General features: G+C 59.3%; 41 protein-coding genes and 1 tRNA gene (1 of these 42 running past the window's edge). 24 read left to right on the plus strand and 18 right to left on the minus strand.

Annotated features, from left to right (window positions below; all coding sequences use genetic code 11):
* Window positions 1–380: TCP-1/cpn60 chaperonin family protein (locus tag Q0K07_RS03010; RefSeq protein WP_294556218.1), on the minus strand; the 380-nt coding region annotated here is incomplete at its 3' end.
* A gap of 39 nt (window positions 381–419) precedes the next feature.
* Window positions 420–701, minus strand: a complete 282-nt coding sequence (gene groES, locus Q0K07_RS03015; protein WP_294556221.1) for a co-chaperone GroES — start codon at window positions 699–701, stop codon at window positions 420–422.
* Window positions 702–1,381: 680 nt separating this feature from the next.
* On the opposite strand from groES, the gene Q0K07_RS03020 reads away from it, so the two are divergent.
* The 9 genes from Q0K07_RS03020 (at window position 1,382) to Q0K07_RS03060 (ending at window position 15,315) form a co-directional block, all read left to right on the plus strand.
* Complete coding sequence (locus Q0K07_RS03020) at window positions 1,382–2,236, plus strand: carboxymuconolactone decarboxylase family protein (protein WP_294556224.1); 855 nt, start codon at window positions 1,382–1,384, stop codon at window positions 2,234–2,236.
* A 174-nt stretch (window positions 2,237–2,410) separates the two neighbouring features.
* On the plus strand, window positions 2,411–2,863 hold the full coding sequence (locus tag Q0K07_RS03025; protein WP_294556227.1) for a CBS domain-containing protein: 453 nt from the start codon (window positions 2,411–2,413) through the stop codon (window positions 2,861–2,863).
* Complete coding sequence (locus tag Q0K07_RS03030; protein ID WP_294556230.1) at window positions 2,860–3,654, plus strand: hypothetical protein; 795 nt, start codon at window positions 2,860–2,862, stop codon at window positions 3,652–3,654. The genes Q0K07_RS03025 and Q0K07_RS03030 overlap by 4 nt, the downstream gene beginning before the upstream one ends.
* Complete coding sequence (locus Q0K07_RS03035) at window positions 3,648–4,427, plus strand: M48 family metallopeptidase (RefSeq protein ID WP_294556233.1); 780 nt, start codon at window positions 3,648–3,650, stop codon at window positions 4,425–4,427. Before Q0K07_RS03030 ends, Q0K07_RS03035 begins: the two co-directional genes overlap by 7 nt.
* Before the next feature lie 185 nt (window positions 4,428–4,612).
* Window positions 4,613–6,265: a phosphoglucomutase (alpha-D-glucose-1,6-bisphosphate-dependent) gene (gene pgm / locus Q0K07_RS03040; protein ID WP_294556235.1), complete on the plus strand. Its 1,653-nt coding sequence runs from the start codon at window positions 4,613–4,615 to the stop codon at window positions 6,263–6,265.
* An 810-nt stretch (window positions 6,266–7,075) separates the two neighbouring features.
* Window positions 7,076–7,564 (plus strand): hypothetical protein, encoded by a 489-nt coding sequence (locus Q0K07_RS03045; RefSeq protein ID WP_294556237.1) that lies wholly within the window; start codon window positions 7,076–7,078, stop codon window positions 7,562–7,564.
* A 21-nt stretch (window positions 7,565–7,585) separates the two neighbouring features.
* A complete protein-coding gene (locus Q0K07_RS03050) occupies window positions 7,586–9,271 on the plus strand; it encodes a carbon starvation protein A (protein WP_294556240.1) in 1,686 nt (561 codons plus the stop codon).
* 177 nt (window positions 9,272–9,448) lie between these two features.
* Window positions 9,449–11,938 (plus strand): ATP-dependent helicase HrpB, encoded by a 2,490-nt coding sequence (hrpB, locus tag Q0K07_RS03055; RefSeq protein WP_294556242.1) that lies wholly within the window; start codon window positions 9,449–9,451, stop codon window positions 11,936–11,938.
* 2 nt (window positions 11,939–11,940) lie between these two features.
* Window positions 11,941–15,315, plus strand: coding sequence for a DUF3553 domain-containing protein (locus Q0K07_RS03060; RefSeq protein ID WP_294556245.1), 3,375 nt, complete (start codon window positions 11,941–11,943; stop codon window positions 15,313–15,315).
* On the opposite strand, the gene Q0K07_RS03065 is transcribed toward Q0K07_RS03060, so the two are convergent.
* Window positions 15,299–15,685: a DUF2493 domain-containing protein gene (locus Q0K07_RS03065; protein WP_294556248.1), complete on the minus strand. Its 387-nt coding sequence runs from the start codon at window positions 15,683–15,685 to the stop codon at window positions 15,299–15,301. The genes Q0K07_RS03060 and Q0K07_RS03065 overlap by 17 nt on opposite strands.
* Window positions 15,686–15,889: 204 nt before the next feature.
* Here Q0K07_RS03065 and Q0K07_RS03070 point away from each other — a divergent pair, with 204 nt between their 5' ends.
* From Q0K07_RS03070 to Q0K07_RS03085, 4 genes are all read left to right on the plus strand, one after another.
* Complete coding sequence (locus tag Q0K07_RS03070) at window positions 15,890–16,861, plus strand: hypothetical protein (RefSeq protein ID WP_294556251.1); 972 nt, start codon at window positions 15,890–15,892, stop codon at window positions 16,859–16,861.
* 125 nt (window positions 16,862–16,986) lie between these two features.
* On the plus strand, window positions 16,987–17,430 hold the full coding sequence (locus Q0K07_RS03075) for a Fur family transcriptional regulator (RefSeq protein ID WP_294556254.1): 444 nt from the start codon (window positions 16,987–16,989) through the stop codon (window positions 17,428–17,430).
* A gap of 2 nt (window positions 17,431–17,432) precedes the next feature.
* Complete coding sequence (locus tag Q0K07_RS03080) at window positions 17,433–17,828, plus strand: secondary thiamine-phosphate synthase enzyme YjbQ (protein ID WP_294556257.1); 396 nt, start codon at window positions 17,433–17,435, stop codon at window positions 17,826–17,828.
* Window positions 17,829–18,303: 475 nt separating this feature from the next.
* Window positions 18,304–20,724 (plus strand): GDYXXLXY domain-containing protein, encoded by a 2,421-nt coding sequence (locus Q0K07_RS03085; RefSeq protein ID WP_294556260.1) that lies wholly within the window; start codon window positions 18,304–18,306, stop codon window positions 20,722–20,724.
* Window positions 20,725–20,880: 156 nt separating this feature from the next.
* Here Q0K07_RS03085 and Q0K07_RS03090 read toward each other — a convergent pair whose 3' ends face one another.
* The 13 genes from Q0K07_RS03090 to mfd form a co-directional block, all read right to left on the minus strand.
* Window positions 20,881–21,546, minus strand: a complete 666-nt coding sequence (locus Q0K07_RS03090) for a CatA-like O-acetyltransferase (RefSeq protein ID WP_294556263.1) — start codon at window positions 21,544–21,546, stop codon at window positions 20,881–20,883.
* A gap of 61 nt (window positions 21,547–21,607) precedes the next feature.
* On the minus strand, window positions 21,608–21,913 hold the full coding sequence (locus tag Q0K07_RS03095; RefSeq protein ID WP_294556266.1) for an AzlD domain-containing protein: 306 nt from the start codon (window positions 21,911–21,913) through the stop codon (window positions 21,608–21,610).
* Entirely contained in the window at window positions 21,906–22,655 is a 750-nt protein-coding gene (locus Q0K07_RS03100; RefSeq protein ID WP_294556269.1) for an AzlC family ABC transporter permease, read from the minus strand. Before Q0K07_RS03100 ends, Q0K07_RS03095 begins: the two co-directional genes overlap by 8 nt.
* Before the next feature lie 229 nt (window positions 22,656–22,884).
* Window positions 22,885–24,951 (minus strand): excinuclease ABC subunit UvrB, encoded by a 2,067-nt coding sequence (uvrB, locus tag Q0K07_RS03105; RefSeq protein ID WP_294556272.1) that lies wholly within the window; start codon window positions 24,949–24,951, stop codon window positions 22,885–22,887.
* Window positions 24,952–25,172: 221 nt separating this feature from the next.
* Entirely contained in the window at window positions 25,173–25,697 is a 525-nt protein-coding gene (locus Q0K07_RS03110) for a flavodoxin family protein (RefSeq protein WP_294556273.1), read from the minus strand.
* Window positions 25,694–26,386: a Crp/Fnr family transcriptional regulator gene (locus Q0K07_RS03115; RefSeq protein ID WP_294556276.1), complete on the minus strand. Its 693-nt coding sequence runs from the start codon at window positions 26,384–26,386 to the stop codon at window positions 25,694–25,696. The genes Q0K07_RS03110 and Q0K07_RS03115 overlap by 4 nt, the downstream gene beginning before the upstream one ends.
* A 400-nt stretch (window positions 26,387–26,786) precedes the next feature.
* Complete coding sequence (rpsT, locus tag Q0K07_RS03120) at window positions 26,787–27,053, minus strand: 30S ribosomal protein S20 (RefSeq protein WP_077071318.1); 267 nt, start codon at window positions 27,051–27,053, stop codon at window positions 26,787–26,789.
* Between the two features lie 238 nt (window positions 27,054–27,291).
* Entirely contained in the window at window positions 27,292–29,388 is a 2,097-nt protein-coding gene (glyS, locus tag Q0K07_RS03125) for a glycine--tRNA ligase subunit beta (protein WP_294556280.1), read from the minus strand.
* Between the two features lie 3 nt (window positions 29,389–29,391).
* On the minus strand, window positions 29,392–30,264 hold the full coding sequence (glyQ, locus tag Q0K07_RS03130; RefSeq protein ID WP_294556283.1) for a glycine--tRNA ligase subunit alpha: 873 nt from the start codon (window positions 30,262–30,264) through the stop codon (window positions 29,392–29,394).
* A gap of 86 nt (window positions 30,265–30,350) precedes the next feature.
* Window positions 30,351–31,097: a DNA repair protein RecO gene (gene recO, locus Q0K07_RS03135; protein ID WP_294556286.1), complete on the minus strand. Its 747-nt coding sequence runs from the start codon at window positions 31,095–31,097 to the stop codon at window positions 30,351–30,353.
* 244 nt (window positions 31,098–31,341) lie between these two features.
* On the minus strand, window positions 31,342–32,289 hold the full coding sequence (locus tag Q0K07_RS03140) for a helix-turn-helix domain-containing protein (RefSeq protein WP_294556289.1): 948 nt from the start codon (window positions 32,287–32,289) through the stop codon (window positions 31,342–31,344).
* Window positions 32,290–32,297: 8 nt separating this feature from the next.
* A complete protein-coding gene (locus tag Q0K07_RS03145) occupies window positions 32,298–33,239 on the minus strand; it encodes a SurA N-terminal domain-containing protein (RefSeq protein WP_294556292.1) in 942 nt (313 codons plus the stop codon).
* A gap of 22 nt (window positions 33,240–33,261) precedes the next feature.
* Window positions 33,262–36,846, minus strand: coding sequence for a transcription-repair coupling factor (gene mfd / locus Q0K07_RS03150; protein WP_294556375.1), 3,585 nt, complete (start codon window positions 36,844–36,846; stop codon window positions 33,262–33,264).
* A gap of 581 nt (window positions 36,847–37,427) precedes the next feature.
* Between mfd and Q0K07_RS03155 the strand changes: the two genes are divergently transcribed.
* From Q0K07_RS03155 to Q0K07_RS03165, 3 genes are all read left to right on the plus strand, one after another.
* Window positions 37,428–38,039 (plus strand): YitT family protein, encoded by a 612-nt coding sequence (locus Q0K07_RS03155; protein ID WP_294556295.1) that lies wholly within the window; start codon window positions 37,428–37,430, stop codon window positions 38,037–38,039.
* Between the two features lie 659 nt (window positions 38,040–38,698).
* Complete coding sequence (locus Q0K07_RS03160) at window positions 38,699–39,457, plus strand: hypothetical protein (RefSeq protein WP_294556298.1); 759 nt, start codon at window positions 38,699–38,701, stop codon at window positions 39,455–39,457.
* Between the two features lie 96 nt (window positions 39,458–39,553).
* Window positions 39,554–39,648, plus strand: a tRNA-Ser gene (locus Q0K07_RS03165).
* A 473-nt stretch (window positions 39,649–40,121) separates the two neighbouring features.
* Here the strand turns inward: Q0K07_RS03165 and Q0K07_RS03170 are convergent.
* Together Q0K07_RS03170 and Q0K07_RS03175 are read right to left on the minus strand one after the other, a co-directional pair.
* Complete coding sequence (locus Q0K07_RS03170; protein ID WP_294556301.1) at window positions 40,122–40,511, minus strand: hypothetical protein; 390 nt, start codon at window positions 40,509–40,511, stop codon at window positions 40,122–40,124.
* Window positions 40,512–42,272: 1,761 nt separating this feature from the next.
* Window positions 42,273–44,459: an ATP-binding protein gene (locus Q0K07_RS03175; protein WP_294556303.1), complete on the minus strand. Its 2,187-nt coding sequence runs from the start codon at window positions 44,457–44,459 to the stop codon at window positions 42,273–42,275.
* 985 nt (window positions 44,460–45,444) lie between these two features.
* Here Q0K07_RS03175 and Q0K07_RS03180 point away from each other — a divergent pair.
* The 8 genes from Q0K07_RS03180 to Q0K07_RS03215 all read left to right on the plus strand — a co-directional run.
* Window positions 45,445–48,684: a helicase-related protein gene (locus Q0K07_RS03180; protein WP_294556306.1), complete on the plus strand. Its 3,240-nt coding sequence runs from the start codon at window positions 45,445–45,447 to the stop codon at window positions 48,682–48,684.
* Window positions 48,681–49,334, plus strand: a complete 654-nt coding sequence (locus tag Q0K07_RS03185) for a DUF4391 domain-containing protein (RefSeq protein ID WP_294556309.1) — start codon at window positions 48,681–48,683, stop codon at window positions 49,332–49,334. Before Q0K07_RS03180 ends, Q0K07_RS03185 begins: the two co-directional genes overlap by 4 nt.
* 108 nt (window positions 49,335–49,442) lie before the next feature.
* On the plus strand, window positions 49,443–51,362 hold the full coding sequence (locus tag Q0K07_RS03190; RefSeq protein WP_294556312.1) for a site-specific DNA-methyltransferase: 1,920 nt from the start codon (window positions 49,443–49,445) through the stop codon (window positions 51,360–51,362).
* 11 nt (window positions 51,363–51,373) lie between these two features.
* Entirely contained in the window at window positions 51,374–52,567 is a 1,194-nt protein-coding gene (locus tag Q0K07_RS03195; RefSeq protein ID WP_294556315.1) for an AAA family ATPase, read from the plus strand.
* Window positions 52,564–53,142, plus strand: coding sequence for a DUF4276 family protein (locus Q0K07_RS03200; protein ID WP_294556318.1), 579 nt, complete (start codon window positions 52,564–52,566; stop codon window positions 53,140–53,142). Before Q0K07_RS03195 ends, Q0K07_RS03200 begins: the two co-directional genes overlap by 4 nt.
* A gap of 158 nt (window positions 53,143–53,300) precedes the next feature.
* Complete coding sequence (locus Q0K07_RS03205) at window positions 53,301–56,372, plus strand: DEAD/DEAH box helicase family protein (RefSeq protein WP_294556321.1); 3,072 nt, start codon at window positions 53,301–53,303, stop codon at window positions 56,370–56,372.
* 3 nt (window positions 56,373–56,375) lie between these two features.
* A complete protein-coding gene (locus Q0K07_RS03210; RefSeq protein WP_294556324.1) occupies window positions 56,376–56,921 on the plus strand; it encodes a GDSL-type esterase/lipase family protein in 546 nt (181 codons plus the stop codon).
* Between the two features lie 316 nt (window positions 56,922–57,237).
* On the plus strand, window positions 57,238–57,671 hold the start of the coding sequence (locus tag Q0K07_RS03215; protein WP_294556327.1) for a P1 family peptidase. Its footprint extends 565 nt past the window's final position; only the first 434 of its 999 coding nucleotides appear in the window; the start codon lies at window positions 57,238–57,240; its stop codon lies beyond the right edge, outside the window.

The following is a 57,671-nucleotide window of genomic DNA, read 5'->3' on the forward strand; positions in this document are numbered from 1 at the left end:
ATGGCGGCCACGGCCTTGTCGATGCCGCGCTTGATGGGCATGGGGTTGCGGCCGGCGGCCACGAGCTTCACGCCTTCGCGGTAAATGGCCTGAGCGAGCACGGTGGCGGTGGTGGTACCGTCGCCGGCGGCGTCGTTGGTCTTGGAGGCCACTTCACGCACGAGCTGGGCGCCCATGTTCTCGAACTTGTCTTCCAGTTCGATTTCCTTGGCAACGGTCACGCCGTCCTTGGTGATGACGGGGGCGCCGTAGGCCTTTTCAATGAGCACGTTGCGGCCCTTGGGGCCGAGGGTGACCTTCACGGCATTGGCAAGCTTGTCCACGCCAAGGGCCAGACGTTCGCGGGCCTTGGCGTCGAAAAGAATCTCTTTAGCAGACATGATATGTTCTCCTGAGAAAAATAGAGGAAATGGTTCGGATTAGTCGAGGATGGCGAGGATATCTTCTTCGCGCATGATGATGTGATCGGCGCCGTTCACCTTGATTTCGGTGCCGGCATACTTGGCAAAGAGCACCACATCGCCGGGCTTCACTTCCATGGCAACGCGTTCACCCTTCTCATTGAGCTTGCCGGGGCCGCAGGCCACGATTTCACCCTTGGAGGGCTTTTCCTTGGCGGCATCGGGAATGAAAAGACCGCCGGCGGTCTTCTCTTCAGATTCAAGGCGTTTCACGAGCACACGGTCATTCAGGGGTTTCATTACCCATATCCTCCCAAAAAATTTTGTTATGATAAATTTCTCCAGCACTGTTCCGGAAGAACCGGAAGGCTGTGCGAAAAAGCGGCGCTGGAAAAACACCGGAGCATGTCTGCATCACGGTGACGAACCATAAATAAGCCCGCTAATGAAGTAGAAAAGGGGCAAAAAGACATTTTTTTGTGTTTTATTCTGAAAAAAAAATAAATCGTCATTAATTTCCATAGATTGCAAAAACAAAAGAAATGCTTTTTTTTTCGTTTACGTCCCCCTTTTTCCCTCTCCGCGCCCCTTTTTCCGGCTCCCTTTTCTTAAAAGAAGAGCTTTCCTCCCTTCCCGGCGGAAGGATGTTTTCCCGGCCGGAAGAAGAAAAAAACAGGCTGAAACATCCGCCTTCCTCCGCATGCTGCCCGTGCCTATAAAAAAGAAACGTTCTCCTCCCGTCTCTGCTTCCGCCCGGTGCCATGTCCCTTTTTAAGGATGGAAAGGTTCCGGCCCCGGCACGGAATGACGGATTCCGCACCTCACGGCAGATTCAGGCAAGAATCAGAGCGGAACGTGTCTACCTTCCCGGGCATGGCCGCCCTATGCTGCCTTTAAAGACCGGCGCTTCTTCCCCGCAAGAGGCAGAACGCGCCCGATGCAGAAAAAAAGCGCCACGGCGGCGCACACAAGGAGACCGCATGAAAAGAACCTCCCTCTTCCGCTCATCCTTCCTTCTTGCGCTCATGCTCGCGCTGACCTCAGCCCTGCCCGCACAGACCCTGGCGCAGGAACAAAAACATGGAGCAGACATGATGAATCAGGCATCCTCACAGCACAGCCCTGCGGCGGATCTTTCCGCCCTGGAACAGACCGATCCCGATCTTGCCGCCATGCGCGCACGTCTTACCGGCGAAGAAGCCTTTGCCGGGAGCACGCTGGATGCAGAAAAGCGTCACCTCATCACGCTGGCCGTGTCCGCCGCCATTCAGAACACGGATGAAATAGAGAGCCTCACCGAAAACGCGCTTCTTGCGGGCGCAAGCGCCGTGGCAATCAAGGAAACCCTGTATCAGTGCGCGCCCTATATAGGATTTCCCAGAACGGAAGCCGCCCTGCGCTTGGTCAACGCCGTCTTCCTCTCCCGGGGCATTGCCCTGCCCGTGGAAAGCCAGGCCACGGTGACGGACGAAAACCGCTTTGAAAAAGGGCTTGCGGTGCAGAAGTCCATTTTCGGCAACGCCATCGACCAGATGCACGCCGCCACGCCGGAAGGCCAGAAGCGCATCATGGTGGAACACCTTTCCGCCTTCTGCTTCGGCGACATCTACACACGCAGAGGCCTTGACCTGAAGACGCGGGAACTTGTGACCTTCTCCATCATCAGCGCCCTGGGCGGCTGCGAGTCGCAGGTGAAAAGCCACGTTCAGGGCAATGCCAACGTGGGCAACAGCAAGCAGGAAATGGTGGATGCGCTCACGCTCATTCTTCCCCTCATCGGTTTCCCGCGCACGCTGAACGCCCTTGGCTGCGTCAATGTGGTTCTGCCGGAATAACGATCATACGCCGCCCCGTTCTGCGGGGCGGCTCCTGTATCAGGAGAGCCCGGGGGCCTTTTTCTACAGTATCGTGAAGAAAAGCCCCCGGCTCTTGACAGCTCCGGCGCTTCCTCTTTTAATGGATGCGGGGTCGTTTCAGACCATTATGAACCTTCCACGCTGGAGGAAACCATGAAGACTGCCGCCGATATCATGACCACCAATCCCGTTACCGTCACGCGCGAAACCACGCTGCGCGACGCGGCAAGGCTGCTGCTTGACGGGCATTTCAACGGCCTGCCCGTTGTGGAAGAAGGCCGCCTCATCGGCATGCTCACGCAGTCCGACCTGATTTCCCTGGATAAAAAGCTGGAAACTCCGGGCTACTTCCTTCTCCTCGGCGGGGCCATTCCCATGCAGATGCCGGGCAAATTCTCCCGCGAACTGCGCCGCATGGCCGCAAGCACCGTGGGCGAGATCATGAGTTCCGAACCGCACGCCATCACTCCCGACACGCCGGTGGAGGAGATTGCAACGCTCATGGTGGAACAGCGCTACTACACCCTGCCCGTGCAGGAAAACGGGCGCATCGTGGGTGTCGTGGGCATGGAGGACCTGCTCAGGAGGCTTGCCGCTGAAGAATGATCCTCCTTCCGCGCTTCTTCTCCCTTTTCGCCCTCACTCTGGCAGCCATCCCCGTTGTGGGATGGCTTATTCTCGTCTGCGCCGACTTTCTCTCCCTTGCCGACTGCCTCGCCCCGCAACCGGGCTGGCAGCTCTTCGCCCTCATCCTTTCCCTTTCTCTGGTACTGCCCCCCGCCCTGCACGCCTGGCCCGACCGCTCGCGCCCCATGGCGGAGCTTGCGCGGGAAACGGGCAGGGCCGTTCTCTTCGCCTTTTCCCTTTTTGCGCTGTTCTTTCTTGCCGCGGCGCGTCCCATCTTTCAGTGGCTGGACATTCCGGCCGTACTCCTGCCTCTGGCGGCCGCCAACCTCACCCCGTTCTTTTCCTGCCCCCTGCTCTATATTTCCTATAAGATGGGCGCGCTGCTTCTGCCCCGGCCGGAGCCGGAAGCTCCGCGCCCTTCCGCCATGCGGGTATTCAGCGCCCTTTCTCTGCTGCTGGTTCTTGTGCTCATTCTGCACCCCTTCCTCACGCCCGGGGGAAGCGGAGCCCCCCTCGTGCATGCCGGCAGGCTGGACATGCTCGGAGCGGCGTGGCGTTACCTTGCGCTCAGGCATGTTCTGGCCATCTGCGGCAATGCGGGCTTCGTGCCCGCCTGGGGCGGGTGCTGCCTCATCTCCCTGCTGGACATGATACGCGCCCTTCCCGGCGCGGGAGCGGTGGAACTTGCCGTCATGGCCTCTCTTTTCGCCCTCATGCTGGCAAGCACCGCCTGTCTGCTTCTGCCCTCCTGCCGCAGGTGGCTATGCTGAACCGTCAGCGCCGCTCCCGGAAGACCAGTTCCCGGCAGATACGGGAGGAAAAAGAACTTGTTCTGCCCGGCACCGACCTCACCTTCCTTTTCCAGCGCGACGGCTGCCGCACCCTGCGCATGGCGATAAGGCCCGACGGTTCGGTGAGGGTGAAGGCTCCCGCCCGCCTTGCCATGGAACAGGTCTTTTCCTTCATGCACGCACGCCTTGACTGGATACGCGCCAAACAGGACTTTTTCGCCGCCCATCGCGGTGCTCCCGCCGACATCCGTGAAGGCGGAAGCATTCTTTATCTGGGAAGGCCGTTCACCATCCGCCTCGCCCCTTCGGACGGACGTTCCCGCCCCCGGCTGAAGGGTTCGGCGCTGGAACTGCCCCTTCCCCGCCGCCAGGAGGGCGCCGACGCCGCCGTGAAACGCGCCTTCGCCCGCTGGAGACTTGAGACGGCAAAGCTGGTGCTCGGCCGCCGCCTCTCCCGCCTGGAACGGCATGCCCGCGCCGTGTTCGGCGACCGCGCCGCCCCCTTCTCCCTTGCCGTGCGCTCCCTGAAACGCCGCTGGGGGAGCTGCTCCGCCCGGGGGGACATCATGCTTGCCGCACAGCTCATCGCCCTGCCCCTGCCCCTCATCGACTATGTGCTCTTTCATGAGCTGTGCCACCTGCGGTACATGAATCACAGCCCCGCCTTCCATGCCCTGCTGCACCGTCTTATGCCCGACGCGAAAACGCGCGAGGCACGCATCCATGTATGGGCGCTGGAGCACCCCCGCTGAGGCCATCCTTCCCGGCAGAAGCTTCTCCCGCCCTCTGCCGCAATGCTCCTCTGCGCCGCGTGCGCGGAAGAAATGTGGAAAAGCCCCCCGCAAAGGGTCGCCCGCCATCTTAACAAGCCCCGCATTTTGGCGTAACCTGCAAGACAACGCATTCTGTCACCTCATGCCTTTTCTGGAGACTTGCCATGGCTCTTGACCCTCAGGCGGGCAAACTGCCGCGCCCCGATCAGCTTACCGACATTCCCGTTCTCATTTCCTCCTACTACACCTGCGAGCCTTCCCCTGATGTGGCGGAACAGGCCGTGAGCTTCGGCACGTCCGGCCATCGCGGCTCTTCCCTGCGCACCAGCTTCAATGAGGCCCACATTCTTGCCGTGACCCAGGCCGTGTGCGACGTGCGCAAGGCCGAGGGCATCACCGGCCCCCTCTTCCTCGGCAAGGACCCCCATGCGCTTTCCGAACCCGCATGGCGCACCGCGCTGGAAGTGCTCGCCGCCAACGGCGTGGTGACCATGGTGCAGACCGGCCACGGCTATACGCCCACGCCCGCCATTTCCCACGCCATCCTCAGCTGGAACCGTCAGTCCACGGCCACGGCGGACGGCATCGTCATCACGCCTTCCCACAACCCCCCGCAGGACGGCGGCTTCAAGTACAATCCTCCCCACGGCGGCCCGGCGGATACCGGCCTCACCGCCCGTATTCAGGACCGCGCCAATCAGCTTCTGGAAGACGGCAACAAGGGCGTGAAGCGCATCAGCCTGTACAAGGCCCTGCGTTCCGGGCTGGTGCAGGATCATGACTATGTCGCCGCCTATGTGGACGACCTCTGCAACGTCATTGATTTTGCGGCCATCGCCAAGGCGGGCCTCAAGCTCGGCGTGAACCCCCTGGGCGGCGCAAGCCTGGCCTACTGGGCTCCCATTGCGGAAAAGTACGGGCTGAGCATTGAAAACACCAACAACCAGTACGATCCCACCTTCCGCTTCATGCCCCTCGACCACGACGGCAAGATCCGCATGGACTGCTCCTCCCCCTATGCCATGGCCGAGCTTCTGAAGCTGAAGGACCGCTTCGACATCGCCTTTGCCTGCGACCCCGATTCCGACCGTCACGGCATCGTCACGCCCGAAGGCCTCATGAACCCCAACCACTACCTCTCCGTGGTGGTGGACTTCCTCATCCGCGACAGCAAGGACGGCTTCCGCAAGGCCTGGCGTCAGGATGCGGCCATCGGCAAAACCGTGGTCACGAGCTCCATGCTCAACCGCGTGGCCGAATCCCACGGCCGCAACGTCATGGAAGTGCCGGTGGGCTTCAAGTGGTTCGTGCCCGGCCTGCACTCCGGCACCTGCTGCCTGGGCTGCGAGGAAAGCGCGGGCGCTTCCTTCCTGCGGGCCGACCGCCTGCCCTGGAGCACCGACAAGGACGGGCTCATTCTCTGCCTGCTGGCCGCCGAAATCACGGCCAAGACCGGCAGGAATCCCTCCGTGCTCTACCATGAACTGGAAGAAAAGTTCGGCGCTCCGGTGTATCGCCGCATCGACTCTCCCATGACCCCGGAAATGAAGGCCGCCTTCAAGACCATCTCCCCGGACGATGTGAGCATGAAGGAACTGGCCGGTTCCCCGGTCAAGGCCGTGCTCACCAAGGCCCCCGGCAACAATGCGCCCTTCGGCGGCCTGAAGGTCGTCACCGACGACGGCTGGTTCGCGGTCCGTCCTTCCGGCACGGAACCCATCTACAAGCTCTATATGGAAGACTTCAAGGGTGAGGAACACTTCCAGAAGATGCAGGAAGAGGCGCAGGCCTTCCTCGCCGGCCTTGCCAAGGCCTAAATCCGCATAACCCGTTCCATGAAAGCGCGGCTCCGGCCGCGCTTTTTTTTTATGCCGCAGGCCTGGCGGCGTCCCGGCGCTTTTCCGGGGCGGAAGTCCCCTGCTGCGAAGCTCCCGCCTTCCCTTATGCCGCAAAAGGTGACCGTACGCCTCATGCGCCGCCCTCTTTTCCGGAAAGACGCGGTGCAGGCCGCCTGTTCTCCGGCCCTGCGCCGCATATATCTCCGGCCGGGCTCCTGCGGTGCAGCCCGCCGCCATGCGAACATGTTCCCTGTTTCACATGTACAGCAGCATTTCCCTGTTGCTCCGCATATTGCCCTCTACGGGCAGAGCGACGTTTTTCCCCGGACGCATATTCATGAAAAACGCCGTGCAGCATCATGCAGCATTCCCGTGAAAAAAGAAAAAACAGCTCTGTTTCCCCCTGCCGGGAGGGTACTTTCTTCTGTATCTTCCAGAAAGAAAGACGCCTCGCACATGGCGTGCGTCAGGAAGTCTTCCTCCCCCGGAAACCGCCCTGCACGACTTGTTCCGTCAGGCCGTATCAGAAGAAATTCCGAAATATTTCCGGGCCTGTATTTCCCATGATCACGGATTCTAATTTCTTTTTTCACAATATAATTTTTTCTTGTGCACCAACTTTGCCCCGTGATAGCGTAAACAGGCCGCGCCACCCCTGCAGAGGTGACCGGCAGACGCCGCCGGAGCAGATCGGGGAATCCTTGCCCCGCAAAGCCGCGCGGCACCCTGAACCCGCCGCTTCAGGAAAACGTTACAGGAGGTACGGGAATGCCCGTCAGCAGATCAGTCATGCTTGCCAAACTCAACGACGCCTACACCGTCTATTTCGACAAGAGGCCCGTTGAGGAGGGGGCGCCCCTGCTTGCCGCCTGCTACGCCTTCCACTCCAGCGACGAGTGCTTCGTGCTCTCGCGGAAAATCCGGCTCTGGCGCGCGGAAACCCATGAATTCGTGTATGTGTTCTCGGTTCCTGAACTGAGTGCGGACGTATATGACACCTGCCGGGGGAAGGCTCTTGAGCTTGGCATGGGTCATGTCCACCCTCACATCGAACACCGGTCGTCCTTCATCACCGCGCTCTTCGTCTGCGACAGCATGACGGAGGAGGCGGCAAGAGCCGTGCGGAGGTCGCGGCATCACAAGGACTTTCTGCTGTCTCTCCACGGCTGGATGGATTTTCGCGCCGCCGCCGTGGATCTCGCCACGGGGGCCGTCGCGGTCAACGGGGCGGGCAGGGATCTGGAAAAATTCATACGCGGAAATCTGGAAAAGTGCTAACTCAATTGAGGAGGAATTAAATTGAGTTCCGTTGTCATTCTTCTCATCGGCTTCGCCTGCCTGTTCGCGGGTTACGTCTTCTACGGCGCGTGGCTCTCGAAGCAGTGGGGCGTGGATGAAACAAGACCCACGCCCGCGCACACCATGCAGGACGGCGTGGACTACGTTCCCGCCAAGACTCCCGTGCTCTTCGGCCATCACTTTTCTTCCATCGCCGGCGCCGGCCCCATCAACGGCCCCATTCAGGCGGCCTTCTTCGGCTGGCTTCCCTGCTTCCTGTGGATCATCATAGGCGGTATCTTCTTCGGCGCCGTGCATGACTACGGCGCGCTCTTCGCCTCCCTGCGCCACAAGGGCGAATCCATCGGCGAAGTCATTTCCCAGAACATCGGCGTGCGCGCCAAGCGCCTGTTCATCGTGTTCGCCTACCTCGCGCTGCTGCTCGTCATTGCGGCCTTTGCCTCCATCGTGGCGGGCACCTTCAACGGCTTCGCTCCCGACGGCTCCCTCATTGAAGCCAACGGCTCCACCGCCACCATTTCCATGCTGTTCATCCTCATGGCCGTGGTGTTCGGCTTCTGCGTGTACCGCAAGAACCTGCCCCTTTCCGTGTGCACCGTGGTGGGCATCATCGTGCTCGTGATCTGCATCGTCATCGGCCTCAAGTGCCCCATCTACCTTTCCGGCACCACCTGGATGTACATCATCGGCATCTACATTTTCGTGGCTTCCGTCACCCCGGTGTGGATTCTGCTCCAGCCCCGCGACTATCTGAGCTCCTTCCTGCTCTATGCCATGATCATCGCGGCCGTGGTGGGCGTGTTCGCCGCCAACCCCACGCTGTCCCTGCCCGCCTTCGTGGGCTTTGAAGTGAACGGCCAGTACCTCTTCCCCGTACTTTTCGTCACCATCGCCTGCGGCGCCATCTCCGGCTTCCACTCCCTCATCTCCTCGGGTACGACCTCCAAGCAGCTCAACAGCGAAAAGAACGCCCGGATCATCGGTTACGGCGCCATGCTCGTGGAATGCGCCCTGGCCATCATTTCCCTCATCACCATCGGCTACATCTATTCTCAGGCCGGCGCCGACGCCTTCAAGATGCCCCCCACCGCCGTCTTCGCGCGCGGCATCTCTGAAATGCTCGCCGTGGTAGGCTTCGACAGCCCCGAAGCGCAGAAGACCGCCTACGGTCTGCTCATCCTCTCCGTGTCCGCCTTCTGCCTCACCTCCCTCGACACCGCCACCCGTCTCGCCCGCTACATGCTCTCCGAATTCTGGCTGAACCCCGGCGAAACGCCCGAAAACGTCACCGACTTCCGCAGAGTGCTGTGCAACAAGTACTTTGCCACCGGCTTCACCGTCATCGTGGGCATCGCCTTCGGTATGGGCGGCTGGTCCAAGGTGTGGCCTCTGTTCGGCGCCTCCAACCAGCTCCTCGCCGGTCTGGCCCTGCTGGCCGTGGCCGCCTGGCTCAAGAATGCGGCGCGCAATCACAAGATGTTCATCTTCCCCATGGTGTTCATGATTCTTGTGACCCTCACCTCCCTTGCCCTTACCTTCAAGGACAAGGTCATCGCCATTTCCGCCGGTCAGGGCGACCTCTTCGCCGCCTACCTGCAGGCCGGCCTTGCCGCCATTCTGTTCATCCTCGCCGTCTTCCTCGTGCGTGAAGCCCTCCCCGTGCTCACCAAGAAGCGTGAAGCCTGATCGGCCTGAGCATACCGTTCGATAAAAGGCGCGGCCCCACGGCCGCGCCTTTTCTTTTTCCCCGCTTCCCGCTACATTCTCCCCCGTCGTCCACGATATCATACACGCTCCTTCGGAGCAGGCGCGCTCTTCGTTCTCTCAGCGCGCATTCCGCCGCAACGGCGCAGGAACACATTCATGAACATGCCCGTCGAATCCGCCCTTCCCGGCCTGCTGGAGGCACTGAACACCCACGGCCGCGCCCTGCTCACCGCCCCACCCGGCTCCGGCAAGACCACGCGCGTGCCGCTCTTTCTCATGGAGCATATGGAAGGCACCATTCTCATGCTGGAACCCCGCCGTATTGCGGCCCGCGCCTCGGCCAGGTACATGGCCGCCCTGCTGGGAGAAGAGGCAGGCGGACGCATAGGCTACCGCGTCCGCCTGGAAAGCCGCGTCGGGCGTTCCACAAGGGTGGAGGTCATCACCGAAGGCATCCTGACCCGCCGCCTCACCGCCGACCCGGAGCTTTCCGGCGTATCCTGTGTGATTTTCGATGAATTCCACGAGCGTTCCCTTCAGGCCGACACGGGCCTTGCCCTCTGCCTGGAGGCGCAGGGGGCCCTGCGGCGGGATCTGAAGATTTTGGTCATGTCCGCCACTCTGGACGGCGGCGAACTTTCCGAAAAGCTTGCTCCCTGCCCCGTGGGTCAGGCCCAAGGCAGGCTCTGGCCCGTGGATGTGCGCTATCTGCCCTGCCCCGCTTCCCCGGGGCCGGCCGGTTCCTTCTCCGGCCGTGAAGCGCTGCTTGCCCATACCGCCCATGCGGTGCGCAGGGCCCTTGCGGAAGAACAGGGTTCGGTGCTCGTCTTTCTGCCCGGGCAGGGGGAAATCCGCCGCGTGGCGGACATGCTGACGCTTCTTCCCCCGGATGTGTCGCTGCACCCTCTGTACGGCGACCTTTCCGCCGCCGAACAGGACAGAGCCATTGCTCCCGCCGCCCCGGGCACGCGCAAAGTGGTGCTCGCCACCTCCATTGCGGAAACGAGTCTGACCATCGAGGGCGTGCGCGTGGTGGTGGACTCGGGCCTTGCCCGCACGGCGCGCTTTTCCCCCGCCACGGGCATGAGCGCCCTTGTGACGAGCCGCGTCACGCAGGATGCCGCCGATCAGCGCGCGGGCCGCGCAGGCCGTGTGGAACCGGGCGTATGCCTGCGGCTCTGGCATGAGGGAGAAGCGCTTCTGCCCGGGCGTCGCCCGGAAATTCTGGATGCCGATCTTGCGCCCTTTCTGCTCGACCTTCTGGCCTGGGGCGCCCTGCCGAAAGAAATTCCCCTTCTCACCCAGCCTTCCGATGCCTCGGTGGCTCAGGCGCTCCATACGCTGGATATTCTGGGGGCTCTGGAACAGCACGAAGGCAGACCGCGCCTTTCCCCGCACGGCAAAGAGCTTGTGCGCCTGCCGCTGCACCCCCGTCTTGCCCACATGGCGCTTCTTGCAGGCGAACACCTGCCCCTTGCCGCGGCCCTTGCCGCCCTTGTGGAGGAGCGCTCCTCCGGCACCGGCTGCGACATACGCCCCCGCCTTGCGGAACTTCGGAAAAACGGCCGTCTGCGCAGGGCCGCCGGACAGATTTTTTCTCTGGCCGGAGGAAAAGGAACGCTTTCTCCCGACGATGTCATCGCCGATGAGGATCATGCCGGCGCCATGCTTTCCCTGGCCTGGCCCGAGCGCATGGCCATGCGCCGCGAACGCGGCATGTTCCGCCTTGCCTCCGGGCGCGGAGCGGAGCTTTCTGCGGAAGACGCCCTGGCCGACGCCCCCTTTCTTGCCGTAGCCTCCATGGACGGCGGAGCTCAGGGCACGGGGCGCATCTATCTGGCCGCACCTCTGGAACGCCGCGAGATGGAAACCCTGCATGGGCATCTTCTGAAGGAAGAGGACACCGTTTTCTGGGATGAAAAAACGGAATCGGTGCTTGCCGCACGGCGCACCCTGCTGGGAAGTCTTGTTCTGAAGGAATCCCCCCTGCGGGGAAAGGACTTTCCGGCGGACAAGGTGCTCTTTTACGTGGAAAACGCCGTTCTCAGTCTCGGCATCGGCTGTCTGCCGTGGACGGAGGAGCTCCGCCAGTGGCAGGCAAGGGTGCAGCTTCTGCACCGCATGGAAGGCGACGAATGGCCCGACGTGAGCGATGCGGGCCTGATGGACGACATGAAAAGGCACCCCGGAGAATCCTGGCTCAGCCCGTGGCTTGCGGGGGTGACAAGACGCGCCCAGTTTGCCTCCGTTCCTCTGGACAGGGCCCTGCACGCCCTTCTTCCCCATGCGCTTTCAAGGCGGCTGGAAAGCGAAGCGCCCGCGTCTGTGGAAGTGCCTTCCGGTTCGCTCATCCGCATTGATTACCTGCCCGAGGCCGGACCCGTGCTGGCCGTGAAGCTTCAGGAAATGTTCGGCCTGAAGGAGACTCCCGCCGTATGCCGGGGCAGGTGCCCCCTCACCGTGCATCTGCTCTCCCCTGCGGGCCGTCCCCTTCAGGTCACGCGCGACCTCGCCGGTTTCTGGACCGGCGCCTATGCCTCCGTGCGCGCCGAAATGCGGGGCCGCTACCCGAAGCATCCCTGGCCGGAAGATCCTCTCTCCGCCCTGCCCACCCGGAAAACCAAGAAAGCGCTGGAGAGGGGGTAAGCATGGAATTTCATGAAGGCGACCACGTCATCAACCCTTCCATGCCCCAGTGGGGCACGGGAGAGGTGCTGAATGTAAGCGAAGGCAGAGTGCTGGTGCGTTTTCCCCATCACGGGGTACGCAAGGTGGCAGCCTCCTTTCTGGCCATGGCCGATACGGGCGAATGCCCGGAACCCTCCCTCCGGCAGAAGGCAGCCCGGCAGAGCGCACCTTCTCAGCGCACGCCTTCCCGGAGTGCGCCTTCCCGGAAGGAACCTGCCCCCTCTTCCGCGCCGAAAAAAAACGGTCCCGTGCGGGGGGACGATCTTGTCTCCCGCGCCCTTGCCATGATGCAGGACAAAGGCGACGTCGACGAGACCCTCGAACGTGCGGAACGCGCCGCCGACCTTGCCGCCGACGCCCGGGAAAAGGCCCGGCAGGATGAGCTGCGCCGCAGAAACGCGGCCATACTCCGCTTCTGGCGCGACGTGGAGGCCTTCATCATCCCGGAGGTGCCGCGCTCCTTCCGGCCGCCCGTCACCCCGGCCCGCCGCTGGGAAACCGTATCGGCCTCTCTGCCCGCCTGGAGCGCCTCCGGCGAAGCGGAAAAACAGACGACCCTTGCCCCTGCGCCTTTCTCCGGTGCGGAAAGCGGGGAACTGCCCTGGTTCCGTCCCCTGCCCGGCGGCTTCTACGCCGCATGGCACATCGTGTACCTCGGCGTACTGCCGCGGCGGCGCATTCTTGACCTTATTCTGGAAAAAACGGGCTGCCGCCCGGAAACGCCCGAAGAACCGGGCACCGGTGAAGGCTGTCTGGCCGCCGTGGTGCTGGACGGCACGGGCATGCCCATACCGGAAAGCTATGTGCCCGCCTCCTTCGTGCCCGCACTTGCCCGCTGCATCGAGGGCAAAAGCCTCGATCAGCTTCCTCAGGACATGCTGAACATGCAGTCCGCCTTCGACAGGCGCAGCGGCTCACAGGAGGAACCCTTCCGCGGCCCCCGCATCCATGAGGAAATACAGCGCCTTTTCGCCATGATGAACGTGGAGGGAGAAGACGAGTGCATCGTGGTGCGTTCCGTATATTTCCGGCCCGATCCCAGGGGCAGACGCATGGACGACGTGCAGAACGACCTGCTCAACTCCTTTTACCTTGCCGACCTCGACCATCTGCTCAGTCTTTCCCGCCACGGCTTCAGCGGCGTTTTCGCCAGATATCTGGAAGGCGCGGAAGAGAGACCCCGCTGCGACGTGCTCTCCGGAGGAGAGGAAGGGGCTGCGGCAAGGGAAAAAGCCCTTTCCCTCGACCGCCTGCCTGCGGGACGCTGGCCCTTTCCTCCGTCGCAGCATCTTCTGCCCGCACAGCTTGCGGCGCTCACGGAAATTCTGCACGGACAGCTCACGGCGGTGAACGGCCCTCCCGGCACGGGCAAGACGCGCCTTCTCTGCGAAGTCGCGGCGGAACTTGTCACCCTGCGCGCAGAGCGCCTCGCCGCGCTGAATCAGCCCTTCGAGGCCTTTGCCTCCTCGGGAGAGATCTGCCCGCCCAGGGCCTCCATCATGCGCGGCACCTGCATGGTGGTGGCAGGCTGCAACAATGCCGCCGTGGAGAACGTCACGCGCTTTCTTCCTTCGGAACAGGCCCTTTCCCGGCAGGATTTTCCCGAGGCGGACTACTTTTCCGGCGTGGCGGAGGCCGTGAACGCAGCCTTCACCCCGGCCGATGAGGAAAGAGAGCCCTGCGCCGCATGGGGGCTTGTCGCCGCCGTGCTCGGCTCGGCCTGGAACTGTGAACAGTTCGCCCGCGCGCTGGTGTGGGGCTTCCGTGATGCGGAAAAAAACATCGCGCTGCCCGGCATGAAGGAGATTCTGGAACCATACCGCAGCTATGAAGGCAAGCAGAAGGCCCGGGAAGCCTGGCAGAGGGCAAAGAAGGACTTTCTCGCCACCCGTGCGGAGCTGGAACGGAAGAAGCGCCACCTGCAGGCGCTTACGCAGAAGGACCCGGCGCAGCAGAGGCCGGAAGGCGAGGCGCTGCTCGGCCGCTTCATGGCGCTCATGGAGGAAAGCCGCGCCCTGCGTTCCTCCTCGCGCGAAGAGGACTGCGCGGCAAAAGAACTTGCCCAGCGCCTCGAAGCTCTGGAAGAACTCGCCCGGAAGGCGCAGGAGGAAATGACCAGAGGCCTGCACGATACGGAAACGCCGCGTTTTCCCTGCCGGGAATTCTGGCGTGATCCCAAATGGCAGCTCAAGAGCGTATGGAACGACGACACGCTGGAAAGACTGCGTTCCCGTCTCTTTCTTCAGGCGCTCCGTCTGCATGAATGGACGATCAAATCCTGCGCCAGAGAAAACCTTGCCAACATCAACGCCGTTGCCCGCTACCTGCGCGGCGCTCCCGTGGAGGCCGGAACGGCAAAGGAACTCTGGAACTGCCTTTTCTTCATCGTGCCCGTGGTTTCCTCCACCCTGGCTTCCTTCAGCCGCCTCTTTGCCGGCATGGGGCAGGCCTCGCTGGACTGGGTGCTTCTGGATGAAGCCGGACAGGCCACGCCGCAAAGCGCCGCCGGTGCGCTGTGGCGGGCGGAAAAGGCCGCCGTCATCGGCGATCCTCAGCAGATAGAACCCGTGGTACCGCAACCTGCCGGGCTTCTGGCCACGCTCCGCGCACGGCAGGAACAGGGCGGCCTGCACCTTGAAACATGGTCGCCGGAAAGCCGTTCCGCCCAGACGCTGGCCGACAGGGCCTCCCTCATGGGTACATGGATGGACAATGCCGGCCGCAGACTGTGGACGGGGTACCCGCTGCGTGCGCATCACCGCTGTGCCGAACCCATGTTCAGCGTTGCCAACCGCATCGCCTACGACGGGCAGATGGTGCAGGCGCAGCGCTCCTTTCCCGCCCTTGACTGCACCCTCGGCGCAAGCTGCTGGTTCCATGTGGCGGGGGGAATGTCGGACATGCAGCTTGTGCAGGAAGAACTCGCCTGCCTGCGGAAACTGCTGCTTGAACTTCAAAGGCACTGGCCCGTGGTCGAAGGAAAAAACGGCCCGCGGGAAGCCGCGGTCTTCGTCATCTCGCCCTTCCGCACGGTGGCGAGGCACGCCCGCCTTCTCATACGGAGCATGGGCTTTGCCGACGAAAAGGTGCGCTGCGGCACCATTCACACCTTTCAGGGAAAGGAAGCCGACATCGTCTTTCTCGTGCTCGGTTCCGCGCCGGGACAGGCGGGCTGGGGCAGCAGACAGTGGGCCTCGCGCACACCCAACATTCTGAACGTGGCCCTTACCCGGGCGCGCTCTCTTCTCTATGTGGTGGGCAACAGGCAGGACTGGCAGAGACACCCCTTCTTCGAGATCCTTGCAGAGGAACTCCCGGTCAGAGAAGGGGCATGACGCCGCCTTGAGCCACCCCTTTTCCGCAGAAGAACACCTCCACGCGCAAGCCCGCGTTGCGGGCCTTGGCTATGGTGTCCTGCGTGCCCCGGGACGTACCGTCCCAGAAGGCGGCAAGGGCATCCGCCCGCGCCACGATTTCCGTGTTGCGTATGGGACCGGCCTTTCTGCCGTAGCGCTTCCAGTCGGCGGGAACAACGATGAGGGGCACACCATGGCTTGCGGCAAAACGGGCCGCGAGGCTGTCCGCCCCGCGTGCGCCGCCGGAAATGACGGCCTCCAGCTCCTCCACGCGAAAAACGCGGAGCAGGCAGTGCTCCAGCCATGCATAGTCCTGAAAAGAACGCGAACCGACCACGGCCAGCTTCATAGGTTCCACCTTGATGCAACGAACGTGAACACGAAAAGAGAAGGCGCGCTCCGCTCTTCCCGGGAAGAAGCCCGGAATCCCGGCCCTTCCGGGAGCAGAAACGCCTTATTACCATACGCAAAGGGTTCTGTTGCGGCAAGCGCTTGATTTCAGCGTGCCGCAGGACAATAATGAAGCAGCCAAACCCCAACCACGAGACGTATCATGCCTGAAATACTGTATCTTGACACGGAACTGGCCGCAAAGGCCGAAGCCCTTTTTCAGGAACTGGGCCTGGACCTGACCACGGCCGTGCGGCTTTTTCTGCTCCAGTCTCTGAGAGAAGGCGGCCTGCCCTTCACCCCGCGCCTTACCGCGCCCCTGCCTTCCCGGAAAAAGACGCTCCCTCCCGAGGAAGAAGAGCGTGCGGAAAACGGAACGGCCGTTCCCCTCACCGATGAAGAGGCGCAGGATACGGAGGCACCATGCACAAGCTCTCTGCCGGAAGAGGAAGAAGCGCCCCGGCAGGAGGCCTGCCGCGAGGAACCGGAACATTCCGCCACATGGGATGAAGAGAACGCTCCCGAAGAACACTCCGGGAAGGAGGAAGCCCCGCATGCGGATGATACCGAGGCGCCTTTTGCGGAAACGGATGCCGCCCTTACCCCCGGCGGCAACGACGAGCTCAGAAACGCCTTTGCCCGGGCGCACCTCATCGGTGCCCCTCTGCGACGTGTCCGCTCCCTGAACCGCCTCTATGCCATAGGCGAACGGAACCCCCATGTTCAGGGCTGGCGCGAGGTCTATGTTTCCGGCGACGAACCCTTTGCCCTGGATTTCGGCGCGGTACGGGTGGAACTCGGTTTTCACGGCGGCGGGAGCCTGCGTATGATGGACGGCCGCCTTCCCGACAAGGTGCTGGAAGCCGACGCCGTGTATCCGCGCGATCTGAGCGCCGTCTTCTCCTCCGTCATCGGGCAGCCTCTGGTGGATGTTTCCTCCGCCCGCGTGTGGGAGGAGAACCAGGAAAGGGAACAGCTGCATCTGCGCTTTGCCAACGGCTGCACCCTCACCTTTGCGCCCGGCAAGGAATGGGGAGCGCTCTGGCTTTCCGACGCCCACGGTTCCGTCATGTTCGCCCCCGACGCGGTATGGCTGCGCGTGCTGGACGACAGGGCGCTGAACGGCCTGCGCTGAAGGCCCGCCTGGAGCCGAAACGCCGCAATGGCCTGTTCCCAAAGCAGTTCCGGACTCCCGCCCATTGACCGGAACGGATTAAACGAGTATCTCTGGGAAACTATATACCCTCAGAGGAATCATCTATGGATACCAATGTTATGGAAGCAGAACGCAAGTTTTCCGAATATCTCAAGCAGAAAGGCCTCCGCGTCACGCCCCAGAGGCTGAAAATACTGGAGGCCTTCCTGCATGCCGACGACCATGTATCCATGGAAGAACTTTTTCTGCTGGTACGCAGCAAGGACAGCACCGTGGGGCAGGTCACGGTATACCGCACCCTCAAGCTGCTCTGTGAAGCGGGCATCGCCTCGGCCGTGAACTTCGAGGAAGGCATGGTGCGCTACGAACCCCTGGGCATGCATCATCACGATCACCTTGTCTGCGAAAAGTGCGGCAAAAAAATAGAATTCGTCAACGACGCCATCGAGCAGCTTCAGGAAAAGGTCTGCCGCGTGCACGACTTCATTCCCACCTCGCACCACATGGTGCTCTACGGCATCTGTGCCGACTGCCGGAAAAAGGCCTGAACATGGAAAAGCTCTTTGTCTCCACCCGCACCCGGGAGGAAATGCTCAACATCACCGCCGCCCTTCGCAGGGCCGTGGCCGAACACGGCTGGCAGGACGGCGTGCTGGTCGTCTACTGCCCCCACACCACCTGCGGCCTTACCATCAACGAAGGCTTCGACCCGGATGTGGCAGGCGACATGACGCGCTTCTTTCACACACGCATCCCGCAGGACGAAGGGTTCCGTCACAGCGAAGGCAATGCCGACGCGCACATCAAAGCCAGCCTTTTCGGCTCTTCTCTGCAGATTCTTGTGGAAGGGGGAGAAATGCTGCTCGGCACATGGCAGTCCGTATGGCTTTTTGAGGGCGACGGCCCGCGCAGCCGCCAGCTCTGGCTGAAGTGGCTGAAGGCCTAGAAGACGTACCCCGGAACACCTTCCGCATACGGGCTTCGCAGGCAGCTGCCACCCTGTATTTTCAAGCGACGCGCCGCAGCGCGTCGCTTTTCTTTTCTGCGGTGTTTTCTCCCCTTTTCCTGCGGCTTCTCCTGCCGGAAAAAGCCTCTCATCCCCTGCTCCTCCCGTGCTCCGGAACCTCCTCCGCAGCGTTCCGCAACGGTTCCGCCAAGGTCTCGCTCCGGCTTCTTTTTCTCTTCAGCGCACGCCTGAAACCGTGCAGCTCTGCGGGGCGGGAGCCTTTTTCCTGCAACAGCGGAAGGCCTTTCCCCGGTTTTTCGCTTGATGACACGGTCGCGCCGTGTTTCAATACCGTCACCACTCTCATTTCCGGCAGGTAATACCCGGAGCGGCTTTTCCCCTCCGGCCACATGCAGATTCCTTCCGCCGGAAGCGACACGACACACGCCCAGCGCCGCAGGGCATCGGAGCCACTATGTCCCTTCTGCCGCATTTTCCCGCACCTGCACGCCTGCCCGGCAGGACTGTTTCCGCCGCAGGCTTCGCCCTCGTCTTCGCCGCCGCCGTCTATTTCTTCGCCTGGAACTGGTACGGCCTGCCGGAGGCCGTCCGCTTCATCCTCACCGGAGGCACTTCGGCCCTGTGTCTTACGCTTTCCTTTCTTGCCGAACGCAGAGGCCGCCATCATGCCGCCTCCCTCGCCCTTCTGGGCACGGCGCTGTTCACCGGCATCTTCTGGGTCACCTTCGGGCAGATTTTCCAGAGCGGAGCCACGGCGTGGGAACTGTGCCTCGTGTGGGCGGCGAGCGTCGTTCCGCTCTTTCTTCTGCGAAGAAGCGCCGCTTTATGGAACGTTCTCATCCTGCTGCTCTTCACGGCTTCCTGCATGCGGCCTTTCTCTCTGCTTCTCACCCGCCCCTGGGATTTCCACCTTCTGACGCCTCTCGTCACGGCCTCAGCAGGCTGTGCCCTCGCCCTTTTCCCGCCCCTGCGCCGCCGCTCGTCCTGCGGACTGAATGCATGGCTCGCCCTGCCGCTCACGCTGCTGACGGGTACGGCAACGGCACTGTGCGTTCAGCTCATTCTCTTTTTCCCCGACACCCCCGTCGGCCTGCCGGAACTTGCGGCAGGTCCTGCGGCCCTTGTGCTCATAGCAGCCTCTGCCCTGCGCTTCCGCCACACCCTTGCCCTGTGCGAAACAGCGCTCGCCCTCATCGTGCTTCTGAACGCCCTTCTCCTTCGCAGATTCGACCATCTCTCCTCTGCCGGGCTGGCACTTCTCCTCACCGCCGCCAATACCCTCTTCACCTTTCTTCTGGCCCTCGCCCTGCCCCGCCTCCGGCAAACGCTTCCCCGCAGTCCGCGCTCCTTCGGCCTTGTTTCCCTGGTTCCGTCCATCCTCGGGGGTTTTCTTGCCGCAATCTCCTTCATCTCGCTCATCACGCTCACGTTTCCGGACAATGCCCTTGTGCTGCACGCGGCAGGGCTTGCCTGCATGGCCTGCGGCATCATTCTCCGGCGTATGCGCCCAAAAAACGTTTTTCTCTCCGCGCTTTCCTCCGCACTTATCCTGGGCGGCGCCATGTGCTTCCATGTATCGCTGCTTGACTATGCCCTCCCCGTCATCATGGCTTCGATATGGGCGGCGGCCCTGTTCCTCTATCTGCTGATGGAAGACCCTGTTCTGCGCTTCTTCTCCATGTTCTGGGCGCTTGTCACCGGCATCGTTCTCCTGCCTCAGACCGTGCCCGAAGGCATGCCCCTGTACCTTCTTCTCGCTTTTCTTCTCTTCCTGCCCCTTGTTGCGGCCTCCCTCGGCCGTTTTCCCCGGGGGATGCTGCGCCCGGCCGCGCTTGCCTGCCTCTGCGTTCTTCCCGGACTGCCGCTGTCCATGCCTCATATCGCCTTTGAAGAAACAACGGAAAGAATACTCATCACCATTGCGGCGCTGAATCTCGGGCTTCTTCTCCTCAGGCTGCTTCTCCAGGGAAGCAACTCCTCCCGGCCCGGAAAAATCGCCCTCGGAATCGCGGCAATGCTGCCCGTCTGGTTCTTCAGCCCGCTGGAAAGCCTGTTTGCGCTGAACCTCATCCTTGCAGGCTCCGCCAGCGCCCGGAGCCGTGACGCCGGAAGCAAAGACACGCCCGCCCTCGACAGAACGCTCACAGGCATGGGCATCTTTCTTCTTGCCGCAAGTCTCGTGCTCTTCTATTACGCCATCGACCACTACTTCCCGCTGGAAACCGTGGCCATGGCGTTTTTTAAAACCGGAACGGATTTTCTGAACATGACCATGGCCGCAGGCATTCCCGGCTTCTGCCTGATCCTTGCGGGGATACCGATGGAGCGCCGCCCCCGGCCGGAAACACCCGAAAGACCGGAAACACCACAGGTCCCGCCCCTTCTGCGGCACGGTCTGCCCTTTGCCCTCGTCGCCGTTCTCATGACCGCCGTTGCCTGCACGGCCATCGTGGACAGAAAAAACCTGCTGAAGACCGGAGACGAAATCCTTCTTTCCCTCCGCCCCCGGGACCCGCGCGCCTTCATGATAGGCGACTACATGGACCTGACCTACGACATCGAACGATACTCCACGGTGGAAGGGCCGCTCTGCATGCCTCTTGCCGTCGACGAACTGGGTATCGCCCGCCCCATACCAGACCGCGTAAAACAGGGCGACTGCTCGGGCGTACCTGCTCCCGCCGTACTTGTGGATGCCTCCGCCCACGGCTTTGCACGGCTTCGCCTGCCGCACCGCTTCTACTTCGAGCAGGGCCTTGCCCGGGTGTACGCCGACGCGGCCTTTGCCGTGCTGCGCTGCGACAGGAACAACCACTGCCTGCTGCAGGGCCTTGCCGATGCCGACCGGAGGCCCCTGCATCCGCCCAGAAAGTAACTTTTCCACGCTGTTCCGGAAAAAGTGCGCGTCCATCCTCCCTGCCACGGCGGAAGGGCTCTGCAGGCAGATGCGAAAAGCCCCGGAAGCTTCCGCTCCCGGGGCCAGAATACAGGAAAAACAGCTGCGCCGCCTTGAAGGAAAAAAGCCTCCCGCTCAGCTCAGATACCGTTCGGGGAAGGAGGCCATTTCCTGCATGTCGTTGATGAGACGGCAGGTATGGAAGCCGTCGGCCACGGAGTGATGCACGGAAACCGAAACCGGTATGACGATCTTTTCTCCGCGCGCCTCGTATTTGCCGAACTTGATGAGAGGGGAGAGAAAATTGCTCTCTGCGTAGGAATCCTGCGCAAAATGGGTGAAGGCCAGCCACGGAACGCTGGACACGGGGCAGATATGAGGCGGCTGACCGTCCTTTGCCTTGAGGTGGCCCGTCACATGGCGGTAGCGTTCCATATCTTCCGTAACCATGGCGTAAAAGACGGAAAAATCCTCGGAATACTCGCTCCAGATATCGGTGAAGGTCTCGTTTTCCGGGTGAAACAGGGTATAGCAGGGCCACACCTCGTCCCAGAAGCCGAGTTCTCCGTGTTCATTGAAGGCCATGTGGAATTCCTTGTGCCGGTTCACCGCCCGCATGACGACATAGAGCATGGCAGGGAAGAATTTCAACCCTTTTTCCCGGCGGAGGGCCTGAAGCGCGCTGATGTCGAGGTCGGCCCCGATATTGTAGCGGCACTTGAGCGTATGGAAGTAGTGGTCGAAGTAACTGCTTCTTTCCCAGGTATCCCGGTCTATGACATGAAATGACGGCTTACCCATGACGAGCCTCTCCGGTGCGCGTTTTTGAAGCGCGCTGTTTTCTTCCCCTCTTCCCGCTTTCTCAGCAGATGAACAGCTCCATGACGAACACCAGCACGCAGGCCGCCACGGCCACGCTGAACAGGCTTGCCCCGAACCAGGCGAGAACCACGGCCGCCACCAGTCCGGCAAAGCCGGAAATCTGACTGCCCGTCGCATCCAGTATGGCAGGAAAGGTCATCACCGACAAGGTGACATACGGAATATAGTACAGGAAGGAACGCACGGTGACGTTGTGGATTTCCCGCCGTATGAGGGTAAGCGGAAGCACGCGGATGAGATAGGTCACCACGGCCATCACGGCAATGTAGGCATAGGCATCACGCATGGTCGCTTTCTCCTTCCTCTTTCTTTCCGCCGCCGGCAAGCCCCTTGTCCACAGGGAAAAGCACGGCCGCCACGCCGGAAATGAGCACCGTGAGAATGATGATCTTCATGCCGCCGGAAATGCCGTCGAACAGGGGAAGCCGTGCGAAAATCCAGCTCATGGCCATGGATACGAGAATGAGCGCGGCAAGCAGGCGGTCCTTGCGGGCCGGGGGCACGATGATGGCGATGAACATGCCGTACAAAGCCACGCTGAGCGCCACCACGATGCGGGCGGGCAGAACATTGCCGAGCACCACGCCGAGCAGCGTGCCCAGAGCCCATGCGGGAGAAGCGATGCAGATGGCCCCGTAGGTATAGAAGGGGTCCAGCCTGCCGGGTACGTTCACGGAAATGCCGAAGATTTCATCCGTCACCCCGTACCCCACCAGAAGGCGGTGATACATGGGCGTATCCGGCGCCATTTTCTGGGAAAGCGAGCACGACATGAGCATGTAGCGCAGGTTGATGACCAGCTGGGAAAGGGCCATTTCCCAGTAGGAGGCCCCGGCCGCCATGATGCCGAGCGCGGCGAATTCCCCGGCGGAGGTGAGATTGGTAAAGCTCATCACCGTGGAATGCAGCGCGGAAAGTCCGATATTGCGGCACGCTATGCCCAGCGTGAACGACACGGCGAAATACCCCAGCGCAATGGGAATGCCGTCGCGCATTCCGTCCAGAAAATTCTTCTTGTGATCTGCCATGGAATGATATGCCCCGAACCTTTAAAAATACCGTTTTTTTCAGGGGGGCGCAACGGAACAGGACCGCACGCCCCCGAACCCTTCAACGTTCTGCAGAAGAAGGAGCCTTTTCTCCCTGCCTGAACATGCCGAAAAAAGCCCCGGGCGCGGCGCATCTCTTCCGCCCGCACGCCTGCGTACCTTCTTCAGAGCCTGCCCGCGCCCGTTGCACGGCACGCGAAAGCCGGGGTCACTCTTCCCCTTCTCCGCTCACATAAAGCCTCTCGCGCAGGGCGCGCACACGGTCGCGCAGCTCTGCCGCGCGCTCGAATTCCAGTTCCTTCGCCGCCTGACGCATGGCCTTTTCCAGCTCTTCGATGAGCCTTGCGATATCGGCAGGAGTACGGGGTGCGGCGTCCTCACGACTCTCCGCCTTCCTGCGGGATCCGCCGCGGCTGCGGGACTTGTCCCCGCCACGGCCCTTCTTTGCGCCGCCATCCTCTTCTTTGCCGTACAGATTGTCCAGCGGGTTTTCCAGCCCTTTCATGATGGTGCGCGGCACAATGCCGTGTTCCTCATTATAGGCCATCTGCTTTGCGCGACGCCGCCCTGTCTCGTCCATGGCGGCCTGCATGGAGGCCGTCACCCTGTCGGCGTACAGAATGACGCGGCCCCCGGCATTGCGCGCGGCGCGGCCGAAGGTCTGAATGAGGGCACCTGTGGAACGCAGAAAGCCTTCCTTGTCCGCATCCAGAATGGCCACAAGGGAAACTTCGGGAATGTCCAGCCCCTCGCGCAGGAGATTGATCCCCACCAGCACATCGAATTCCTTGGCACGGAGCGCCCTGATGATGGCAATGCGCTCCAGCGTGTCGATATCCGAATGCAGGTAGCGGGAAGATACCCCCATCTCATTGAAATATTCCGTCAGGTCTTCGGCCATGCGCTTGGTGAGCGTGGTCACGAGCACCCTTTCCCCACGCGCGGCGCGGGCCTTGCACTCGCCGAGCAGATCATCCATCTGCCCCTTCACCGGCCGTATCTCCACAGGCGGATCCAGAAGGCCCGTGGGCCGTATCACCTGCTCCACCACAAGCCCCGCGCTTCTGTCCAGTTCCCAGCGGCCGGGCGTTGCGGAAACAAAAATGCTCTGCCCTATGCGCTTCTCGAACTCGGCAAACTGCAGCGGGCGGTTGTCCAGCGCGGAAGGCAGGCGGAAACCGTAATCCACCAGCGTGTTCTTGCGGGAACGGTCGCCCTTGAACATGGCCCCCACCTGCGGAATGCTCATGTGCGATTCATCCACGAACAGCAGAAAATCTTCGGGAAAATAATCCAGCAGCGTGGCGGGCGGCTGCCCGGGGGCACGGCCGTCCAGATGACGGGAATAGTTTTCTATGCCGTTGCAGTAGCCGAGCTCCTCCATCATCTCAAGGTCAAGCTGCGTGCGCTGTTCCAGCCGCTGGGCTTCCAGGAGCTTGCCCCCTTCCTGAAACTGCGTGAGCCTCTCGCGCAGTTCCTCGCGTATGTCGCTCATGGCGCGCGTGAGGTTGTCGCGGTCGGAAACATAGTGGCTTGCAGGGTAGATGACGGTTTTGGAAATGCGGCCCAGCACCTCGCCGGTGAGCGGGTCTATCTCGCGTATGGCGTCTATCTCGTCGCCGAAGAATTCGATATGCAGCGCCTTTTCATCTTCATAGGCGGGAATGATTTCCAGAACGTCCCCGCGCACGCGGAAGGTGCCGCGGTGAAAGTCATAGTCGTTGCGCGTGTACTGTATGTCCACCAGCCTGCCGATGATGTTCTCCATGGAAACGGACTGCCCCTCTTCCACGGGAATAATGAGTCTTGCGTAGTATTCCGGCGAACCCAGGCCGTAGATGCACGACACGGAAGCCACGATGATGACGTCGCGCCTGGTGAGCAGCGCATGGGTGGCGGCATGACGAAGCTTGTCGATATTGTCGTTGATGGCCGAATCCTTCTCGATGTAGGTGTCGGAAGAAGGAACATAGGCTTCGGGCTGATAGTAATCGTAATAGGAAACGAAATATTCCACCGCATTCTTTGGGAAAAGCGCGCGGAACTCGCCGTAGAGCTGGGCGGCCAGAGTCTTGTTGTGGGCAAGAATGAGCGCCGGGCGGCCCGTGCGGGCAATGACGTTGGCCATGGTGAAGGTCTTGCCCGAGCCGGTGACCCCCAGAAGCACCTGATCGCGTATGCCCGCGTTGAGGTTCGCCACCAGTTCGTCGATGGCGGCGGGCTGATCGCCGGTGGGCGCAAAAGAGGAATGAAGCTGAAAAAGCTGTTCAGGCATGGCTCGCTCGCGGTAAGGGGAAAAAGGACGCGGGCGCCCCTGCGCCGCGCAAGGCGCATTGTGCCTTAACAAAGGAATTTTTCAAGGGGAAGATTCCCCGGAAAAATGCGCCTCTCCCCTCCGAAGACGCGCAAAAACAAGGCCGCGGAAGGAATGCCTCGCCGCGTCAGCGCGCCTGACTCACGCATGCAGAAAACACAAGGCAGCCGCAGGGCGCCTTTTCAGACACGGCACCCTGCGCCGCAGAACGCCGCCTCTCCGCCCCGGACAGGAAAAAGAGCCTCACGCACGCAGCGTTCCGCACGGCAGAAATCCTGCTCATCGGGATGAGTGGACGCCAGGCGTATGCGTGCCATGCGTTCCGGCGTATTCGGATGCGCGCTTTTTTTGAGCTGCTGCTCATCCATCCTGCCCCGGCAGAAGAAATGCCCGAGCACGCGGCATCCGCCCCTTTCCAGAAGGGCGCGGGCGCGTTCCGCACAGCGCTCTGCATGGGGAGAATCCGGCCCGGCCACCATGGTGCCGAAAAAAAACACGTCTTTTTCCCGCAGGCGGCTCATGAAGGCCGCCATGGCGGCGTCAGGTCCGCCGCGCCAGGTCCAGAAGCCCAGAATGAAACAGTCGTAACCGGCAGAGGGGGCTTCCTCCACACGAAACAGCGGAAGCTCCAGCCCCTCGGCAAGGCGCTCCCCCACGGCGCGGGTGTTTCCCGTACGGGAAGAATACACTATGCAGGTCCGCATCATTCCTCCATAAGACAGCGCCGCAGCGCCGCTTCATCCGTAAGCACAATGGTCCGGCGTTCCAGCCGTATCATCCCTTCCTGGGCGAAACGGCTGAGCTGACGGCTCAGACTCTCGCGCGAAAGGCCGAGGAGCCCGGCCAGCACCTCGCGCGTGATGACATCTTCCAGGACCGTGCTTTTCTCCACGCGGGCCTTGTGCAGAAGCCAGCCCGCCACACGGCGGCGCACTGAAATTTTTCCCTGCGATACCGCAATCTTATTGATGAACATGCGCTGCCGCACGGCAAGGGCCCGCATGACGCGCTGGGCAAGACCCATATTTTCCGCAAGCAGCGCGCGAAACACCCTGTTCTCCATGCCGAGAACCTCGCAGGGGGAAAGTGTCCGGGCGGAAAGAAAGGCCGCTCCTCCGCCGAGCACGCCGTACAGGTCGAGAAAATGCCCCGGCCGCACCACATGCAGCACAGTGTTCTTTCCCGCCATGGAACCCTTCAGAAGTTCCACATGGCCGGAGACCAGCCAGCAGGTCACGGTCGAGCATCCCCCCTCGACGCATATCCATTCCCCTTTGGCATACGAAGACATACGCGCGGCGGAGGCGAGCCGCTCCGTCTCCTGCACGCTCAGCTCCGGAAAACACGCGCCCAGTCTCTCCCGCATGTCGCGGAAAGCCTCTCCACTCTCCACCATAGTCCGCTCCTGCTGCAGGCATTCCGGAATTCTCTCCCGGAACCCTCTCCCTGGCTTTCTCCCGCGCGCGGATCTCCCCCGAAAACAGGCAGGTTCGGAAGCCGCTCCGCCCGCATACCGCCGGCAAGACGCCGTTTTGCTCCGCGGGCCGTCGCCCGCTCTCCCCCGGAACAGGAACGTTCCCCCTGCCAGAAGGCCGCTCCCGGATTCCGCAAGGCATGATAAAAATATTTCCGGGCCGAAACCATGACCGTGATCACATTCCGGCACAGCGAAGCTTCCGGCAGAAACAGCGGAAAATGCCGCAGGCGATACCCTGCACGGCTTTTAAAAAGAAAAAACACCAAAAGGGAGGAAGCTTGCGCTTTCTCCCTTCCGGTGTTTCCTGAGAAACGGAAATTTAGGCGTCCAGAGCGTTGACGGCCTTGGTCAGGCGGGAAACCTTGCGGGCAGCGTTCTTCCAGTGAATGACGCCCTTGCCGGCGATCTTGGACACGGTGGAAGTAGCGGTCTTCAGGGCTTCTTCAGCGGCGACCTTGTCGTTCTTCTGAATAGCGGCGCGCACGGCCTTCACCACGTTCTTGATGCGGGTACGGGCGGCGCGGTTGCGGGCGTTGCGCTTGACACTCTGCTTTTGGCGCTTGATGGCGGAAGCATGATTAGCCACGGGGAATCCTCCAGAATGATGGCCCCTCTCGGGGCGTGATGCGATACATTGTCGGGCGGCACAAAAGGAGCCGCCCGTTATTGCCGGAACGGTTATTCTTATGCGCCTTGACGCATTCTGTCAAGAGGAGCTCACGCTCCTCGCAAAACAGACTGCATTTGCCGCCCGGAAACGGAAAAAAACGGCCTTTTCCGTCTCCTGGCGAACCCTCGCCTCAGAAAGGCGTTTCCAAAAAACGTTACATCTGCAGGGCCGAGAAATCGGCCAGTTTTCCCATGCGGGAAAGCAGCACCTGCAGAAGGCCCAGACGGTTGGCGCGGAGCTTCTCGTCTTCGGCCATGACCATGACGCCGTTGAAGAAGGCGTCCACAGTGGGACGCACGCCGTCCATGAGCGCCAGAAGCTCGTCGAAGCGATCCTGCGCCCACAGTTCGTCAAACTTTGCGGTCATGACGTCCAGAGCGTCGGCAAGGGCCTTTTCCGGCTCTTCCATGAGCAGCTCACGGGAGAAGGTGCTCGGAGCGCCCGCACCCTGCTTGCGCAGGATGTTGGCCACACGCTTGAAGGTCTGTGCGTTGTCGGCAAAGCCGGGCTTCCCGCTTTCCGCCACCAGCGCGGCAAGGCGGCGGGAGGCGGCCCACACGTCGCTGCAGCCGGCGTTCATCACCGCTTCCACCAGCAGGGTGTCGTTGCCCTGAGTCAGGAAGAGGTTCTTCACACGGCCGGCAAAGAACTCATTGAGCTTCGCAAGGGCTTCGGGCTTTTCCAGCTTCCAGCGGATGTCGTCGCTGTACAGGGACTGCGCCTTGGCGAAGAATTCCTCCACCGGGATGCGGTAGCCCTTTTCCATGAGAATACGCGCGATGCCCAGCGCGCAGCGGCGGAGGGCAAAGGGGTCGGCCGCGCCCGTGGGGATGTTCCCCAGGCCGAAGCAGCCCACCAGCGTATCGGCCTTGTCGGCCATGGAAAGCAGCGCGCCGAGATCCGTGGCGGGCACGGGGGTATCCGGGCCCGCAGGCAGGTACTGTTCGGCAATGGCATCGGCGGCGGCGCCGTCAAGGCCCATCTTGTGCCCGTAAATACCGCCCATGATGCCCTGAAGCGTGTCGAACTCGCCCACCATCTGGGAAACAAGGTCGGCCTTGGCGCAGCGTCCGGCCACGGCGGCGGATTCGGGGTTCACCGAAGCTGCGCCCTTCACGCCGGGATGCCCGGCAAGCCAGCGGCACAGTTCGGAAAGACGGCGGCATTTGTCGCCCATGGAGCCCAGAGGTCCGAGGAAGATGACATGGTCGAGCTTTTCCTTCCACACCTCGAAGGAAGCCTTCATGTCGGTGTTCCAGTAGAAGCGGGCGTCTTCCAGGCGGGCGCGCAGCACGCGTTCCCAGCCCTTCTTCACAAGTTCGGGCTCCAGAGAGTCCACGTTGGACACGGTAAGGAAGTGCGGCAGAAGCGTGCCGTCCTCACTCGCCACGCCGAAGCTCTTCTGATGCGTTTCCATGCTGGTCAGAAGCACGATGGCGGGAAGTTCGAGGAAGGAGGGATCGAAATCCCCCAGAATGGGCACGGGATGCTCGCTCAGGCCCTGCACTTCGTCCAGCAGGCCTTCCTTCCACAGGATGTGGCCGTTCACGGAAGCGGCAAGTCTGTTGCCGCCCTCCACCACGATACGGCGGCGCTCCGCGCCGGAAACGACGACACCGCACTTTTCCGCAAGCACGGCATCGAAGTCATCGGCACAGGCCACTTCAAAGGGACCCTTGCCGTGCACGCGATGACCGGTGGTCATGCGGCCGGAAGCGACATCCGCCACGGTGAAGGGCACCACATCCGCATCCATGAGCGCCACGACCCAGCGCAGCGGACGGGCAAAGAGAAAATGGCTCTCCCCCCAGTGCATGCGCTTGGGGAAGGGAAGCGCGGCGATGATGGCAGGCGCAGCCCCGGCAATGATGGAGGAGGCGGAAACGCCGCCCACGGTCTTGCGGACGGCCACATACACGCCCTTGGGCGTTTCCTGGCGGAAGAGGTCGGCCACCTCCACCCCCTGGCCCCGGGCGAAGCCCATGGCGGCCTTGGTGGGATTGCCTTCCGCATCATAGGCGGCCTTCAGCGAAGGGCCGAGGGCCACTTCCTCACGCACGGGGGTGGAGGAAAGCAGATTGCGGGCATGAAGCACGGCGCGGCGGGGCGTGGTGTCCACGGTAAGCTCGTCAAAGGTCAGGCCGTGTTCCGCAAAAAGGGCGGAAAAACGATCATGCAGCTCGCGCTCCAGAGAGGCGAGGAAACGGGCGGGCAGTTCTTCCACGCCGATTTCAAGAACAAAATGACTCATGGTTTACCCCTTCTTCAGCATGGGATAACCCATGGCTTCGCGCTGGGCGGCATAAAGATGGGCCACGCCGGAAGCAAGCGTGCGCACGCGGGCGATGTAACCGGCGCGCTCCGTGATGGAAATGGCCCCGCGGGCATCCAGCAGGTTGAACGTATGGGAGCACTTCAGGCAGTAGTCATAGGCGGGAAGAGGAAGCTTCACGTCGATGAGGCGCAGGCATTCCTTTTCGTAGTCGTTGAAGTGCTGAAGCAGCATGGCGGCGTCGCTCTGATCGAAATTGTAGCAGGACTGCTCGTATTCGTTCTGATGGTACACGTCGCCGTAGGTGATGGAATCGTTCCACTTGATGTCGTACACCGATTCCACGCCCTGCAGATACATGGTCAGGCGTTCCAGGCCGTAGGTGAGTTCCACGCTGGCCGGGGAAAGGTCGATGCCGCCCACCTGCTGGAAATAGGTGAACTGCGACACTTCCATGCCGTTGAGCCACACTTCCCAGCCGAGGCCCCAGGCGCCCAGAGTGGGGGATTCCCAGTCGTCTTCCACAAAGCGGATGTCATGCTTTGCCGGGTCGATGCCGAGGGCCTTCAGGCTGTCGAGATACAGCTGCTGAGGATCCGCCGGAGCAGGCTTCATGATGACCTGGAACTGGAAGTAATGCTGGAGGCGGTTGGGGTTGTCGCCGTAGCGGCCGTCGGTGGGACGACGCGAAGGTTCCACATAGGCGGCCTTCCAGGGCTCGGGGCCGATAACGCGCAGGAAGGTGGAGGGGTTGAAGGTGCCCGCACCGCATTCCAGGTCCACAGGCTGAACCACGGCACAGCCCTGTCTGGCCCAGTAGTCCTGCAATGTCAGAATAACATCCTGAAAATTCATGTATCACTCCTGAAATTCGCCAATGGAGCATTGGCCTTGCTTGCCGTCGCGCCGCAGACCTGCAAAAAGCCTGTCCGGCCGCGCCGCTACATGGCCTTGAACCGGCCGTTGGCCCATTCGAGACCGAGATGGTACCGCACAAAAGCGTCGATCAGGCGCGCGGCCTGCCTTGCGCCTTCCGGCGAAGGGTGCAGCCTGCCCCATGACTGCGGTGAGTATTCCTTCACTTTCCCCAGTACGTCAAGAGCTTCCTGCCCCAGAGAAAGGCTCATATCGCCGGATCGGCGGCAGGAAGGGCAGCATGCGGCCCCCTCTCCCACCAGAAAATGCGCCTCCTCCACCTCGCTCAGGGCACGCCCGCAGCGGGCGCAGACACCAAGTTCCGGGGCATAGCCCTGCTCCGCCGCAAGGCGGAAACGAAAAAGCACCGGCATGACGGCCGGCACGTCGTCCTCTTCTTCCAGAAGCTGAAGCATGCCGTGCATGAGCGCGTAACTTGCGCCCGCGTTGTCCGGCGGCACGCCCATGGCTTCCAGAAAACGCACGCAGTTGGCCGCCATGCCCTGCCGCCGCCAGTCGCGGCGCAGTCGCTCCGGCCCGGCCAGAAGCGTGGCTTCCTGCAGATTGAGGAAGCGCCCGTCGCGCGAATACGCGGCGCTCACCCGGGTGCGGTGGAACACGTCGAGGCAGCCCGTGAAGCGCCTGCGGCTCCCGCTCCCGGCGAAGGCAAAGGCCGTGACAAGCCCCTTCTCCCGCGCAAGAATCCGGACCCAGAGATCCGCCTCACGGAATTTTCCGATGCGAAGCACCAGGGCATCGTCCGTCCACTGCATAAAAAGCCCTGCTCCTCACAACGCACAGAGCGGTTTAATGCCGAGATTAAACCGCTCTCACGGACGGGGAACGGACACCCGCTCCCCATCCCGGACATGCTGTATCTTCCATGCCGCACCACAATGCGGCTCCCTCAACGCAGGCCCGGCCTCTGCCGGGCGCTTTCCTTCGTGCAGAAAAGGCTTCCGGCAGACAAAAGGCCCGCCTTCGCCCTTCACGCGGAAGAAGGAAGCTTCCGCACAACTACTGCTGCGCAGGGGGGAAGCTCATGGTCACCACGCGCGGAGAGGTGGAACGTTCCAGTTCCTTGCCGTCGTACACCACGCGCACAGCCTTCGCATTGCCGAGGCGGATGACCAGAGTGTCGCGGAAGGTCATGGAAAACGTATCGCCCCTGCGCAGGGTGCGCTGCTGCTTCTTGCCGTCGGGTTCAAAGCCCATCCAGCAGTCGCCGGTATCGGCAATGACTTCCACCTGATGCAGGCCCTCGGGCAGGTTCACGGCTTCGTCCGCAGCCGTATTTTCGGCAGCGGGCACCGCTTCCGCCGCAGGCGGCGTGTTCTGCGCCTGCGTGACGGCGGGCTGGGCCGCGCCTTCCTGCACGGGCTGGACGGTCGCAGCGGCATCCTGCTGGGCAGGCGCGCTCTGCTGCACGGAGGAATCGGCCTGCTGGGCGGGCTGCGTCGCGGGCTGCGCGGGCGGCAGCTCCGTGGAAGGAGCCGCATTCCCCCAGGTGGGCACCGGCGCCTCGGCGGAAGACTGCTCCCCGGTCATGACGGTGGGCGTCTCATAGTCGCGGCCGGCAAAGAAGTGCAGATAGGCCATATACGCCCCGCAGGCCAGAGCCAGCAGAAGCGCGGCCTTGAGCACCCCGCCGAGAATCACGGGCAGTATGCTCGGCTTCACCGAGGTATAGGTGGTGTTCTCCGCGATCACGGGACGGGAAATGTTCTCGAATCCTTCCAGATTCTTGAGCCATTCCGTCACCTCGTCGGCGGAAAATCCCACGAGCATGGCGTATTCTTTAATGAAGTGATGCACATACACCGTACGGGGCACGCGGTCGGAACCTTCCTCAATGCCCTGAAGGATGCGCGTAGGTATCTTGAGCCGGTCGGCCACATCGGCCACTGCCATATCACGGCCCTCACGGGCCTCACGGAGCTTAGCTCCCAGTTCTGCCAGAGTCATAGAGCGCCTCAGTTGCGGATATCGATGAGCGCCTTGTCACGAAGCTGTGCAGTATACTGCTGGAAGCGTTCCTGCAGGCGGGGCTGGCGCAGGATCTGTTCAATGCGCCTGGCAGTATCGGAATCAGGAACGGCATTGCTCTGATCCGTGTTTTCCGCTTCCTCAAAATCAAGCAGAGCTATCTGTACCTTGGTGGCATTCATGCTGAGCAGGGGAGAAACGTCGCCCTTCTTCATGCGCGAAACCTGATCCAGCATGCCCGGAGCCATGTCGGAAAGGGCCATGAAGCCGAGGTCGCCGCCGCCTTCGGCGTTGGGGCCGATGGACACCTTGCGGGCGGCCTGCTGGAACGACACCTTGCCGGAAGCGATGTCGGCGGCCCACTTTTCCGCATCGACATCCGCAGGATAGACCAGCATGCCCACACGGGCACGGCCGCTGGCAAATCCCGCCATGTTCTTCCGGTAATAATCGTTGATTTCATCCTCCGTGACCACAACCTTGCTCACCACGTTGCGCGACATGAGGCGCTGGGAAACGAGCTGAATATACAGTTTGTCGCGGAAGGTCTTTTCCGTAAGTCCGTCCTTGGCCATCTGCTTGAAGAACACGTCGCGTTCCAGTTTGCTGTCCTTGACGATCTGGTCGACGGCGGCGTCCACGTCGGCATCGGAAACCGTAATGCTTTCCTTTTTGGCCTCCTGAAGGAGGATCTTGTCGTTGATCATTCTGTCGAGCACGGCCTTCCGCACTTCTTCCGCCATCTGCGGTTTCTTCACGGGGTCGATCTTCTGCCCGACAAGTTCCAGCTGAAGAGCCTTGTCCAGTTCCCGGGAGGTGATCATGTCACCGTTGACCACCGCGACAATGCGGGCAATCGGGGCCGACAGGGCGGGCTGCACGGAAAAAAGAGAGGCCGCGCAGGCCAGAGATATGAAAAGGGTACGCAAGAGAGCACACTCCTGATAGTCGTTACGATGTTTGCTTATAGCCTGTTTTTTTCACACTGGCAACGTTCCGACATGCAGATTTCCGTGAAGAAATCTCCTCCGCCGGGCCCTGCTCGCACGCACTTTTCTGCTCCGTCTTCAGGCTGCCCAGAAGGGTACGCGCCTCATCGAGCTTTTCCGCAGGCGTGCGCCCCGGCTCAAGGGAAAGTTCCAGCGTTGCCGGGGGCTGGAGCCTGATGCGGTCCCTGTGCTCCATGACAAGCCGCACAATGGCCTCGGGCCGCACGCTCTTCTGCCCTTCGGCCCAGGTCACGCGCACGCGGTCGGCCCACAGATCCGCCCGCGCCACGCCGAGTTCGTTCACGCGGGCCTTGAAGGCCAGCACGGCAAGGAAGGTTTCCAGCGCCTCGGGGAAGGGGCCGAAACGGTCGCGCATCTCCATTTCCACATTTTCGCGCGCCGCCCCGTCCGTGGCGGAAGAAAGCATCTTGTAATACTTCAGCCGCTCGTGGGCATCTTCGATATAGGTGTCGGGAATGTGGGCGGGCAGGCCGAGATTGATTTCCGTTTCCGTGCGGAGAAGCTCCTCCTCGCCCTTGAGCCGCGCCACGGCGTCTTCCAGCATTTCCAGGTAAAGGTCAAGCCCCACGCGGGCCATGTGGCCGGACTGCGCCTCGCCGAGAATATTGCCCGCGCCGCGCAGGCGCAGATCCTCCATGGCCACCTGAAAGCCCGCACCGAGATAATCCATTTCCAGAATGATGCGCAGGCGTTCCCGGGCCAGAGCGGGCAGATGCTCCACATCCGACACCACGAACACGGCGTACGCCTGCCTGTCGGAACGTCCCACCCTGCCCCGGAGCTGATAGAGCTGTCCCAGGCCGAACAGCTGCGCCTGATCCACGATGAGCGTATTGGCACGGGGGAAGTCCAGCCCCGATTCCACAATGGCCGTGCACACCAGAATGTCCAGCTCCCCGTGCCAGAACTTGTGCATGGTGTCTTCCAGTTCCTTTTCCGCCATCTGGCCGTGGGCCATACCCACGCGGGCGCCGGGCACAAGCTCCCTGACCATGGCGGCCGCACGGGGAAGCGTCTGCACCCTGTTGTGCACAAAGAATACCTGCCCCTGCCGGGCAAGCTCGCGCTCCATCACCTGCTTGAGCGCGCCCCTGTCCCTGTCGATGAGGGCCGTGGCCACGGGCTTTCTTTCGGCAGGCGCGGTTTCCAGCACGGAAAGCTCGCGTATGCCCGACATGGAAAGCTGCAGCGTGCGCGGAATGGGCGTGGCCGTCAGGGTGAGGGCATCCACATTCTTCCGCAGTTCCTTCAGCTTTTCCTTGTGACGCACGCCGAAGCGCTGCTCCTCGTCAAGGATGAGAAGGCCGAGATTGGGCAGTTCCACATCCTTGGAAAGCAGGCGGTGCGTGCCTATGAGAATATCTATCTGCCCCCGGGCGGCCGCCTTCAGCGTTTCCGTCTGCTTTGCCCGGGGCACAAAACGGCTGAGCAGCCCCACATTGACGGGAAAGCCCGCCATGCGGGAACGGAAGGTCTGGTAATGCTGCTCGGCAAGCACCGTGGTGGGGCACAGCAGCGCCACCTGCCGCCCGTCGCAGGCCGCACGGAAGGCCGCGCGCAGCGCCACCTCCGTCTTGCCGAAGCCCACGTCGCCGCAGACAAGGCGGTCCATGGGAACGGGCTTGTCCATGTCCTGAAACACTTCCTGTATGGCGCGCGCCTGATCGGGCGTTTCCTCGAAGCCGAAGGTGGCCTCGAACTCATGGTACATCTCTCCCACGGGAGAATAGGAAAAGCCCTTGGCAACCTTGCGCCACGCATACATCTGCATGAGGTCGGCCGCCACCTTCTCCACGGCCTTGCGGGCCTTTTCCCGGCTGTTCGTCCAGGAACTTCCGCCCAGCCGGTCCAGAGCGGGCGGCGGGCCGTCGGCCTTGAACTTCTGCACCACGGAAAGTCTGTCCACCGGCAGGTAAAGCCGTGCACCCTCGGCGTATTCCAGCAGAAGATAGTCGTTGTCCACGCCGGTTCCGCCCGGGCTCATGCGGTGCAGGCCTCCGAAACGCCCCACGCCGTAATCCCTGTGCACCAGAAGGTCGCCCACGCGCAGATCATCGTACCGGTCCAGCCCGCGGAACGCGCCGGAAGCCACCCTGTGCGAACTTTCCGCCCGCGGCTGAAGCAGCTCCTCGCCGAGCACCAGCGCGTTGTCCCAGACAAGTTCCGCACCCTGCCGGTAGGGGGCCACCACGGCAAAAAGGCCGCGCCCCTCGGGATCGTAGCGCAGGGCAGGAAGAATGCCGTCCTGCTCCGCCAGCTTGAGAAACTTGCGCCGTCCGCGCTCCGAAGCAAAGGCCAGCACCACCTGTCTGTGCGCGGAAGTCCAGCGCTTCAGTCCTGCGGAAAGCTGCTGCCACGGTCTGTCCTGTTCGGGCTGACCGGGGAAGAGGTCGGCAAAGCCGTGCAGCGTCCGCTCAAGAAGGTCCTCCCCGGCCTGATCCGTACCCATGGTCAGAGGTTCGGCATACAGGCGGGGGCGGCTCTCAAAGGATTTCTGCGCTCCGTCCGCATCACGCAGGGCAAGGTGCGCAGGCTGCACAAGGCTGGTTTCTTCCGACTGCACGCGGAAATGCTCGCGCCACCGGCCCTCCGCCTCGTCAAGTTCTTCCCTCATTTCGTGGCGGCCGGGCAGAAAACACATGGTATCCGGGGCGAACCACTCATCCAGCGCCGTGGGCGCGGCATACACGCATCCGGGCAGAAGGCGCATGTCGTCCTGCTCCAGAGCGTGTTCCAGAGAAAGGCGCGACACTTCGCTGATGCTCCGGTTCTTTAAACGGCTCTTCCAGTGGCTGCGCACCTGCTTCTTCCAGGCCTCGCCGAAACCGAAGGGCGTCACGGGCAGAAACGTTGCTTCGTTCAGATGCCCCACGGAACGCTGGGTGGCAAAGTCGAACACGCGCATTTCGTCCACGGTGTCGCCGAAGAATTCCAGACGCAGAGGCTTTTCATACCCGGGAGGAAGCACATCCAGAATATCGCCGCGCCGCGCCATGTCCCCGGCATGGGCCACCATGGGCACACGCTGATACCCCCATTCCACAAGCTGCTGCATGAGAAGCTCGGGGGAAATATCTTCCCCGAGGCGCACGGTCATGGTTCTTGTGTCCAGAAAGTCCAGAGGCGGCAGGAGGGGAATCATGTTGTCCAGCGTAAAGACAACGCCCTTTGCCGTACCCGTGCGCAGAGCATACAGCACGCTCATGCGCTCGGCCCAGCCCTCCCGGCTGAGCGTTCGTGCGCTGAAGGGAGGCAGAAAGACCCACGGCCGCTCCCACAGGGGCGACTGCGTATTATCCAGCGACTGCCCGGAGGCGCCTATGCGCCCTACGGAAAGCTCCGGCGTGAAAAGCGTGGTCAGACCGCGCATAAGGGAAAGCGCGTCGCGGCTGCGCACGGCCAGGGCCGCATGACGCCCGGCCCGCACCGCTTCCACCGCAAGACGGGCCAGTGTGGCCGCGCCCGCTCGGCAGACGGACAGCCCCGCGCCCTCTTCCATTCTATGGAACAGCGATTCTTTATCCATGATCAAAGGAGGTATGATGTACGGAACATAATAAAAGAAGCTCCCCTTTCCCGGGGAACCGCGATAATGCAACTGTGATAGCAGCAAGACGCCCCACACGCAAGGCGCGCGGCATGAGAGTTTTCCCCTCCCCTGCTCCATGCCCTCAAAAGCTCCGTCACGGCCTCCACCTTGCTTTAACGGCCGGAATTTTTTATGATGACGTCATGAATCTTCATCAGAACGCCCTTTTCCGCCTCTCTTTTGCAGGGATGGAGGAACGCCACTGGCGCAGTCACCTCTAAAGGCCCTCCGATACCGGGCCTGACCTCCCTTCACGCCCTGCGCTCAGCCGTGCCCGTGCCTTCCTTGTGCCGGAAAGTCCGGCACAGCCGGTTCTTCCCCAAAGCATTTTCCCTGCTGCGGTACAGGAAAGGCGCGCCTCCGGCGCATTGAGTTTCCCTCACGGTTGCGCCGCCATCGCCGGGCCGGATGTTTCTCCTCGGCGCAGAGCTTCAGGCTCCGTTTTTTTTCTGCGGGAACACGCTCTCAGGCGTTCTTCATCCACTCCCCATGCCATCATCCGGCAAAAGGAGCCCGTCGTGTCTTTTCTCCCCTCTCCCCGGCTCTGCCTCATGAACCTTGCAGGCAGCGCCATTCTGTCTTTCGGTCTCTACCACATCCATTCCCTTTCCGGCGTCACGGAAGGCGGCATTCTGGGGGCAACGCTGCTGCTTCAGCACTGGTTCCATATTTCCCCCGCCTGGTCCGGCCTCGTCATGAACGCCGTCTGCTATCTTCTCGGCTGGAAACTCATGGGCAGGGATTTCATCCTCTGCTCTCTGGTGGCCGGCGGCGGCTTTTCCCTGTTCTACGCGATTTTTGAACGTTTTCCCCACCTCTGGCCGCATCTTGCCTCCCATCCTCTTGCGGCCGCCGTACTGGGCGCGCTCTTCGTGGGGGTGGGCGTGGGGATATGCGTCCGTGCGGGAGGAGCCCCCGGCGGAGACGATGCCCTTGCCATGAGCATTTCCCACCTCACAGGATGGAACATCCGCTGGCCCTACCTTCTGAGCGACCTTCTCATTCTTGCGCTTTCGCTCACCTACATTCCGCTGGAACGCATAGGCTATTCCCTGCTTACCGTCATCCTCTCCGGGCAGATCATCGGCTTCATGCAGCGCTGCCCCGCCCGGAGAGCTGATGTTTCCTGACAGAACACGCCGCCATGCGCCGGAAAAACGCATGGCGGCTCTTCCCCTGTCCGCACCGAATGCCGCTCCTTTTTAAAGGTTATGCGGAAAACGCTTCCGCGGGCGGTCGTCCCGGCAAAAGCACAGCACCACAGAGGCAGCCTTCCGCAACAGGCGCGCCGCTTCCAGCCTGCCGCGCATTTCCGACGGCAGAACCTCCCTTTCCGGCGTGCCCCTTCGCCCTGTCCATGTGCAACAAGCGTATGTTTTCCCGAAGAGCGCTTTCCGGACACGGCATAACGCCGTATGGAAAACCATCTCTGCTTCGTGCATAAAGAATGGTACTGCCTTTCTTTCCTCCCCTGCGGTAAAGATAAAGAACAAAAACACCCGGCAGGGAACAAGCAGCAACGGCCTGAAGCATGGCCGCACAGGCCGGATTTCTTCGGCATAAAAAAATGAATCACTCCACGGCCAGGCGTTTTTCTGACCTGCCCCGCCCTTTGTTTCAGCAGCAACGGCTTTTTTCCGGAACCTTTTTCACCAAAATACGATTCTCTCATGCGCTTTGCCGTTCCATGGCTTGACGCGGCGCGCAAAAATCATTTTTATCAGGGCCGCGCCTTCCGGCGCGTCACCGTTTCGCCATATCGTACCTTAATATTCTTCGGGGGATTATCATGATCACCAACTGGCCGCTTGTTTTCTTCACCGTCTTTTCTCAGCTCGGCGCCGGGCTGGCCTTCTTCTCCTGGTGGAAGGACCGTCACGATACCGCTCCTTCTTCCCGGGGCTGGCAGGTTTCCGCCGCCAGCGCCGCTCTGGCTCTGATCGCCTCCCTGATCGCCTTCAGCGGTCTTGCCTCCGGCGCCATGCTGCCCGCCCAGATCTGCTGCCTGCTCCTTGTCCTCGCTTCCGCTGCGGCCTCCCGCCGCTGCGCCCCCTGCGGCCTTGCGGCATGGCTCGTCGGCGCGGTATGCGTCATGGCTGAAGCTGCGGCCGCCATTCCCGGAGATGTCGCCACCCTTTCCGGCATCTTCCCCCTTGTGCTGTTCCCGCTCTGCACCATCATTCTCGGCGCCGTCTTCTCCCAGCTCAGGCAGATGGGCGAAGCCGATGATCCCGCCGTCCGCTACGGGCGCTTCTACATGCCCCTGCGCATCTGCCTGTGGATCATGCTCATCATCACGGCCATTGCTCCCTGCATGCCCTGGGAAGATCCGTTCATGCGCAAATCCGCCATCATCTGGATGCAGACGCAGCTTTACTGGATGGGCGTCATCTTCAGCGGCGTGGTGCTCGGGCTTTCGCACATGGGCCGCATCACCCTGCTCGTTCAGGCCATTGTGGCCTTCATCAGCATCTTCGGTCTGCGTACCGCCTTCTATGCCGACGGCGTCCACGGCATCATCGACATGAGCACCCTGTACATGCATTGATGCCGGCCGAAAAATTCCTTGCGCGCGGGGGTTGACAAGCGACGGCGCTTAGTATAGCTATGTCCCGTTGCGTGTCACAAGTACGCCGTCTTGTGCGGAGAGATGTCCGAGTCGGCCGAAGGAGCTCGCCTGCTAAGCGAGTATACGGGCATAAACCTGTATCGAGGGTTCAAATCCCTCTCTCTCCGCCACCGAGAATACAACCCGTTGATGTATCATCAACGGGTTTTTCTTTTTAAGCCGATACGCTCCTCAAGGGAACAACATGCGGTTGCGTTTCCGGTGCCCGCAGGGCGCAAACCGCTTCTGTCTCCCTCCACCCTCGGCACCATTTTCTCCTGTTACCGCATCGCCTTCTTCATCACGGCATCAGAGGCAGAATAACCGCGCCGCATCTCATCTCTTCCGGGAAAAACTGACGATGTCCGGATGGTATGAAAAACCGGACAGCCTGCTTCAAGGCTGCCCGGCGCGCTGTTGTTGCTCAGACTGTTTTACTCCGGCTGGGAACCGTCGGGAAAAGGCCCCGGATGGCTTCCGGGCGCCGTTTCCCGTGTCTCTTCATTATGATGAAAGGCTTCGTCCTGCCGGATGGCTTTTTCTTTTCATGCCTCGGAGCAGAAAGTGTTCTGCGAAAACATTCTCTGAAAAACAACCGGTTCACCTAGTCCGGCAAAGGCTTTTTCTTCTGTTCGTATGCCCAGTAGACAAGGCCCCAGAAATAAATCGGACGTCTGTTTATGCGACCGGCCTCATGGCTTACCGCCTCTCCGTTCTTTCTGCGCAGATAAAGAGGATACAGGGCAAGAAAATCTTCGTCCTTTAATTTTCCAATACTTCTGTAGCCCTGCACACTCTTTCCCGCCGGAGCCTCCCCGGAAGCTGCCGTGCTCTCATCATCCTGCACGGAGATATACATATCACCATGTTTATTTTCCGCCTTGAAGCGCACGCCCTGCCGGCCGTTTTTCCATATCGTCGTGTATATTCCCGGATTCAAGGCAACAAATTTCTTTATTTCACTCCAGATTTCCATAATTTGCTGATCTTCCACCGCAGTGCTCCTCCCTGAACACATTTTTTTCGACGGGGCGGCCGAAGACGACCGCCCCATGCCCGGCCCAAGGTAAGGCGGGACTTTCCTCATTTCACTATTCCCACAGCTACTTCACAGTACAAAGCTGATTATCCCACCCTGTCTGCTTCGCCATGGTCTGCATGAGGTCACAGCAGGCGCGCGGAATCTTCTCTTTCCGCGTGCTCAAGGTATTAGCAAAAAAACTCGCTCATGGCAAGGGAAATTCGCATAACATATTGTTTTCATTAAGTTTATCAGTTGTTAAACAACAACCTGAGAAAAAGTATTTCCCGCCGGCACGGATGTTTTTTCATAACAACAACACCATTGGTATTGTTTAAAAAGTTTTTTATGACTGGTGCCTCATCCGCCGCCCCTGAAACTACGGCAGACAGCTTGCGGAGCCGGACTCACACTCCTTCACGCCTCTCTCCCCGCGATATCTCTCCCGTTGCCGTATCGTATGTTGTCCCCTGTATCAGGGGTATCTTGTGCCGGAGCCGTCACCGCGGAATCGTTCACCACTATTGGGATGTTTCCCCGGTTGCGTTCTTGCTGACTTCTTTTTATCGTTCTCCATGGGCGGCGTGACACGGTAATATTCTCCCAGCCGTAACCCGGGCGTAAGGCTCGCTGAGTGCTATGTGGGGTAGCCGCGAAAGCGGACCGGGGGGCCCCCACCGTCCGCCATCTCCATCAAATTTCCCTGCTTTTGAGCGCTCGCTTTTCTCTCTTCCGCCATGCCCGACATAACGGAAACTTTTCCCTGCATGGTTTCAACACCTCGGTTGAAACTCGCCTTGCTGGAAATACAGGCCGAACAGGCCAAAATCTGAGCAAGGTAGAAACAACCCTGAACTGCGAAACCTTGATTAAACAGGCTTTCAGGAAGTGTTAAACGTCTTTAAATGTTTTCTGGACTCTTCGGGCATTCCCTCTTTCTCCCTCTATTTTTTCCGGGGAAATAACAACTTGTTGTTTTCCTGCTGGAACGCCGCATTTTCTGCCGCTCTTTTTATTCCCGGCTTGAGTCCCCTTTCTATCCTTTCTTCTTTTCAATACTTTTTTAGAAAGGCGCGTCCTGATATCTCCCTTAATAACCCACAATATCCCGCCTCTCTCCTACTTTCTGCTTCCTGTAATTCATGTGGTTCATAGCACCGTATCGCCTTTCTCCCCGCGGCTCATAACCTCCGGCGATGGCATGCCGGCATTCCCACAGCTTCATGCGATGCGGAACATTCATGGATGAACATGTCGGCGCCGCACATCAGGTTCATGACGATATACCGGCAGTCCAGGGGAAAAATGATGACAAGGGCAGAATCGACGGCAAACCCGGCGGCGGCAAGGGCGCAATGGTTTCCAGAGTCCCTGCCTTCCGTCATGACCGCAGGCATGAGGACATGACGTTTCCCGATCTTCACCGGACTCTGCCCCCGCTCTTCCTGAAACGCCTTCCGCAATGCCTGCCTGTCCTCCGACGGAAGAGCGTTATTCCTTCATGTTCACGAATGATCTTTTCAAGATGTTCAGGCAACATCATTTCTTCCCGGCAACGGCATCGTTGCCTTCAACATGCTCATCCGTATTCCCCATTTTTTCTTACAGGACAGGAATTTTCTTCTTTGCGGAAAAACATAAAAAATACTTCTCTGCATACAGAACCATACACATATTCATGCTTTTCTCATGGAGGGGCATTTTCCCAAAAACACAGGGGCTGTGTCTCTCCTTTCAAAGCGTCTTTTTCGTGTCGAGCTTCAGTTCCATCTCATGCGCGAGAGCCTGCACAAGAAGCTCATGACTGACCTCCTCAGGTCTGGTAAAAAGCGGATTATACTTTGCCCGCACCGCATGAAAATCCCCCGGCGCAAGGAACCGCATGTTCACAAGCTTCTGACGGAGAGATTCGGTCATGGCATCCCTGCATAAGGGCGCAAGAAGCGCGCTGTACAGAGCCTCTGCCTGCGCGCCGTCGGCATAACGGAACTTTACTTTATGGGAGAAGCGCCGCAGCGCAGCCTTATCAAAATGCTCCATCCGGTTTGTGGTACATATGCAGAAGCCCCGGCACTCCTCCAATGAGGTCAGAAATTCATTGACAAGGGTAATTTCCCAGGATTGCTGAACCGTGTCACGCGAATAAAGAAAGGAATCTGCCTCATCAATGACGAGCACCGCTCCGCTCTTTTCCATGTCATCAAAAGCGGCCGCCACCTGTTGTTCACTCATGCCCACAAAAGGACCAAGCAGATCGCTGGCACGCTTCACAAGGCATTCCCTGTGCAGCGCGTCGGCAATAAAGCGGGCCAGCTCCGTTTTTCCCGTACCGGGAGGGCCGTAGAAAAGCATGGTGCCGCATCCGGGTTGCAGCGTCCGCCCCGAACGCATGGCGGTATCCACACGACGGCAACGCTCCATGAACGCAGAAATATCACCGTCCATGCATACGCCGCTTAAGCTAAAGTAGTTCACCGCGCGGTGCGTCTTTTCCGGTTGAAACTTCCCCCCATGCTGCAGCGCAAGATACGCATGAAGAATACGCTCAAGGGCGGCGTAGAAACCGTGCCCGGAGGAATACAGGGCGGAGGCATGTTCCACTGCGTTCTGAACGACCTCTGCCCGTACCGGATATTTCATGGCAAGCTCCGTTACCGACGCCTTATGAAAGCGGCTGGACAGCCCCCGCCTTTTCATCACATGCCGCCACATCTCTACGCGTTCATGGACGCCCAGCGCCTCAAAGTGCATGCTGTAGGTAAAAAGCCGCCTTATCGACGGGGCAATCTTCTCTGCCTGATCGGTGATCCACACGATTCTCTGACCGGGCCTTCCAAGAAAAGCGCTCCTGTCCGGCAGATCGAAGGCGGCATCCGTATCGGAGCCGGCATCGAGCAGCCGTTCCGCTCCGTCCACCACGACAAGAGCCTCTTTCTCTCTGGAAGCCTGGCGCAGACAGGCCAGAAACGACGCCCGGCACTCGTTTTCTCCGCCTTTCCGCCTGCCGTCGACAAACAAAACCTTCATATCAAGGACATCGGCCAGACTGTGGATAAACGTTCTCCTGCCCGAACCGGAAGGCCCGTATATCAGAAGATTCACAGGAAAATCGACCTGTTTCTTCAACATGCGGCTCACATGGCGGAGTTCTTCCCCGGGAATGCGAAAAGACTTCAGCGGCAGCAGTTCCCCGTTGAACGCACCGGAGAAAAACGCATCACCGCCAGATGACGATTCCGGCGACCAGAAGCCCCGGAGCCCACGGGGCAGGGAAAGGGCATGATCGGACGTGCGTTCGAGTATGCCGAAGGCAAGCAGCATGCCGATGTGATGCGACAATGCATCCTGCGACATGCTCAGCATCTGTGCCATCAGCGGATGACTTCTGAAATGGAATATACCGAGGCTGGTATTCAGATAATGGCCGAGCGCAGAAAATTGTTGAAGAAGAAACGTGAACTCACAAAGGGCGATGTCGTCTTCATCGAGGCCGAACACCCGCTTGAGTTCATTGCCTGCCAACAGATAACACGACGGCAGGGAAACGTTCCTCTCTTCTGCCGTCTGCCGGCAGAGCTGCTGAATCTGTTCCCGGACAAAGGAGTGTACGCAAGGATGTTCCTCCACCAGCACGCTGCACCCGCTCGCGTCATGATGTGAATCCCTGTCAAGCACGTCCCGTACGGCATGATGTGCCGCCAGGCCCGCCTTGCACCTGAGTGTTGCCGTCTGCCTCTCCACACGTTCCAGAAGCGACCGAAGATCTCCGCAGATCCACTGCAGACAGCGGAAAAATGCGGCATCAAGGAGCAGCGCCTCCTCCGGCAGGGCAAGCAGCCACTGGGCGGCCCTGCGTCTGGCATAACGGCTTTCAGGAGTATCTGAAGAACGAGTCTGATTCTTGAAAAAGTCGGGGAACATGGGACGACGGCACCTCCTTCCGTATATTCACAGAAACAGGCTATCGGGACATCGTTCCAGATTCCGACAAGTATATTCTTTTTTTTATTCCTGCATGATCAGGAAGTTAGCATATCTCAAGGAAAATAAACCGTTCTTTTGCCGGAAAAGTCCTCCCGGAGCCTCCTGCTTTTCCGCCCGTACCGGCCGCACTTTCTGCGTTCTTTCAGCAGAATGCTCTTTCGAGAAGACTGCCTTCATCCTGTGTCGGTTATCCGGGCGCCCCGCTCATGTTCTGATGCCGATGCGCCATAAGCGCATGTTCGATATCTGTCCCCCTGCATTCACGGCAGGTCTCTTCCTGCTCCGGCACGGCACAACATCCTCTTGCCGTGAAGAACGCCTGAAAAAAAACGAATTTCAAAACCGGGTGCTTTTTGTTTTCCCTCCGCAGGAAGGCACTCCCCGGCGGCATTCTGCGGAAAACGCCGTCTGCCCGTCTGACGTTCTGCATGAAGAGCCTCCACAGACAAAAGGAACGCGGAGGCGCAGCCCTTCTGCGGAAAGGTCGCTTCCCGGCACAAGTGCTACAGATCATACATGGTATGGAAGGTTCTGCAGCGGACGCAGAAAAAAATCTGCTTTTGTAAACGGATGGGGCGCGGCTTCCGGCCCCATATTTTTACCTTGAACAGGTTCCACAGAAACCGTCCGTCAACCGGTATAAGCTCATCAGAAGAACACTTCGGGCAACGCATGGGGATTCTCCTTCGTCACGGATAACACATCATGGAGGCAGAATAAAGACACAACAATATGTTTATATAACAAATAGAAATATTAATGAACCCTTCCATTCCCCGTGCCGGGCAGCCTCAAGGCAGAACTGTGCATAGGGGGCGGCGTCATCCTGCTAGGCAAATCCCGGCTTCTGCGCTACTCTTTTCGCCGGGATACTTCACATTCCGCTTTGGTCCCGTCTGCGCATTCTCGAAGGAATACAAAAATGGAACTCATTGATAATATTAATAAATTGTTCGGCGATGACTTAAAGGCAATGCTTCGCTCGAAAAGCAGGCTGAAAATTGCGGCTTCCTGCTTTTCCATATATGCCTACGAAGCTCTGAAAAAGGAGCTGAAAAAAATAGAAGGGCTGGAATTTATCTTTACGGCGCCCACCTTCATTGCCGATGAAGTAACCGATAAAATCAAAAAGGAGCGCCGGGAGTTCTTCATCCCCAAGGCAGGCCGTGAACACAGCCTTTACGGTACGGAATTTGAAATACAGCTCCGCAACAAGCTCACGCAGCGTGCCATAGCCAGGGAGTGCGCCGACTGGCTCCGGAGCAAGGCTGTTTTTCGCTCCAATAAAACACTGGCCCCCATGCAGTCCATGGCCTGTGTCCGGAACAGAGATTCCGCTGCCGTCTATATACCGCTTCAGGGTTTTACCGCCGTCGATCTCGGCTATCAGCAAGGCAATGCCATATCCAATTTTATCAACCGATTTGACGACCCGGCAATCACCCTGAAGTATCTTCAGCTCTTCGACACCGTATGGAATGACGCCGACAAGGTGCAGGATGTCACCGAACAGGTCTGTGAACACATTTCCTCCGTCTATGTGGAAAATTCGCCGGAACGCCTCTACTTTCTCATTCTTTACAATATATTCAGGGAATTTCTGGACGACATCAGCGACGACGTGCTTCCCAACGACAGAACGGGCTATCAGAATACGCTTGTGTGGAAGAAGCTCTTCAACTATCAGCGCGACGCGGCCGTGGGCATCATCAACAAGCTTGAAACCTACAACGGCTGCATTCTGGCCGACAGCGTGGGCCTCGGCAAAACGTTCACGGCGCTTGCCGTCGTCAAATATTATGAGCTGAGAAACAAATCCGTGCTTGTTCTGTGCCCCAAGAAACTGGCGCACAACTGGCTGACCTACAACAAGAACGTGAAGGCCAATATTTTTAAGGAAGACCGTTTCAATTACGATGTGCTGGCCCATACGGACCTTTCACGCACCAGCGGAGAATCCTTCGGCATTGCGCTGAATCAGGTGAACTGGGGCAACTACGATCTTGTGGTCATCGACGAGTCGCACAACTTCCGCAACAACAATCCCTACAAGGAGCATGAAACCCGGTATCAGCGACTCATGAACAAGGTCATACGCGAAGGCGTGAAGACCAGGGTGCTCATGCTTTCGGCAACGCCGGTGAACAACCGTTTTTCCGATCTGCGCAATCAGCTCGCCCTGGCCTATGAAGGAGATTCGGATAACCTGAGCAAGAAACTCCGCGGTTCCAGAAGCGTGGAGGAAATATTCCGCCGGGCGCAGACGGCGTTCAATGCCTGGTCGAAGCTGCCGCCGGAAGAACGCACGCCCAAGGCCATTCTGGATCAGCTGGATTTCGACTTCTTCGACCTTCTGGACAGTGTGACCATCGCCCGTTCCCGCAAGCATATTCAGACATTTTACGACACAACGGACATAGGCAACTTCCCGCAGAGAAGAAAGCCCGTCTCCTTCCGCTGTCCTCTGACGGAGCGGAAGGATGTGCCCGACTTCAACGGTATTTACAAGCAGCTTTCGGTACTGACGCTCTGTGTCTATACGCCGCTTGCCTATCTCTTTCCCAGTCGGATAAAAAAATACGCCGACCTGTACGACACCAGAGTCGACGGGAAAAGCGTGCTCCGTCAGGCGGACCGTGAACGGAGTCTTCAGGCTCTCATGACCACCAACCTGCTCAAGCGTCTGGAAAGTTCGGTGGAAGCATTCCGGCTGACGCTTGGCGGGCTTCAGGAGAATTACGCGCGGATTCTGGAAAGTGTGGCGAACTTCAAAAAAAACGGCTCGGGCTTTGTCCATGAAGGCGAGCTTCCCCCCTCTCTGGAAGAAGAGGAGGAAGACATGCCTACCATCGGCAGCAAAGTGAAAATCAGCCTGGCAGACATGGACATCATCACCTGGGAACGCGACCTTGCCGCCGACCTTGCCGTGATTGAAAGCCTGCTGGAAGCCATGGCCCGCGTTACCCCGGAAGACGACGCCAAGCTTGCCCACCTGAAGGCGCATGTGGCGGAAAAGATTGCGCATCCCATCAATGCAGGAAACAGAAAAATCCTTCTGTTCACGGCCTTTGCCGATACGGCCCGGTATCTTTACGAAGAGCTTGTGCCTGAAGTCGGAAAGCTCGGCCTTCATGCGGCCCTTGTCACCGGTTCATCCGCCCCGAAGTCCACGCTGAAAAAATCGTATGACTTTGAATCGGTTCTCACGCTTTTTGCTCCCCGGGCCAAGGAAAAGGATAAAATCATGCCGGAGGAGCAGGGAGAAATCGACCTGCTCATTGCCACGGACTGCATTTCTGAGGGGCAGAACCTTCAGGATTGCGACTACCTCATCAATTACGATATTCACTGGAACCCCGTGAGAATTATTCAGCGCTTCGGCCGTATCGACCGCATAGGTTCTCCCAACGCGAGCATACAACTGGTGAATTACTGGCCCGATATTTCGCTGGATGAATACATCAATCTGAAGGAGCGCGTGGAAAGCCGCATGATCATTACGGACCTTACAGCCACGGGCGACGACAACATCCTCACGGCCAAAAGCACGGATGTTTCTTACAGACGGGAACAGCTCCGCAGGCTTCAGGAAGAAGTCATGGAAATGGAGGACCTGAAAACGGGTATTTCCATTACCGACCTTGGCCTGAACGACTTTCGTATGGACCTGCTTAATTTCGTCAGGGAGAACGGTGACCAGACACTGGCGCCCAAGGGACTTCACGCGGTGGTTTCCGCCCGGCCGGAACTCGGCCTTGTGCCCGGCGTGGTGTTCGCCCTGCGCAATCTGAACAAGGGGGTGAGCGTCGGTCAGTACAACCGCCTGCACCCGTACTACCTCCTTTACATAGGCAGGGACGGAACCATGGTTGCCGAGCATGCGGAAGTGAAAAAAATACTGGATCTGGTGCGGACGGCCTGCAAGGGGCAGGAAACGCCCCTGTATGACATCTGCCGGAAATTCAACGACGAAACCGCGGAAGGACGGGATATGAAGGCTTATTCCGCGCTGCTCTCTCAGGCCATACAGTCCATGATAGAGGTTAAGGAAGAACGTGATATCGACAGTCTTTTTTCCGCCGGCAGAACCACGGCGCTGGTCAACACCATAGCCGGTCTGGATGATTTTGAACTCATAGCCTTCCTGGTGGTCATGCCATGACGCTTTACGAGTATCCCCCGGCCGGTGCGTTCGGCAGAATCATCCCCAAGGAGAAGATTTATGCGCACGGCTCCGTGTCCCCGAAAGTCCGGGAGCTGTTTGTTTCGCAGGTGGCGCAGATACGCTGGAAGTACAAGCTGGCCCCGGAAACCATCCATGTGAGCGCTACGCCCGGCGTTCTGGAAATTCAGGTGTTCGATGTGACGTTGAAAGGGGAGGAGCTGAATATGCAGGTGCTCCGCTGCATGGATGAAGCCATCCCCACATCCGTCATCTACGAACTGAGGTATGGAGACAGGCTGCGCGTGGCCGCCGCGCCCAAGGTGCGTTCCGGGGAAACGGCGCTCATGGGCGACCATGTCTTTTCCGAATGGATGCCTGCGGACGCCCCGCGGGAACCGCTCCCCGTAGCGCTGGACTTGGAGCGGCTTTATGGGATACTCCTGTCGACGCTGGTGCCCTTCCGGCAACGAGCGGAAGAACCGCTGAAAGCGTGGATACTGCGCCTGAAGGCGATTCGGGAAAAGCAGAAGGAAGCGGCGGCGCTGGAAACCAGCTTGCGACGGGAAAAGCAGTTCAACCGGCAGATTCCCATCAACAGGGAACTGCGGCAGGCCCGCCGGGAACTGGAAGAACTCTGCCGCGAGTAAGAAAATATATCGGGGCTCCGCCCCGTACCCCGCCGGGGGAAATGATTTCCCCCGCCCCCCCACAGCAGGGCGCGCCCGATGGGCCCGCCCGGATGAAAGGAACCTATCGTGGACAAGCTCAAGATGCACACCCCGGACATGACGCAGGACAACATTGCCCGCATACGCGAACTGTTTCCCAACTGCGTGACGGAAGCGAAGGACAGTAACGGCAACCTTTCCCTTGTCGTGGATTTCGACGCCCTGCGTCAGGAGCTTTCAAACAGCATTGTGGAAGGGGAACGGGAACGCTACCGCCTGGACTGGCCGGGCAAAAAGGAGGCCATGCTCGCCGCCAACGCGCCCATAGCCAGAACCCTGCGTCCCTGCCGGGAAGAAAGCGTGGACTTCGACACCACGCAGAACCTCTTCATCGAAGGCGACAACCTCGACGCGCTGAAACTGCTGCAGGAATTCTATCTCGGCAAGGTTAAAATGATCTATATCGACCCGCCCTACAACACGGGCAACGATTTCATTTATGAAGACGACTTTGCCGAAAACACCGATGACTATCTTGAACGCTCCAGCCAGAAGGACGAAACCGGCCGCCTTGTGGCCAATACGGAAAGCAACGGCCGTTTCCATTCCGACTGGCTGAGCATGATGTATCCGCGCCTGAAGCTGGCAAGAAATCTGCTGAGTGATGACGGGGTGATATTTATCAGTATAGATGATAGCGAAGTTGAAAATTTAAAAAAACTTTGCAATGAAATTTTTGGTGAGGATAATTCTATCGGTACAATATTATGGAAGAAAAAAACTAATGGAAATAATATGGGAATTATTCCACCTGTCCATGATTATATTATATCATATTCAAAAAATATTAATAAAATTTCAGATATCGGATATAATATAACACAAAAACACATTGAGAAAAATTATTCAAACCCTGATAATGATCCTCGCGGTGACTGGACAACCATGGATTTGTCTGCAAATCATAAAGGACCATATTTTCCTATTACTAATCCAATTACTGGACAAATTTTTTATCCTCCTGAAGGAAGATATTGGGTTTTTAATGAAGAAGAAGTAAAAAAACGAATTTCTGAAAAGAGAATTATATTTGGAAAAACGGGAAAATCTAGACCAGTACAAAAAGTTTTTGCATCTGAAAGGATGCAAGGAAAAATTCGTGCTGAATCTTGGTGGGATAATCATGGAATGAATGAAGATGCAACTGCCGAACTTAGAGAACTTTTTGGACAAGGAAAACTTTTTACTCACCCTAAGCCTTCAAAATTAATATATCATCTCACAAAAATTACCAGCGTAAATAATGATCTCATCCTCGACTTTTTCGCCGGTTCCTCCACCACGGCCCACGCCGTGATGCAGCTCAACGCGGAAGACGGGGGGAATCGCCGTTTCATCATGGTGCAGTTGCCGGAAGTGTGCGACGAAAAGAGCGAAGCCGCCAGGGCAGGCTATAAAACCATTGCGGAGATAAGCAAGGAGCGCATACGCCGCGCCGGAAAGAAGATTAAGGAAGAGCTGGCCGCAAAAGAGACGGGCGTTTCTTCCACGGGGCAGGGAAGTCTTTTGGAAACGGCAAAGCCTGCTGCCTCCTCGCTGGATACCGGCTTCCGCGTGCTGAAGGTGGATTCCTCCAACATGAACGACGTGTTCTACAACCCCGACGCCGTGACGCAGAAAACGCTCATGGAGGCGGTGAGCAACATCAAATACGACCGTTCCGACGAAGACCTGCTCTTTCAGGTGCTGCTGGACTGGGGCGTGGACCTTTCCCTTCCCATCCGCCGGGAAAAGAGGCAGGGCAGAGACGTGTACCTTGTGGATGAAAACGCGCTTGTCGCCTGCTTCGACAAGAACATCACGGAAGAACTCGTGCAGGAACTGGCCGAACTTCAGCCTCTGCGCGTCGTGTTCCGCGACGACGGCTTTGCCTCCGACGCGGTGAAAATCAACGTGGACCAGATATTCCGTCAGATTTCCCCCGGCACGCTGGTCAAGTCCCTGTAGGAGAGCCACGTATGAAGATTGAATCCATTTCCCTGCACAACTTCAAGGTATTTCAGAATATCGAAATACGCGATATCCCGCCTTTCGCCGTGTTTGTCGGCGCCAACGGAGCCGGCAAGAGCACGTTGTTCGACGTGTTCGGCTTTCTCAAAGACTGCCTCACCTACAACGTGACCCGGGCGCTTCAGGTCAGAGGCGGCTTTCATGAAGTCGTTTCCCGCGGACATAGGAACGAAAGCATCGCCATTGAGATTCAATACCGCCTGCCCATCAACGACAAGAACCGCCTTGTCACCTATCGCATAGAAATAGCGCTGATAAACAACCGGCCGGCCATTGTCAGGGAACTGCTCCGCTATAAGAGAAGCTCCTACGGTTCTCCTTACCATTTTCTCGATTTCTCCCACGGCAGAGGCTATGCCATCACCAACGAAGAGGATTTTGACAAGCCGGATGAAAAACTGGACAGAGAAGAGCAGGATCTCGGAGCCCAGGACATTCTCGCCATCAAGGGGCTGGGACAGTTCCAGAAGTTCAAGGCGGCCAACGCCCTGCGTCAGACCATCGAAAACTGGCATGTTTCCGACTTTCACATCAGCGCGGCCCGCGGTGCCAAGGACGCCATCGGAGAATACGAGCACCTTTCCGCCAGCGGGGATAACCTTCAGCGAGTCGCCAAAAACCTTCTTGAAAATCACCGTGATGTCTATGATGCCATTGTGGCGGCCATGAAGCGGCGTGTACCCGGCGTGACCGACATCACTCCCGAGGAAACCGTGGACGGCAGACTGGTGCTCCAGTTCGGCAACGCCTCCTTCAAGGATCCGTTCATCGACAGGTACGTTTCCGACGGAACACTTAAAATGTTTGCCTACCTTGTGCTTCTCTACGACCCGCGTCCTCATCCTTTCCTTTGCGTGGAAGAGCCGGAAAACCAGCTCTACCCCCTTCTTCTGGGCGAACTGGCGGAAGAGTTCCGCCTCTATGCCGAAAAGGGCGGGCAGGTCATGGTATCTTCCCATTCGCCGGACTTTCTCAATGCCGTGGAGCTTGACGAAGTGTTCTGGCTGGAGAAGGGGGAAAACGGCTTTACCCGCATACTGCGCGCCAGAGACAACGCCCAGATTGCCGCCTACATGAAGGACGGAGACAGAATGGGGGAACTCTGGAAGCAGGGATTTTTCGGTAAGGTGGCCCCCCGATGAGCGCCCTTGTCTTTCTGCTGGAAGAGGAATCGGCAAAGAACATGCTGGAAGGCATTGTTCCCCGCCTTGTCCCGGAAGGCGTGCATGTGCAGTACATGACCTTCAGCGGCAAGCAGGATCTGGAGAAACAGATGGAAAGGAAAATCCGCCTCTGGATGGAGCCGGATTCCCGATTCATCATCCTGCGCGATCAGGATTCCGGAAACTGCTTCGACATCAAGGCGCGTCTTCTGGAGCTTACGAAGAAAACAGGAAAGGCGGACGTCTGTCTTGTGCGCATTGCCTGCCATGAGCTTGAAAGTTTTTTCCTCGGCGACCTTGCAGCCGTGGCGCAGGGATTGAACATGCCTGCCCTTGCCGAAAAGCAGAACAAAAAGTCCTACCGCAAGCCGGATACCATTGCCAATGCGGCGGAGGAGCTTAAAAAGCTCACCGGCAACAGATACAGCAAGCTTGCCGGTTCCCGGGCCATCGGCCCGTGCCTCTCGCTGAACGGCTCCAACCGTTCCCACAGCTTCGGCGTGCTGGTGGAGGCCATATTCCGTCAGGCCTCTCTGCTGCCCCGTCAGGCATAAAGGATTTCCTGCCGAAGGCAGTTCCCATGCGTCTATAGAAGGCAAGGTGCTGAAGCCCGACGGTCCGTTTGCTTTAATTCCTGTTATTTCAATATGATATTTCTTTATGCAGCCGTTGCTAAAAAGAAACGGTGCAGAAAGAAAAAGCAGGTTCTCCCATGAAGCTCAAATTCAAGATTCAGCCGTATCAGACCGCCGCCGTGGAATCCGTGGTGGATTGCTTTATCGGTCAGCCCAATATTGCCGGTGTTTCGTACCGTATGGACCCCGGAAAGAACTCAAAACTCCCCGACATGGATTCCGCGTTCAAGAACGCTGAAATCGTTCTTTCCCGGAAGGAGCTTCTGGAGAACATCCAGAAGGTGCAGCTCAGGCAGAATCTGCCCGTATCCAAAGCGCTGAAGGACGGCGCGGGCAGGGATATCGGGGAGAGCGAAACGGCTTTTTGTCCTCATCTCGACATAGAAATGGAAACCGGCACGGGCAAGACCTACTGCTATATTAAAACCATGTTCGAGCTGAACAGACGCTACGGCTGGAGCAAGTTCATCGTCATGGTGCCGAGCATCGCCATTCGTGAAGGGGTATACAAGTCCTTCTCCATCATGGCGGAACACTTCGGGGACACCTATGCCCGGAAGCAGGTGCATTTCTTCATCTACAACTCCAAGAATCTGACATCATTGGAAGGCTTTTCCTCCAACGGCGGCCTCAATGTCATGATCATCAATATTCAGGCCTTCAATGCCACGGGCAAGGACAACCTGCGCATCTATGAAGAGCTGGATGAATTCGGCTCCCGCAGGCCCATAGACGTCATCAGCGCCAACCGGCCCATTCTCATTCTGGACGAACCGCAGAAGATGGAAGGCAAGAAAACACTGGAGGCTCTGAAAAAGTTCAACCCTCTCATGATGCTCCGTTATTCCGCCACGCACCGCGTGGAGCACAACAAAATTCACCGGCTGGACGCGCTGGATGCCTACAATCAGAAACTGGTGAAGAAAATCGGCGTGCACGGCATAGCCGTCAAAGGGCTTCCCGGTACGAGCGCCTATCTGTATCTGGAAGACATAGAAGTTTCCTCCAAAGCCCCCGTTGCCCGTATGGAGATGGAAATAAAGCAGAACGGAGGCTCCATAAAAAGAATGACCAGAAAAACGGGCGTGGGAGAAAACCTCTTCGAGATATCCGGCGGCCTTGATGAATACAAAGGCTATGTCGTCTCGCAGATAGACGCGGGCAACTGGACTGTGGAGTTCACCAACGGCGTCGTGCTCCATACGGGCGAAGCCTCTGGCAACGTGAATGAAGGCATGCTCCGCCGTCTTCAGATTCGGGAAGCCGTGCGCGCCCATCTGGAAAAGGAAATGCGGCTTTATCCTCTCGGCATCAAGGTACTGTCGCTCTTTTTTATTGATGAAGTCGCAAAATACCGCGATTACGCTCAGCCGGACGACAAGGGCGAGTACGCCCGCATATTCGAAGAGGAATATAATCTTCAGGTCAATGAGCTGCTTCACTACACCCTGCCGGTACAGAATGAGCGTTACCGGGAATACCTGAAAAGCATTTCAGCAGACCGTACGCACAACGGCTATTTCTCCATCGACAAGAAAAACAGACTGGTGAATCCTTCCGTCATCAAACGCGGTGAGGACAAGGGCCTTTCCGACGATGTGGACGCCTACGACCTTATCCTGAAGGACAAGGAACGCCTGCTTTCTCTTGCGGAACCGACGCGTTTCATCTTTTCCCATTCCGCTCTGCGCGAAGGCTGGGACAACCCCAATGTTTTTGTCATGTGCATGCTGAAGCACAGCGACAACACCATATCCCGCAGGCAGGAAGTGGGCCGCGGGCTTCGCCTCTGCGTCAATCAGCAGGGCGAACGCATGGATAACCCTGTAACCACGCATCAGCTGAACGTGCTGACCGTCGTCACCAGTGAAAGTTATACGGACTTTGTCTCCAACCTTCAGAAGGAAATACGGGAAACGATTTCCGACCGGCCCCGCAAGGCCGATGCCGACTTCTTCAAAAACAAGGTGCTGAAGGGTGCGGACGGCTCTTCCGTAAAAGTCGATGACGTCATGGCCAACAGAATTCATGCCTGGCTTCTGAAGAATGACTATATTGACGAATCCACCGATGAAATTTCTCAGAAGTATCATGATGCCAGGTCGCAGGAAACGCTCTGTCCCATGTGTCCCGAACTTGAACCGTACAGGGAAAGCATTCTTTCGCTGGTCGATTCTCTGTTCCTCTGCGCCAAGGGCATTCCTGTAACGGATGAAAGCAAATCCAGGACCAACCACCTGAATGATAATTTCAAGAAAAAAGAATTTCAGGAACTCTGGAGGCGCATCAATCACAAGGCCGTCTATCGAGTGGACTTCGACAGTGATGAGCTTATCCGTAAGTGCATCGACACGTTGAATGCGGAATTGAAGGTCACCCCGTTGAAATATGTTGTCGTTACCGGCATACAGAACGATAATATGACCACGGAACATCTGGAACAGGGAACCGGCTTCACCATAAAAAATACGGAAACCGCATACAACAAGGCTTCCGTGCATTCTCTGGTGAAGTACGACCTGCTCGGAAAACTCGCGGAACTGACGAACCTGACACGGAAAACGCTGGCTTCCATACTTTCCGGCATTCATGCCAGTACGTTTGACATGTTCCGAAAGAACCCGGAAAACTTCATTTCCGAAGCCGGGCGCATCATCAATGAACAGAAGGCAACCTGCATTATTGAACGGCTGAGTTATGACTGTCTTTCGGAAAGCTACGACAGCAATATTTTTACCGAGGCGCAGGTAAGGCTGGAGGGGGACCCGGGCCGGAAGCTCCAGAAGCATGTCTATGACTATGTGGCTACCCAGTCGGGCGTGGAGCGTCGCTTTGTCAAGGAACTGGACACGGATCAGGATGTCGTGGTGTACGCCAAGCTTCCGAGCGGCTTTTTCATTCCTACGCCGGTAGGTCCTTATAATCCCGACTGGGCCATCGCCTTCCGCGAGGGAAGTGTGAAACATATTTACTTTGTTGCGGAAACCAAGGGCAGCATGTCTTCCATGGCGTTGCGAGGCGTGGAGGAAACAAAAATTGCGTGTGCACGAAAGTTCTTTGCCATGCTGACCGAAAAGCTCACGAACAACCGCGTCACCTACGATGTGGTGAACAGTTACGACAAGCTCATGGATATTGTGAAGGCATAAGGCATGAACATCCTCTGCATAGGCGACAGCCTCACCTACGGCTACGGCATACGACGCGCGGAAACATGGTGCGCACTGGCCTCACAGCTTACGGGGCACACGTTCATCAACAAGGGCATCAACGGCGCAACCACGGGCGAGATGGCGGAACAGGAGCTTTCCGGCGACGAACTCTTCGTCATGGGCGGGCTGAACAACCTTTTCATGGGCATGAGCACTCGCGTGCCCCTTGCGGACATACGCGGGATATGCGAACGCGCAAGACTCATGAGCATCCGCCCCACCGTGGGCATTCCCATGCAGATTTCCGACACTGTCTCGGAAGCATGGTGTGAAGGCCCCGTGGACATGGACATCGTGCGCGCCTCCTATGCCGCCTTTGCGGATGATCTTGTGCTGCAATGCCGGGCGGACGGCACGGCTTTCATCGACCTGCGCCCCGTCATCGGCCCGGAACAGCTCTCCTTCGACGGCATACACCTGAACAGGCAGGGACACGCGCTTGTGGCTGAGGCTGTGGCCGCGCACTGGAACACGCAGAGGCGCTGAAGCGCCCTTCCGCCCGTGCCTTCCGGGAAAAGTCCGGAAACGTCCTTCCCCTGCGCGCCGTATCTTCCCTCTGGCATGAAGGAAGGCTGCTTCTCTTCCCGGAACACGGGGTGCTTTGCACCATGCAAGGCAGTTTTCCCCGGAACGGCGCAGGCATGGGAAGCCCGCCGCCACGTCGCCGGGCAGAGAGTTCTCAGAACAAACTTCCCGGGAAAAGGCGCCCCCATGCCGTGTTCTCCGCACGCCCCCATGAAAACATGCCCCTCGCTGTTTCCTGCAATCTCGCTGCCGGCACCTTCCGGCAAAGGAACATACCATGGATGACATTCTTACCGAAATTCCCTTCCATACCATCCCGGGCCTGAGCACCGGGCACGCGCAGGACAATGAAGGCCTCACCGGCTGCACCGTTCTTCTGGCCGATACCGACATGGCCGCCGCCGTGGACGTGCGGGGAGGCGGCCCTGCCTCCCGCGAGACGGAACTGCTTTCCCCCACGGCTTCCTGCGAGCGCATACACGCGCTGCTTCTGAGCGGAGGAAGCGCCTTCGGGCTGCGCGCGGCAGAAGGAGTCATGCGCTTTCTGGAAGAACAGGGCCGGGGCTTTGATACCGGCTTTGCGTATGTTCCGCTGGTATGCGCTTCCTGTCTGTATGATCTGGAAATCGGCGATGCGCACGCAAGGCCCGATGCGGACATGGGCTATGCGGCCTGCCTCGACGCTTCCCGCAACAACACCGCATGCGGCAA

This window comes from uncultured Mailhella sp. (assembly GCF_944324615.1).
Taxonomy (GTDB): domain Bacteria; phylum Desulfobacterota; class Desulfovibrionia; order Desulfovibrionales; family Desulfovibrionaceae; genus Mailhella.

Bases quoted from the DNA above. Each gene is read 5' to 3' on its own strand.
- Q0K07_RS03095 (WP_294556266.1), bottom strand. From the start codon at position 21,913: ATGCGTGATGCCTATGCCTACATTGCCGTGATGGCCGTGGTGACCTAT.
- Q0K07_RS03085 (WP_294556260.1), top strand. From the start codon at position 18,304: ATGTCCCTTCTGCCGCATTTTCCCGCACCTGCACGCCTGCCCGGCAGG.
- Q0K07_RS03175 (WP_294556303.1), bottom strand. From the start codon at position 44,459: ATGTTCCCCGACTTTTTCAAGAATCAGACTCGTTCTTCAGATACTCCT.
- Q0K07_RS03115 (WP_294556276.1), bottom strand. From the start codon at position 26,386: ATGGTGGAGAGTGGAGAGGCTTTCCGCGACATGCGGGAGAGACTGGGC.
- Q0K07_RS03185 (WP_294556309.1), top strand. From the start codon at position 48,681: ATGACGCTTTACGAGTATCCCCCGGCCGGTGCGTTCGGCAGAATCATC.
- Q0K07_RS03180 (WP_294556306.1), top strand. From the start codon at position 45,445: ATGGAACTCATTGATAATATTAATAAATTGTTCGGCGATGACTTAAAG.
- uvrB (WP_294556272.1), bottom strand. From the start codon at position 24,951: ATGCCTGAACAGCTTTTTCAGCTTCATTCCTCTTTTGCGCCCACCGGC.
- recO (WP_294556286.1), bottom strand. From the start codon at position 31,097: ATGCAGTGGACGGACGATGCCCTGGTGCTTCGCATCGGAAAATTCCGT.
- Q0K07_RS03100 (WP_294556269.1), bottom strand. From the start codon at position 22,655: ATGGCAGATCACAAGAAGAATTTTCTGGACGGAATGCGCGACGGCATT.
- glyS (WP_294556280.1), bottom strand. From the start codon at position 29,388: ATGAGTCATTTTGTTCTTGAAATCGGCGTGGAAGAACTGCCCGCCCGT.
- Q0K07_RS03075 (WP_294556254.1), top strand. From the start codon at position 16,987: ATGGATACCAATGTTATGGAAGCAGAACGCAAGTTTTCCGAATATCTC.
- Q0K07_RS03140 (WP_294556289.1), bottom strand. From the start codon at position 32,289: ATGACTCTGGCAGAACTGGGAGCTAAGCTCCGTGAGGCCCGTGAGGGC.
- Q0K07_RS03160 (WP_294556298.1), top strand. From the start codon at position 38,699: ATGATCACCAACTGGCCGCTTGTTTTCTTCACCGTCTTTTCTCAGCTC.
- Q0K07_RS03025 (WP_294556227.1), top strand. From the start codon at position 2,411: ATGAAGACTGCCGCCGATATCATGACCACCAATCCCGTTACCGTCACG.
- groES (WP_294556221.1), bottom strand. From the start codon at position 701: ATGAAACCCCTGAATGACCGTGTGCTCGTGAAACGCCTTGAATCTGAA.
- Q0K07_RS03210 (WP_294556324.1), top strand. From the start codon at position 56,376: ATGAACATCCTCTGCATAGGCGACAGCCTCACCTACGGCTACGGCATA.
- glyQ (WP_294556283.1), bottom strand. From the start codon at position 30,264: ATGAATTTTCAGGATGTTATTCTGACATTGCAGGACTACTGGGCCAGA.
- Q0K07_RS03045 (WP_294556237.1), top strand. From the start codon at position 7,076: ATGCTTGCCAAACTCAACGACGCCTACACCGTCTATTTCGACAAGAGG.
- Q0K07_RS03205 (WP_294556321.1), top strand. From the start codon at position 53,301: ATGAAGCTCAAATTCAAGATTCAGCCGTATCAGACCGCCGCCGTGGAA.
- Q0K07_RS03020 (WP_294556224.1), top strand. From the start codon at position 1,382: ATGAAAAGAACCTCCCTCTTCCGCTCATCCTTCCTTCTTGCGCTCATG.
- pgm (WP_294556235.1), top strand. From the start codon at position 4,613: ATGGCTCTTGACCCTCAGGCGGGCAAACTGCCGCGCCCCGATCAGCTT.
- Q0K07_RS03110 (WP_294556273.1), bottom strand. From the start codon at position 25,697: ATGATGCGGACCTGCATAGTGTATTCTTCCCGTACGGGAAACACCCGC.
- mfd (WP_294556375.1), bottom strand. From the start codon at position 36,846: ATGGATAAAGAATCGCTGTTCCATAGAATGGAAGAGGGCGCGGGGCTG.
- Q0K07_RS03070 (WP_294556251.1), top strand. From the start codon at position 15,890: ATGCCTGAAATACTGTATCTTGACACGGAACTGGCCGCAAAGGCCGAA.
- Q0K07_RS03200 (WP_294556318.1), top strand. From the start codon at position 52,564: ATGAGCGCCCTTGTCTTTCTGCTGGAAGAGGAATCGGCAAAGAACATG.
- Q0K07_RS03090 (WP_294556263.1), bottom strand. From the start codon at position 21,546: ATGGGTAAGCCGTCATTTCATGTCATAGACCGGGATACCTGGGAAAGA.
- hrpB (WP_294556242.1), top strand. From the start codon at position 9,449: ATGAACATGCCCGTCGAATCCGCCCTTCCCGGCCTGCTGGAGGCACTG.
- Q0K07_RS03060 (WP_294556245.1), top strand. From the start codon at position 11,941: ATGGAATTTCATGAAGGCGACCACGTCATCAACCCTTCCATGCCCCAG.
- Q0K07_RS03195 (WP_294556315.1), top strand. From the start codon at position 51,374: ATGAAGATTGAATCCATTTCCCTGCACAACTTCAAGGTATTTCAGAAT.
- Q0K07_RS03065 (WP_294556248.1), bottom strand. From the start codon at position 15,685: ATGAAGCTGGCCGTGGTCGGTTCGCGTTCTTTTCAGGACTATGCATGG.
- Q0K07_RS03030 (WP_294556230.1), top strand. From the start codon at position 2,860: ATGATCCTCCTTCCGCGCTTCTTCTCCCTTTTCGCCCTCACTCTGGCA.
- Q0K07_RS03035 (WP_294556233.1), top strand. From the start codon at position 3,648: ATGCTGAACCGTCAGCGCCGCTCCCGGAAGACCAGTTCCCGGCAGATA.
- Q0K07_RS03080 (WP_294556257.1), top strand. From the start codon at position 17,433: ATGGAAAAGCTCTTTGTCTCCACCCGCACCCGGGAGGAAATGCTCAAC.